The sequence below is a fragment of the Pseudonocardia sp. Ae331_Ps2 genome, assembly GCF_001932405.1.
Lineage (GTDB): Bacteria > Actinomycetota > Actinomycetes > Mycobacteriales > Pseudonocardiaceae > Pseudonocardia.
In genome coordinates this window covers 5663551-5721221 of the sequence record NZ_MCIM01000001.1, presented here as the reverse complement: position 1 = coordinate 5721221, position 57671 = coordinate 5663551, and the positions used below count along the sequence as shown (strand labels likewise).

The window sequence follows — 57671 nt, the reverse complement described above, 5'->3', positions numbered from 1 at the left end:
CAGGGTGGGCAGCACGTGGTTGGTGCCGATCACCTTGTCGCCGTAGGAGACGCAGGTGTTCTCCCCGAGGAACAGTGCCCCGTAGTTCCGCATCCGGTCCAGCGCCTCGCGCGGCCGGGCGGTGAACACCTGGACGTGCTCGGCGGCGAGGTCGTCGGCGACGCGCCACATCTCGTCGGCGTCGTCGCAGACCACGATCCGGCCGTGGTCGCGCCACGCGGGCCCGGCCAGGTCGTTCGTGGGCAGCCCCGGCAGCAGCCGGTCGACCAGGTCGAGCACCGCCCGTCCCAGTGCGGCGGAGGTGGTGACGAGTACGGCGGGGGAGTCCGGGCCGTGCTCGGCCTGCGACAGCAGGTCGACGGCGACGGTGAGCGGCTCGGCGGTGTCGTCGGCGACGACCAGGATCTCGGTGGGCCCGGCGAACAGGTCGATGCCGACCTCGCCGAACAGCTGCCGCTTGGCCTCGGCGACGTAGGCGTTGCCCGGTCCGGCCAGCATGTCGACCGGGGAGATCGAGTCGGTGCCCAGTGCCATCGCCGCGACCGCCTGGACCCCGCCCAGGACGTGGATCTCGTCCGCGCCGGCCAGGTGCATCGCCGCGACCGTCGCCGCCGGGACCTCGCCGCGGATCGGGGGCGTGCAGGCGACCACGTGCGGGACGCCCGCGGCCTTCGCGGTCACGATCGTCATGTGCGCCGACGCCGTCAGCGGGTACCGCCCGCCCGGCACGTACGCACCCGCCGAGCCGACCGGGACGTGCCGGTGCCCGAGGACCACACCCGGCAGGGTCTCGACCTCGACGTCGTGCAGGGACTCCCGCTGGACCCGCGCGAAGTTCCGGACCTGGTCCTGCACGAACCGGATGTCGTCGACCACCTGCCGCGGCAGCGACGCGACCAGCTCGTCGACCCGCTCGGGGGTCAGGCGCTCCGGGGCGCGGCCGTCGAACCGGTCCGCGTACTCCCGCACCGCCGCGTCGCCGCGCGTGCGCACGTCGTCCACGATCGCCCGGACCCGCTCGGCGACGCCCGCGTCGCTGCGGCGCGGGGCCGTCCCCGTCGCACTCTTCAGTTCCTGCGCCATACCGCCCTCTCTTGGTAGCATACGTATGCGCTACGGCTCAGCAGTGAACGGCGGCGACGCGCCGCTGTCAAGGGTGTGTCCGGCGGAGCACTAGGCTCGACGGCCGGTCGGGGGAAGGGCGGACATGGTCACCAGTCGCGACGTGGCGAGGCTCGCCGGGGTCTCGCAGCCGACGGTGTCGCGCGCGCTCACCGACCACCCCCGGGTGTCGGAGGCGACCAAGCGCAAGGTCCGCGAGGCGGCCCTGGCCCTGGGCTACTCGACCAACGCGATCGGGCGGGCGCTGTCGGTGGGCCGCTCGAACCGGATCGGGCTGGTCGTCGCCGACCTGGAGAACCAGTTCTACGCGAACATGATCGGCCCGCTGCACCACGAGCTGGAGGGGCTCGGCCACGAGCTCGTGCTGATCACCGAGTCGGCCGGGACCGCGCCGCTGCCCGAGCGGGTCGCCGCGCACGGCCTGGCCGGGGTGGTGCTGTCCACGACGACGGTGGACTCCATCCAGCCCGCCCGGCTGCGCGACCGCGGCGTGCCGTTCGTCTACCTGAACCGGACCGCACCCAGCGTGGCCGCCGACGCGGTGACCGTCGACCCCGAGCAGGGTGTGCGCGAGGTGCTCGACGAGGCCGTCCGGCTGGGCCACACCCGGATCGGGGCGATCTTCGGGCCGCGCAACACCAGCACCGGTGAGGTGCGCGAGCAGGTCGTGCGCACGGTGCTCGACGAGCACGGCCTGACGCTCGCCCAGCGCGACGTGCTGCACGGCCCGTTCGACTTCGCCACCGGCCGGGAGGGGTTCCGCACGCTGTACGAGCGGGCCGGCGGACCGACCCTGCTGCTGTGCGGCAACGACGTCGTCGCGCTCGGGGTGCTCGACGCCGCCGCCGAGGCCGGCGTCCCGGTGCCCGGTCACACCTCGGTGGTCGGCTTCGACGACCTGCCGACCTCGCGCTGGGCCATGGTCCGTCTCAGCACCGTCGCCTACGACCTCGACGAGGTCGCCCGGGAGTCCGCCCGCCTGGTCGTCGCGCGGCTGACCGACCCCACGGCCGAGCCGCGGCACGTCGTGTACCCGACGCACTACGTCGCCCGCGCGACCGTGGCCGCTCCCCGGGCGTAGCCGGTCCGGTCGCCGGAAATCCCCGCGCGGCCCTTGCCGGCAGATGTGCATACGCATACAGTCGTGGCACGGATCCCGACGAGGAAGGACGACCATGGCGCTCGACCCGGTCGCGTATGAGCCCTACAACGACCCGGACGACTTCATCCGGGAGGTGACCGACCGGATCTGGGTCCAGCGGGACGTGTCCTACATCGTCGACAACTACGAGCCGGACTCGATCGTCCACGGCGGGCTCGGCACCGTGGTCGGCCGTGACGGGGTGATCGAGGGCAGCCTGATGCGCATCGCGGGCACACCGCAGCACGTCGGGCAGGCGGAGGACGTGGTGTGGGAGGCCCGCGGCGACGACGCGTTCCTCAGCTCGCACCTGGTCTTCTCCGCCGACGAGATCCTCGTCGACGGCGTCGTGCGGCGGATCCGCAAGCGCACCATCGCCAACTGTCTCTACCGCCGCGGGCGGATGGTGGAGGAGTGGGTGGTGCGCGACGAGCTCGCCGACTGCCTGCAGCGGGGCATCGACCCCGCCGAGGCCGCCCGGGAGCTGCGGTTCCGCGGCTACCAGGGCTCGATGACCGAGCAGCCGCCCAAGGACGTGCTCGCGGTCGGCGACAGCGGCCCGCGGCCGGACGACTTCCGGCCCGAGTGCGAGATGGTACTGGAGTTCCTCGAGGAGGTCTGGAACTCCCGGCGCTACCAGAAGGTCACCGACTACATGCACCGTGACCTGTTCCTGCACACCGTCGGGGACCAGACCGTCGTCCGCCCGGACGGCTACCAGCGCGACCTGCTCGCGCTCGTCGCGCCGTTCCCGGACGCCAGGTTCGAGGTCCGCGACGTCCAGACCAACCACGCCGAGCGCTACGCGGGCCTGCGGATCGCGGTGACCTGGGTGATGCGCGGGACCTACCGCGGCACGCCCGCGTTCGGTCCGCTCACCGGCGGCGAGGTGGAGCTGCTCGGCGTCTCGCAGTTCCTGGTCCAGGGCGGCCGCATCGTCAAGGAGGTCCGGGTCTTCGACGAGATCGCGCTGCGTGCGCAGATCGACGCCGGCCGGACCGAGGCGTTCACCGACACCAACATCTACTGACCGGAGCACCGACATGCACGACACGGTGGTCAGCGTGGGCGAGCTCGCCCGCCGCACCGTCCGGCACGCGGACTGGGTCCCGTGCAAGGCCGCGTTCATCGACTGCCGCACCCCGGGCTCGGACCGCAAGGACAACTACTCCTTCATCGGCCCCGGGGTCACGCAGAACGCGTCCCAGCACGTCAACCTGCGCGAGCCGCACGGCTTCAACCTCGGTGCGGCGGGCATGCCGCACGGCACCACGAACAGCCTGCACCTGCACTTCACCGCCGAGGTCTTCATCAACTTCGACGGCGACTACGAGCTGCGCTGGGGCCCGGACGGCACCCAGGGCACCTACCGCAGCGTCGACGGCGACGTCGTCTCGGTCCCGCCGTGGATCTTCCGCGGCTTCACCAACGTCGGCGACGACGACGGCATCCTGCTCACCGTCCTGGGGCGCGACGACACCGGCGGCATCATCTGGGGCCCCACGGTCCTGGCCGAGGCGGCCGGTCACGGCCTGCACCTCACCGCGGACAACCGGCTCGTCGACACCGTCGCCGGGGACGCGCTGCCCGACGACGTCGCGCTGATCCGGCCGATGGAGCAGGCCGAGATCGACCGGCTCGACGTCTACACCCGCGAGCAGTTCCGTGGCCGCGTGGTGCACGCCGCCGACCGGCCGTGGGTCGCCGAGCCGTACCTGTGCTCGCGGCTGCCCGGCGGCGGCGCCGAGTTCGCCCCGGTCATCGGCTGGGGCAGTGTGGAGAGCCGGGCCGCCGTACCGCGGCTGCTCGACCCGCACGGGTTCGCGCTGGCGTGGCTGCGGGCCCTGCCCGGCGACGGCGTGCTCACCCACCGGCACGACGCGACCCAGGTGCTGACGGTGAAGGCCGGGCACTGGGCGGTCACCCTCAACACCGGCGACGACGCGCGCAGCGTCGAGCTCGGCCCGCGGGACACCCTGTCGGTGCCGCCCGGCGCCTGGCGCTCGGTGACGGCGCTCGACGCCGAGGGCGGCCGGACCGCCACCCCCGGCACCGCGGAGCTGCTGGTGGTCACCGGCGGCGACGGCCGGGTCCGGCACGAGTGGGCGCGCGAGGTCGTGGCCGCTGCCCGTGACCGGGGCCGGGTCCTCGACGCCGACGGCTACCTCGCACCGGCCGCGGTGCTGGCGTTCGCGGCCGAGGACGACTGAGGCGGCCGGGATGTCGGCGACGGACCCCACGGAGGCGGGGCCGGCGGCGGGCCCCACGGTGCCTGCACCGGAGGCGGGGCCCGTGGCCCCCGCACCGGCGGCGGCCACCGACGGCCGGGTGACGGTGGCGGCGTGCCGGATCCCGGCGCGGATCGACGCCCCGGACCCGGCGATCGCCGAGCGCGCGGTGCGCGAGGCGGTCGCCGGCGGCGCCCGGCTGGTCGTCCTGCCCGAGCTCGCCGTCTGCGGGTACGCCTTCGCCGACGCCGCCGAGGCGCGGGCCGCCGCCGAACCGGCCGACGGGCCCACCGTCGCCCGGTTCGCGGCCCTGTCGGCGGAGCTGCGCTGCGTCGTCGTGGCCGGGTTCGCGGAGCTCGGCGCCGACGGCCGGGTCTACAACAGCGCCGTCGTCGTCGAGGACGGGCTGCGGCGCGCGGTCTACCGCAAGGTCCACCTGTGGGACCGCGAGCACACGCTGTTCACCCCCGGCGACGCCGCACCTCCGGTGGTCGCGACCGCGGCCGGCCGGATCGCCCCGATGGTCTGCTACGACCTGGAGTTCCCCGAGTGGGTACGCCGGGCCGCGCAGGACGGCGCCGAGATCGTCGCCGCGCCGGTGAACTGGCCGTGGCGCCCGACCCCCGGCGGGCAGGACCCGCTGGAGGTCGCCAAGGTCCGCGCCGTCGCCGGGGCGTACCGGGTGCACGTGGTCGCCGCGGACCGCTGCGGAACCGAGCGCGGGGTCGCCTGGTTCGAGGCGCCGGTGATCGCCGACGCCGACGGGAACCTGCTCGCCGGGCCCGGCGGTCCGCCGCCGGGGGAGCCCGGCGTGCTGCTGGCCGCCCTCGACCCGGCCGCCGCCCGCGACAAGCGCCTCACCCCGCACAACCACGTCCTGCGCGACCGCAGACCCGACCTGTACCGCGAGCCCGACCCCCCACCGGAAGGACCACCACCATGGCCGGCGTGACCTACGACGCGGTGACACGGCGCTACCCGGGCTCGCCCCGGGCCGCCGTCGACGCCCTCGACCTCGAGATCGCCGACGGCGAGTTCCTCGTCCTGGTCGGGCCCTCGGGCTGCGGCAAGACCACCTCGCTGCGGATGCTCGCCGGGCTGGAGGACGTCGACGGCGGCCACATCCGGATCGGCGAGCGCGACGTCACCGGCGTCGCGCCCAAGGAACGCGACATCGCCATGGTGTTCCAGAACTACGCCCTCTACCCGCACATGTCGGTCGCCGAGAACATGGGCTTCGCGCTGCGGATGGCGGGCACCGCCAGGGCCGAGATCGCCCACCGGGTCGCCGAGGCCGCCCGCATCCTCGACCTGGAGGCCTACCTGGACCGCAAGCCCAAGGCGCTCTCGGGCGGGCAGCGTCAGCGCGTCGCGATGGGCCGCGCGATCGTCCGCCAGCCGCAGGTGTTCCTGATGGACGAGCCGCTGTCCAACCTCGACGCGAAGCTGCGCGTGCAGACCCGCACCCAGATCGCGTCGTTGCAGCGACGGCTGGGGGTCACCACCGTCTACGTCACCCACGACCAGGTCGAGGCGATGACGATGGGCGACCGAGTGGCCGTGCTCAAGGACGGCCTGCTGCAACAGTGCGCCGCCCCCGGCGAGCTGTACGCCCGGCCGGCCAACGCGTTCGTCGCCGGGTTCATCGGCTCGCCGGCGATGAACCTGCTGAGCCTCCCGGTGACCCCCGACGGGGTCCGGCTGGGCGGCGTCGACGTCGCGGTGCCGCGCGGGGCGGGGGACACGGTCACCGTGGGCGTCCGCCCGGAGGACCTGCGCCTGGCCGAGGACGGGATCCCGCTGGAGATCGACCTCGTGGAGGAGCTCGGCGCGGACGCCTACGTCTACGGCCGCGCCCGCGTCGACGGCGTCGAGCACCCGATGGTGGCCCGGGTGGACGGACGCCGCCCACCGGCGCGGGGCACCGGGGTGCACCTCGCGCCGGACCCGGCGCGCACGCACCTGTTCGCCGCCGACGGCGCCCGTCTCGGCTGACCGTGCGGGTGGGCCCGCCGGCCGCTGCTCAGTCCCGGCCCGCGGCGGCGCCCACCCGCGCGTCCCACCCGGCCCGCACGTCGGCCTCGACCGGGCGGGTCGCGAGCGACACCACGACGAAGGCGACCAGCCCCGTCCCGAGCCCGGCGAACACCGGCTCGTTGGCGTAGAGGTCGCCCAGCGCGAGCATCGTCGCGAGGGTGACCACCGTCCCGGTGCCCATCGCGGCGAGCGCCCCGGCCCGGGTGGCGCGCCGCCAGAGCAGCCTGCCCAGCACCGGCACGAGCAGCCCGCCGACCAGGATCCCGTAGGCCAGGGTGAGGGCGGCGACGACGTCGCGCAGCAGGCAGGCGATCCCGACCATGACGACGCCGAACGCGGCCACCGCCCAGCGGTTCCCGGACAGCTCGTCGTGCGCCGGGTCCGCGGTGCCCGTGGCCCCCGCGGCCGCGCCCCGCCGGCGGCGCAGCGCGCCGAGCAGGTCCTGGTCGAACACCGTCGCCGTCGCCAGCAGCGCGCCGCTGGAGGTCGACATGACCGCCGAGAGCGCAGCGGCGAGCACCAGCCCGGCCAGCACCGGCGGCATCGCGGCCTCGACGATCGCGGCGAACGCGTCGTCGCGCGAGTCCAGGCCGGGCACGACGACCTGCGCGGCGGTGCCGATCAGCGCGCCGACCACGCCGTAGGCCAGGCAGTACAGCCCGGCGCCGAACCCGGCCCAACGCGCCACGCCGGGGGAGCGGGCGGTGAACACCCGCTGCCAGATGTCCTGGCCGATCAGCAGCCCGAAGCCGTAGGTCACGAAGTAGGTGAGGATCGTGCCGCCGCCGATCGAGGTGAGCGACAGCGCGTCGGCGGGGACCGCGGCGACCAGCCCGTCCCAGCCGCCCGCCCGCCACAGCGCGACCGGCAGCAGCACCAGGAAGATCCCGACGGTCTTGATCAGGAACTGGACGAAGTCGGTGAGCGTCACCGACCACATGCCGCCCAGCGTGGAGTACACGACCACGACCGCACCGCCGATCAGGATCGACGGCACCCGCGGCAGGTCCAGCAGCACCCCGAAGATGGTCGCGTAGGCGATCGTCGAGGTGACGGCCAGCATCAGGGTGTAGGCCCACATGACGATCCCGGACGGGGCGCCGAGCCCGGTGCCGTAGCGCAGCTCCAGCATCTGCCCGACGGTGAACACCCCGAGCCGCTGGATCCGCCCGGAGAACGCCAGCGACAGCACCAGGATCCCGGCGCCGATCGCGACGACCAGCCACATCCCGGACAGCCCGTACTGGTAGCCGAGCCCGACCCCGCCGATCGTGGAGGCGCCGCCGAGGACGACCGCGGCCATCGTCCCGGAGTAGAGCCACGGCCCGAGCCGGCGCCCGGCCACGAGGAAGTCGGTGCGGTCGGTGGTGCGGCGACGCCCCCAGAACCCGAAGGCGATCATGGCGGCGAGGTAGAGCACGACGACGGCGACGTCCATGGCGGATCAGCCCTTCCGGTTGGCGGCGAGCACGGACACCAGCTCGTAGGCGACGTGGGCGGCGGCGATCCCGGTGATCTCCGCGTGGTCGTAGGCGGGGGAGACCTCGACGACGTCGGCGCCGACGACGTCGACCCCCACCAGCCCGCGCAGGCAGTGCAGCAGCTCACGGCTGGTCAGCCCGCCGGCCTCCGGGGTGCCGATGCCGGGGGCGTGCGCGGGGTCGAGCACGTCGATGTCGACCGACACGTACACCGGCCCGGTGCCCAGCCGGCGCCGCATCCGCTCGACGACGGCGGGCACCCCGTCGGTCTGGAAGTCGTCGGTGCCGATCACCTGGAAGCCGAGGACCTCGTCGTCGGCGAGGTCCTGCTCGCTGTAGAGCGGGCCGCGGATGCCGACGTGCACGCAGCGCCGCGGGTCGAGCAACCCCTCCTGCGCGGCGTTGCGGAACGGGGTGCCGTGGGTGATGTCGGCGCCGAAGTAGGTGTCCCAGGTGTCGAGGTGGGCGTCGAAGTGCACGACGCCGACCGGCCCGTGGGTGCGGGCCACCGACCGCAGCAGCGGCAGCGCCACGGTGTGGTCCCCGCCGAGCGCGAGCAGCGTGGTGCCACCGGCGCGCAGCCGGTCCGCGGCCTGTTCGACGGTGGCGATCGCCTCGTCGATCGAGAACGGGTTGATGCCGAGGTCACCGGCGTCGGCCACTTGCTGGGCGGCGAACGGGGAGACGCCCAGCGGCGGGTGGTAGGGCCGCAGCAGCTTCGACGCCGCCCGCACGTGCGCCGGGCCGAACCGGGCGCCGGGCCGGTAGGACACCCCGGCGTCGAACGGGAGCCCCAGCACCACGACGTCGGCGTGCTCCACCTCGTCGAGGCGGGGGAGCCGGGCGAACGTGGTGGGTCCGGCGAAACGGGGGACGACGCTGGCGTCGACCGGGCCGACGGTCACGGTGGGCCTCCTCGGGGCGGCGGTCTCGGGTGCGCCCACGGTCGGGCACCGGGCACGCAGGGGGAAGTGACGAAACGTCGAAGTCCGCGCGATGATCCTCGACGTGGTGTCCATCCCGTCGTCCGGTGTCACGCTCGCGACCCTGCTCGCCGACCCCGCGCTGCGGCTCGGGCGCGCCGCCGTCGACGACGCCGACCTCGACGTCGTGGTCGCGGCGGCCGCGGTGTCGGAGCTGACCGAGCCCGGCTCGTGGCTGGAGGGCGGCGAGCTGGTGCTCACCGTGGGGTTCCTGCTGCCCTCGGACGTCGAGGGGCTCACCGCCTACGCCCGGCACCTGCGCGCGCACGGCGTCGTCGCGCTCGGGCTCGGGCTGGGTGCGGACCTGCCGCACCGCCGGGTCCCGGCCGAGCTGGTCACCGCCGCCCGCCGGGCCGGGCTGCCGCTGCTGGGGGTCCCGGACGGGGTGCCGTTCGTCGCGGTGACCCGGGCCGTGTTCGCCCACCGCGACGCCGCCGAGCGGGCCCGGCTGCAGTGGGCGCTGCGCACCCAGCGGGCGCTCACCGCGGCCGCCGTCGTCCCGGGTGGGCCGGCGGCGGTGCTCGCGGTGCACGCGCAGGCCACCGGGCGCACCGCGGTGGTCGTCGACCTGCTCGGACGGGTGCTGGCCGCCGCCCCGCCGGACGGCGCCGACGCCCTCGCCGCCGGCCTGGCGGGCACCGTCGCCGCCGTGCGTGCCCAGGGGCTGCTGGGGGCGGCGGTCGAGACCGGCGGCGGGCGCCGCCGCGAGGTGCACCCGCTGGGCTCGCACCGGATCCGGGCGCTGCTGCTCGTGGACGGGCCCGCCGCGGGACCGCACTCCAACCAGGTCACCGGGGACCTGGTGTCGCTGCTGTCGCTGGACCTGGAACGCCGCGCCGGTCTCGACGCCGCGGTGCGCCGTGGCCGGGCCCGGTTGCTCGCGTCCCTGGAACGCGGGGTGGTCGACGACGCCGTCGCCGGACGCAGGCTGGCCGCCGCCGGTCTGTCCGAACAGCCGCTGCGCGCCGCGGTCGTCGCCGCGCCGCGCCCGGACGAGCTGGCCGCCGACCTCGCCGCCGTGCTGCCCGACGCCCTGGTCCGGGTGGTGCGCGACGGCCCGGGGACCGAGCCCGCCGACCCCGCGGGCCGGGTCGAGCTGGCCGTGCCCGCGCCGGTCGACCTGGACACCGTGCTCACCACCCTGGCCGCGGGCCGCCCGGCCGGGATCGGGATCGCGGTGCGCCCCGGCGCGCTGGCGGTGTCGCTGCGCCAGGCCCGCTCGGCACTGCCGGTGGCCCGGCTGACCGGACGGACCGCGCACGCCGAGGACGTGGCGTCGAGCCGGATGCTGCTCGCGCTGCTCGACCACGACCGCCTCGGCGGGTTCGCCGACGCCGTCCTCGGCCCGTTCGACGCCGACCCGCGCGGCGCGCAGCTGCTGCGCGCGGTGGCCGCGTTCGTCGAGCGCAACGGCCACTGGGAGGCCACCGCCGCCGCGCTGGGCGTGCACCGGCACACCGTGCGGAACCGGATCGCCGCGGCCGAGCGGCTCAGCGGTCGCCGGTTGTCCTCGGCCCAGGACCGCCACGAGCTGTGGCTGGCGCTGCAGGCCCGCGACCTCGGCCGGGCCGGTGACGACACCCCGCCCGCGGGCGGGGCGGGCGCCGATCGGTTCTGACGGCGGGGTGCCCCCGTTCCGCTCCCGCCCCGCCCACCACGCCGCCGCACGTGCGGATCACCACCCTGGTCCGGCGCACCTTGACGGGACCCCGGGCCGCCACCGAAGGTGACTCACGACAACCGAAGACGGCGAGCGGGAACCAGGAAGCCGGTGCGAGTCCGGCGCGGTCCCGCCACTGTGACCCCCGGCCACGGCCGGGGGGAGCCAGACACTGCGCCCGTTCGCCGCGCCACCCCACCCGGGACGAGGATCCCGAGGAAGGTCCGTCGATGACGCGCGCCCATGCTGTGCCCGGAGCCCTCCGGTGATCCTCCTGTTGTCCACCTCGGACACCGACCTGCTCTCGGCCCGGTCCTCGGGCGCGGACTACCGCCTCGCCAACCCGAACCGGGTCACCCACGACGAGCTGGCCGAGATGGCCGACGCCGCCGACGTCGTCGTCGTCCGTGTCCTCGGCGGGTACCGCTACTTCGAGGAGGGCCTGGACCTGCTGAGGGCCCGCGCGACGCCGCTGGTCTGCCTGGGCGGGGAGATGGCCCCGGACGCGGAGATGATGGAGCTGTCCTCGGTGCCCGCGGGCGTCGCGGCCCAGGCGCACACCTACCTGGCACAGGGCGGCACCGAGAACCTGGCGCAGCTGCACGCGTTCCTGTCCGACACCGTGCTGCTCACCGGTGAGGGCTTCGCGCCGCCGGTGGATCTGCCCGAGTGGGGTGAGCTGTCCGTCCCGGCCACCGACGTCGACGGTCCGACGGTCGCGGTGCTGTTCTACCGCGCCCAGTTCCTCGCCGGGAACACCCGCTACATCGAGGCCCTCTGCGAGCAGATCGCGGCGAAGGGCGCCCGCGCGCTGCCGATCTGGTGCGCGTCGCTGCGCCAGGCCCCGGCCGCTCTGCTCGAGCGGCTGCGCGAGGCCGACGCCATGGTCGTCACCGTGCTCGCCGCGGGCGGTACCAAGCCCGCCGGCGCCCAGGCCGGTGGCGAGGACGAGGAGTGGGACGTCACCGAGCTGGCCGCGCTCGACGTCCCGATCCTGCAGGGCCTGTGCCTGACCAGCTCCCGGGCCACCTGGGAGGCCAACGACGACGGGATGTCCCCGCTCGACGTCGCCACCCAGGTCGCGGTGCCGGAGTTCGACGGCCGGCTGATCACCGTCCCGTTCTCGTTCAAGGAGACCGACGCCGACGGCCTCTCGGTCTACGTCCCCGACGACGAGCGGGCCGCCCGGGTCGCCGGGATCGCCGTGAAGCACGCGACGCTGCGCCGGGTCCCGAACGCGGACAAGAAGATCGTGCTGATGCTGTCGGCGTACCCGACCAAGCACGCGCGGATCGGGAACGCGGTCGGGCTGGACACCCCGGCGTCGACGGTGGCGCTGCTGCGCACGATGGCCGCGGCGGGCTACGCGGTCGCCACCGAGGGCGAGGCGGCGTTCCCGGGCGTCGAGGCCGGCGACGGCGACGCGCTCATGCACGCCCTGATCGAGGCCGGCGGGCAGGACCCGGACTGGCTCACCGAGGACAAGCTGGCCGGCAACCCGGTCCGCATCTCCGCCGCGACCTACCGCAGCTGGTTCGACACGCTGCCCGAGGACTTCCGCGACGGCGTCGTCGAGCACTGGGGCGAGGCGCCGGGCGAGCACTACGTCGACCGCTCGCAGAACCCGGACGGCGACATCGTCGTCGCGGCGCTGCGCCGCGGGAACGTCGTGCTGATCGTGCAGCCGCCGCGCGGTTTCGGGGAGAACCCGGTCGCGATCTACCACGACCCGGACCTGCCGCCGTCGCACCACTACCTGGGCGCCTACCGCTGGCTGGCCGCGCCGGAGTCCGAGGGCGGGTTCGGTGCGCACGCGATCGTGCACATCGGCAAGCACGGCAACCTGGAGTGGCTGCCCGGCAAGACACTGGGGATGTCGGCCTCCTGCGGCACCGACGCCGTCCTCGGCGACCTGCCGCTGGTCTACCCCTTCCTGGTGAACGACCCCGGCGAGGGCACGCAGGCCAAGCGCCGTGCGCACGCCACCCTGGTCGACCACCTCATCCCGCCGATGGCGCGCGCCGAGTCCTACGGCGACATCGCCCGCCTGGAGCAGCTGCTCGACGAGCACGCCAACATCTCCGCGCTGGACCCGGCGAAGCTGCCCGCGATCCGCCAGCAGATCTGGACGCTGATGACCGCGGCGCAGATGCACCAGGACCTCGGGCTGGAGCAGCGTCCCGACGAGGACGTCTTCGACGACATGCTCATGCACGTCGACGGCTGGCTGTGCGAGATCAAGGACGTCCAGATCCGCGACGGCCTGCACGTGCTCGCCCAGGCCCCGGCCGGGGAGCAGCGCGTCGACCTGGTGCTGGCGGTGCTCCGCGCCCGGCAGATGTGGGGCGGCGAGCAGTCGGTCCCCGGTCTGCGCCAGGCCCTCGGGCTGGTCGAGGACGGCTCGGAGACCAACGCCCGCACCGACGCCGTCGAGCAGGTGGCCCGCGCCCTCGTCGCGGCGATGGAGTCCCGCGGCTGGGACCCGGCCGCAGTCGACGCCGTCGTCGACGAGCACCTGACCCCCGGCCCGGCCGGCTCCGAGGTGCTCCCCGCCGTGGACGCCGACGGGGTGCGTGCGGTGCTGCGCTTCGCCGCCGACGAGGTCGTGCCGCGGCTCGACGCCACCGCGCACGAGCTCGACCGGGTGCTGCACGCCCTCGACGGCGGCTTCATCCCGGCCGGCCCGTCCGGCTCCCCGCTGCGCGGGCTGGTCAACGTGCTCCCGACCGGGCGGAACTTCTACTCGGTCGACCCGAAGGCCGTCCCGTCGAAGCTGGCCTGGGAGACCGGGCAGGCGATGGCCGAGTCGCTGGTCGAGCGCTACCGGGCCGACCACGGCGAGTACCCGCGCAGCGTCGGCCTGTCGGTGTGGGGGACCAGCGCGATGCGGACCTCCGGCGACGACGTCGCCGAGGTGTTCGCCCTGCTCGGCGTCCGCCCGGTGTGGGACGACGCGAGCCGCCGCGTCCGCAGCCTGGAGGTGATCGACCTCGACGAGCTCGGCCGCCCGCGCGTCGACGTCACGGTCCGCATCTCCGGGTTCTTCCGCGACGCGTTCCCGCACGTGCTGGCCCTGCTCGACGACGCGGTGAAGCTGGTCGCCGAGCTGGACGAGACCCCGGAGCAGAACTACGTCCGCGCCCACGTCGAGGCCGATCGCGAGCGCACCGGCGACGACCGCCGCGCCCGCACCCGGATCTTCGGCTCCAAGCCGGGCACCTACGGCGCCGGGCTGCTCCAGCTCGTCGACTCCCGCGACTGGCGCGGCGACGCCGACCTCGCCGAGGTCTACTCCACCTGGGGCGGCTACGCCTACGGCCGCGGCCTCGACGGCGTCCCGGCCCGGGACGACATGGAGAACGCCTACCGGCGGATCGCGGTGGCGGCCAAGAACGTCGACACCCGCGAGCACGACATCGCCGACTCCGACGACTACTACCAGTACCACGGCGGCATGGTCGCCACGGTGCGCGCGCTGACCGGCACCGCGCCGGCCGCCTACGTCGGGGACTCGACCCGTCCGGAGGCGGTGCGCACCCGCAGCCTGCACGAGGAGACCGCCCGGGTCTTCCGTGCCCGCGTGGTGAACCCGCGCTGGATCGCCGCGATGCGCCGGCACGGCTACAAGGGCGCGTTCGAGATGGCCGCGACCGTCGACTACCTGTTCGGCTGGGACGCCACCACCGGCGTCATCGCGGACTGGCAGTACGAGACGCTGACCGCCGAGTACGTGCTGGACCCGGACAACCGCAAGTTCCTGTCCGAGTCCAACCCGTGGGCGCTGCACGGCATGGCCGAACGACTGCTGGAGGCCGTCGACCGCGGGCTCTGGGAGAGCCCGGAGCAGGCGACGCTGGACGCGCTGCGCCAGGCCTACCTGGAGTCCGAGGGCGACATCGAGGGTGACTGATCCCGTCGTGCCCCGGCCCGGGCCACGCCCCCTCGTCGAGCGGGTCGTGGCCCGGGCCGTCGGCGGTGGTCAGCCGCCCGTGGTGATCTCGATGCGGTTCACCACGGTGTCCGCGGCGAAGTCGTGCGCCTCGACCACGGTCCGCCCGCCGTCGACGACCAGCCGCAGCCCCTGGTTCATCGCCCGGGTCGGGGCGGCCACCTCGCTGCCGTCCGGCGCGGTCGACCACTGCGTCTGCAGTGAGCCGGTGTTGACGGCGGTGAACCCCTCGGGGTGGCCGCCCGGGACGGTGCGGCGGACCGCCCAGTCGTCGAGCCCCAGGTCGTAGTGGGTGTGCCCGGTCAGGAACACGACGTCGGGATGGTCGCCCATGATCTGCAGCAGCCGGTCGTGCTCGGGCCGCGGGTACTGGCAGCAGTAGTTGTCCGCGCCCGTGGCACCCCGGGTCCCCGACACGGTGTCGAGCAGCGGGTGGTGGGAGAACACGAGCACCGGACCCGGCCGGGCCGAGGCGCGGTCGAGCTCGCGGTCGAACCAGTCCAGCTGCTCGTCGCCGAGGACGGCATAGGCGTCGTCGCCCGGCGCCGCCACGCTGCCGAGGAACAGCACCGGCACCCCACGGACGTCGCTGCGGTGGTAGGGCGCCGGCATCCCGGTGTAGCGCAGGAACCGCTCGGTGAGCACGGCGTCCGGCTCCCCGGTGTAGTACTCGTGGTTGCCGATCGCGGCCAGCGTTCGGGCCCGCGGCGGACCGGCGGCCAGCGCGGCGGTGAACGCCTCGTACTCGGCGACCGTGCCGGAGGGGACCAGATCGCCGTTGACGACGAGCGCGTCGGCGGGACCGGGGCCGTCGGCGTCGCGGCCGAGGTCGTCCAGATCCGCGAGGGTGTGTGCGAGGTCGGGCAGATCACCCTGCACGTCGCTGACCACGTCGAGCACGGCCCGCGGCCCGGCCTGCGGCGCGGGAGCGGCGAGGGCGGCCGGCGCGACGGCGAGGGACAGGGCGAGCACCGCTGCGGCGACGAGGCGGATGCGGGGGGACGGGCGGGTCACGGGACCTCCGGGGGAGTGGGGACGACGACGCCCACCCTCACCCGGCCGGGTGATCACCAGACCGACGGCAGGTGTCGATCCGGACACGGCGGCCCGAACCGGTCGCCTCAGGCGCGGACGCGGGTCCGCCCCGCGGTCACCGCGCCGATCCCGGAGAGGCAGGCCACGACCGCGACGAGCACCGGCAGCGCGACCGCGGGCGAACCCAGCGCCACCAGCAGCGCCCCGCCCAGACCGACGAACACCGCCGTCGCGAGCTGGTCGAGCAGCTGGGCCGCCGAGGAGTGCGCACCGACGTCACCGGCGTCGGAGTGGGCCAGGGTCAGGTAGGCGATCGCGGAGAACGCCACGCCCATCCCGAGCCCGGACACGCCCCAGAACCCCACGGCGAGCCAGCCCGGCAGCAGCCCGGCGGCGACCGGGACCAGCGCGACCTGGCCCGCGGCGATCATCGCGAACCCGGTGCGCAGCATCAGTGCGCGGTCGGCGTCGGGTCTGCGGGCCTGCCAGGCGGCGGCGCCCGACCAGCCCAGCGACGCGACGATCAGCGGCGTCCCGGCGGCGGTCAGCGACCAGCCGTGCGTCGCGGTGAGCACCAGGGGCAGGAACGACACGACCGGGAAGAACGCCCCGGCGACCAGGCCGCGGGCCGCGACGACCGCGGCGATGCCCGGGCGCGCGACGACGGTCCCGCGGGGCAGCAGCCTGCGCAGCGACGGCACCAGCACCGCGAGCGCGACGACGCCGGCCACCGCCCCGCCGACGTCGAGGTTCTCCAGCGCCCAGCTCAGCCCGGCGACGCCGACCGCGGCACCGAGTGCCGCGGGCACCAGACCCGTCCCACGGTCGCCGGCCGCCGGACCGGTGGGCGGTCGCAGGACGCGCACCACCGGCGCGATCAGCACCAGGGCCAGCCCCACCACCGGCAGCAGACCGAGGAAGACCCAGTGCCAGGAGAGGTGCTCGGTGACCAGCCCGGCCAGTGGCGGGCCGACGAGCGCGGGCAGCACCCACGCCGAGGAGATCAGCCCGAACACCACCGGGCGCGCCCGCGTGGGGTACACCTCGGCGACGAGCACGTACACCGCGACACCCTGGGCTCCCGCACCCAGCCCCTGCAGGACCCGTCCGGCCAGCAGCCCGGCCATCGTCGTCGCGAACCCGGCGACGATCAAGCCCGCCCCGAACAGGACCGGCGCGGCGACGAGCGGCACCCGCGGGCCCCGGACGTCGCACCAGCGACCGCCGGCGACGGTGCCGAAGACCGCCGCGGCCAGGAACAGCACGAACGGCCAGGCGTACCGGGAGACCCCGCCCAGGTCGGCGACGACGGCGGGCATCGCGGTCCCCACACCCATCGCCTCGAACGCGGTCAGGCTGATCAGCAGCAGGATCCCGACGGTCGTCGGCGCGCGGCCCGGGGACCAGACCCCCGCACCGTCCGTCCGCGCCTCGACCACGGCGCCACCCTGCTCCCTGAACCCGGGTGCAGGTCAAGCCGATTCAGGGAGCGCCTGGTCGGCGACCTGGCCGTGGTGGCGCAGGTCGCCGACCGGGACGCGGTGCCGGCGCGGCCGTGCGGTCGGCACCGGGAGCGCTCAGCCCAGCGCCGGGACGATCGCCTCGACCAGGTGCGGGCCCGGCTCTGCCTGCGCCCGCCGCAGCGCGTCGAGCAGGCCCTCGGTGGTGGTGACCCGCTCGGCGGGCACCCCCAGCCCGGTCGCCAGCGCGGTGAAGTCCGGCGTCGGGTCGGAGAGGTCGAGCATCCGTCCCGCCCGCCCCGAGTGGGCCGCCTCCCCGGCACCGGTGCGGGCGAGCTCCACCCGCAGGATCGAGTAGGCCGCGTTGTTGATCAGGACGACGGTGACGTCGAGCCGCTCGCGGGCCATCGTCCACAGTGCCTGCAGCGTGTAGAGCGCGCTGCCGTCGGCCTGCACCGCCACCACCGGACGGTCCGGGGCGGCGACGGCGGCGCCCACCGCGGCGGGCAGCCCCATCCCGATCGCGCCGCCGGTCAGCGCGAGCTGGGTGTGCCGCGGCGCGGTCTGCAACGACATCGCCAGCGTCGCCGTCGCCGTCAGCGCCTCGTCGACCACGATCGCGTCCTGCGGCAGCGTCGCGGCGACGCCGGCGCACAGCCCCCGCACGTCGAGCGGCCCCGGCGCGGGCTCCGGCGCCTCGTGCGGGGCGAGCGCGGCGGCCGCGTCCCCGGAGACGACGTCGGCGAGGGCCTCCAGCGCGGCCGTCGCGTCGGTCGTCGCGTCGGCCAGCCCCACCACGGCGGCACCCTCGGGCACCAGGTCCCCGGGCACGCCCGGGTAGCCGAAGAACGACACCGGCGACCGCGCCCCGGCCAGCACCAGCGACGACGTGCCGTCCAGCTGTGCGATCGCCTGCTCGGCGAAGTAGGCCAGCTTGTCGATGCGGGTCCGGCCGGCGCCGGTCTCCCAGCGCCGGGGGAAGGTCTCCACCAGCAGCCGTGTCCCGGTCGCCGCGGCGATCCGCCCGGCGGCGTCGACGCCCGCCGCGCTCAGTGCGGGCCCGCCCAGCAGCAGCGTCGCGCCGGGCGCGCGGACGGCGTCGGCGGCCGCGGCGACCCGTGAGGCGTCCGGCGGGACCGGCCCGGTGACCGGCAGCGGCGGGGCGAGCGACGCACCCTCGGACCAGGACACGTCGGCGGGCAGCACCAGCGTCGCGACCTGCCCGCCGCGCTCGCCGGTCGCGGCGAGGGCACGCATGGCGTCGGCGGCGACGTCGCGGACGTCGCCGCTGGTGTGCACCCACCCGGACACGGTCCGTGCGACCGCGGTGATGTCGGACTGCAGCGGCGCGTCGAACCGGACGTGGTCTGTCGCGTGCCCCCCGACGACGCACAGCAGCGGGATCCCGGCCCGGCGCGCGTTGTGCAGGTTCGCCAACCCGTTGCCCAGCCCCGGCCCCAGGTGCAGCAGCACCGCCGCGGGCTTCCCGGCGATGCGCGCGTAGGCGTCGGCGGCGCCGGTCGCGACGCCCTCGAACAGGGCCAGCACGCCACGCATCTCCGGCACCGCGTCGAGCGCCTGCACGAAGTGCATCTCCGAGGTGCCCGGGTTCATGAAGCACACGTCGACACCGGCCGCGGTGAGCGACCCGACCAGCGCCTCGGCGCCCCTCACGACCGGTTCCCGATCTGTACGGTCCACATGGTCGGTGAGTCCACACGATGTGACGCGCGCCCGCAGGACCCGGGTTCGAGTTGCGCCCCGCAGCGCCAGGGCGGGGAATGAGGGACTGTGAGCGACGACCGCACCGCCCCCGAGGTGTACACCCCCGACCCCCGACGCTGGCGGGCACTGTCGGTCTGCCTGGTCGCCGGGTTCATGAGCCTGCTCGACGTCAGCATCGTCAACGTCGCGCTGCCCGCCATGCAGACCGCGCTGCGGGCCTCGGCCGCGCAGCTGTCCTGGATCGTGTCCGGCTACGCGCTCACGTTCGGCCTGGTCCTGGTCGCGTCCGGACGGCTGGGCGACGACCGTGGCCGCCGTCGCATGTTCGTCACCGGGCTGGCGCTGTTCACCCTCACCAGCGCCGTCGCCGGGTTCGCGCCGAACCCGGAGGTGCTCGTCGCGGTCCGGCTGGTGCAGGGTGTCGCGGCCGGGCTGCTGTCCCCGCAGGTCGTCGGGTTCATCCAGGACCTGTTCCGCGGTCCGGAGCGGGGCACCGCGTTCGGCATGTTCGGCGCCGTCGTCGGGATCTCCACCGCGGTCGGCCCACTGCTCGGCGGGCTGTTGCTGGCCTGGGCCGGCGACGCCGACGGCTGGCGCTGGGTCTTCTTCGTCAACATCCCGATCGGCGTCGCGGCGCTGGTCGCCGCGTTCCGGCTGTTGCCGGCCGACACCGCGCCGGCGGGGGAACGGCGCCCGCTGGACCTGGGCGGTTCGGCGCTGCTCGGTGTCGCCGTCGTCGCGCTGATGCTGCCGCTGGTGCTCGCCGAGCGGGACCCGGCGTCGGCGCCCTGGTGGCTGGTCGCGGTCTCGGTCGTGGCGCTGGTGGCGTTCGTGGCGTGGGAGCGGCGGGCCAAGCGCGTCCACGGCCACCCGCTGGTCGACTTCGCGCTGCTGCGGACCCGCAGCTACGCCGTCGGCGCCTCGCTCGGCGCCGTCTACTTCGCCGGGTTCACCTCGATCTTCTTCGTGCTCACCCTCTACCTGCAGAACGGGCTGGGATACACCCCGTTGCAGACCGGTCTCACGCTGACGGCGTTCGCGCTGGGCTCGGCCGTCACCTCCGCCCTGAGAGGACGCCTGGTGGCGCGCTTCGGGCAGCCGATGATCGTCGTCGGGCTGGCGACGGTGATGGTCGGGCTCGGTGTCACCGACCTCGTCCTCGCCGCGACCGCGCACAGCCCGTGGACCGGGCTCGCGATCGCCGGGCCGCTGCTGCTCGCCGGGGCGGGCGGCGGGCTGGTGATCGCCCCGAACCAGACCCTCGCGCTGTCGGAGATCCCGCACACCTCCGGCGGCACCGCGGGCGGGGTGCTGCAGACCGGGCAGCGGATCGGGACGGCGATCGGGCTGTCCGCGGTCGGTGCGGTGTTCTTCGGCAGGCTCACCGCGTCCGGCGGGGACTGGGCGGACGCCATCTCGCACGGCCTGCTCATCACCGTCGGGCTGGTGGCGCTGGCCCTGGTGCTCGGTGTCGCCGACCTGGTCGCGGCCCGGCGCGCCCGGGGCAGGGGCACGCCGGCGACCGCGACCGGCCGGCGGTAGAGGTCAGAAGTCAGGGGTCAGGTCCGGGCGACGGCGACGGCGTCGTCGCGCAGCCCCGACCGGAGCGTCTCGGTCATCAGCCAGGAACAGACCAGCGACACCAGCGCGATCCCGACGACGTAGCCGGCGACGGCGTAGAGCGACCCGGTCAGCGCGACGAGCGCGGTGCACAGCAGCGGTGCGAGGCCGCCCAGGATCGACGCGATCTGGTAGGCCAGCGACGCCCCCGAGTACCGCATGCTGGTGGAGAACTGCTCGGCGAAGAACGCCGACTGCGGCCCGTACACCGCCGAGCGCGCCACCTGGACGATCAGCCCGCCCAGCAGGAAAAGCCAGATGCTGCCGGTGGACACGAGCCAGAAGTACGGCACCGCGAACACGGCCAGCAGCGCCATCCCGCCGACGAACATCGGGCGCCGACCGATCCGGTCCGACAGCAGACCGAACGCCAGGATCAGCGGGATGTCCGACAGCGACAGCACCGAGTTCGCGGCGAGGATCGTGGTGCGGTCGTAGGACAGCTGCTGGGTGGCGTAGGTGACCAGCCAGACCGAGGAGACGTAGAACGTCGAGTTCGTCGCGAGGAACGAGCCGGCCGCGAGCCCGATCTCCTTCGGGTAGGTGCGCAGCGCCTCCAGCACCGGCATCCGGTTCGCGGCCTTCTCGTCCATCGCCTGCTGGAACACCGGTGACTCGTGGACGCCGAGCCGGATCCACATCCCGACCGCGATCAGCGCGACGCTGGCGAGGAACGGCACCCGCCAGCCCCAGGCCAGGAACTGCTCGTCGGTCAGCGTCGCCGACAGCACCGCGAACGTCGCGGTCCCCAGGACCAGGCCGAGGGGGACTCCGACCTGCGGCCAGCTGCCGTAGAACCCGCGACGGTGCGCCGGGGCGTGCTCGACGGCCATCAGCGCCGCCCCGCCCCACTCGCCGCCGACACCGAAGCCCTGCAGGAACCGCAGGACCACCAGCAGGACCGGTGCCCAGATGCCGAGGGTGTCGTAGCCGGGCAGCAGGCCCATCCCGACGGTCGCCGCGCCCATCAGGAGCAGCGAGTACACGAGCATCGGCTTGCGGCCGACCTTGTCGCCGAAGTGCGCGAACACCGCCCCGCCCAGCGGGCGGGCGATGAACCCGACGGCGAACGCGCCGAACGCGGACAGGGTTCCGGTGACGGGGTCGACCGACGGGAAGAACACCTGGTTGAAGACCAGGGCCGCGGCCGTGCCGAAGATGAAGAAGTCGTACCACTCGATGGTGGTGCCGACGAGACTGGCGGTGGCGACCTTGCGGGACGACCGGAGCGTGGGTCCCGGCGGCGCCGGCGGGACGGTGGGTGACATGCGTCACGACGCTAGGGCGCCGACCGATTCGTGTCGAGACGTACGGATGATCCTGTCGGATCCGGTCGTGATCATGTCGACCGGTGCTCAGCCGGGCCGGCGCCGCCCGGCCAGCACCCCGGCGAGGAGCACCACCACCAGCCCCGCGAGGGGGACGACGAGCAGCCCCACCCGCAGCGACGTCGCGTCGGCGACCAGCCCGACCACCGGCGGTGAGATCAGGAACCCGACCCGCATCAGCCAGGTGACGATCGTCAGCCCGGTGCCCGGTGCCAGCCCCGGCAGGTGGTCGGCGGCGGTCATCGCGGCCGGGACGAGCGTCGCCACCCCGAAACCGGCGAGACCGAACCCGGCGACGGTGCCGGGCACGGTCGGGAACGCCAGCGCGAGGCCCATCCCGGCGAGTACGAGCCCGCCACCGGCGCGGGCCACCGCGCGCTGGCCGAACCGGTCGACCACCCGGTCACCGACCAGCCTGCCGACGAACTGGCAGCCCTGCAGCGCCACGAACCCGAGGCCGGCGACGGCCGCACCGGCCCCGAGCCCCTGCAGGTAGACCGCCGCCCAGGTGGCGCCGGAGTCCTCCACCAGGGTGCCGGAGATCGCGACCAGCCCGAACACGGCGAGCAGCGCCACGGTGCGGGTGCCGAGCCCGGTCCACGGCCTGCGCGGCGGTGCACCGTCGGCCGCGCCGGGGGCCGGACGGTCGTCGCGGTCGTCGCCGCGCAGCAGCAGCGGGTGGACCGCGACCGCGATCACCACTGAGAGCAGCGACGACAGCCCCAGGTGCACCGGCAGCGCCAGCCCGGCCCCGGCTGCGGCCGAGCCCATCAGTCCGCCCGCGACCGCCCCGACCGACCAGAGCGCGTGGAACCCGTTGAGGATCGACCGGCCGTAGCGGCGCTGCACCCGCAGCCCGTGCGCGTTCTGCGCGACGTCCACGACGGCGTCGGCCGCCCCGACCAGCAGCATCGCCGTGGCGAACAGCCCCCAGGACGGCGCGAACCCGACGAGCACGACGCCGAGGGCGATCACCGCCATCCCGAACGACGCCACCTTCGCCGAGGTGAACCGGGCGATCAGCGGGCCCGCGGTGAGCCCGGCCAGCAGCGCCGCGAACGGCATCGCGGCCACCGCGAGCCCGAGCTGGGTGTTGGACAGGCCGAGGTCGGCCTTGACCTGCGGGAAGCGGGGCAGCAGGTTGGCGTAGACCAGGCCGTTGGTGAGGAAGACCAGGGCCACCGCCAGCCGGGCCCGTCGTTCCGTCCGGCCCGCTCCGACTGCCACCACGGGCCCATCATGCTGGAGCGGGCGGGCGCCTGCGGGTCGCGGGTCAGCCGTGGCGTTCCCGCAGGCGCGGTGCCGGGGTCATCCCCGCAGCGAGTTGAGCTTCACCGCGGTGCGCAGCGCCCCGGACACGCCCTTGTAGGCGCTGTTGCGGGCGGTGTCGCGGACGTTGCGCAGCTGCGCGCGCCGCTCGCGGCCCGCACTGTTCCACGCCAGCAGCGACCGGCCCCACGAGTCCTTCGCGAGCTCCTTCGTGCCGGCCTCGCGGGCCAGCAGCGCCCACCGGTCGCCGAAGTCGTCGAGCCCGTCGCGGTAGGCGAACACCGCCGGCCGGACGTAGGCCATCCCCGGGTGCTGGCGCCGCATCCGCGGTGCGTAGTCGGCGATGACCTTGTCCAGGCACTCGAACCGGCGCTGCCGGTTGGAGCTGATCGAGCCGGTGCGCATCAGCCGCATGTCGAGCAGCCAGCGGCGGGTGCCCCACATCAGCGGGTAGTTCGACCCGGCGGCGATCCGCAGCCACATCTCGAAGTCCACCGCGGAGGGCAGCGAGCAGTCGAAGCCGCCGACCTGGTCGAAGCAGGCCCGGCGGATCATGAGCGAGCTGCCGTTGTGCGGCGGGTTGTTCTCCACCAGCTGCTTGTCGATGTCGACCTTGCCCGACGGCTGCCAGCGCAGCGCCACGACCTGCCCGGACTCCATCATCACGCGGGTGTGGCAGTACGCCATCCCGACCCCGGGCGGGGCGGTGTGCAGGGTCTCGAGCATGTGCGACAGGAACTCGGGGTGCCAGCGGTCGTCGCCGTCGAGGAACGCGACGAACGGGGCGGCGCTCTCGGCCAGCGCGCGGTTGCGCGCGGCGCCCGAGCCGCCGTTCTCCACCTGGATCAGCCGCACCCGCGGGTCGCGCTCGGCGCGCGAGCGCACGATGTCGGCGGTGTCGTCGGTCGACCCGTCGTCCACGACGAGGTACTCGAACCGGGACTCGGTCTGCGCGAGCACCGAGTCGATGGCCTCACCGATCCACGGGCCGACGTTGTAGGCCGGCGTGATCACGGTGACGAGAACGTGGGGGTTCCGCACGATCGGCACAGTCGGTGCTCCTTCCGGGGTGCGCCGTCTTCGGCGCCGTCGGCCCCTCAATCACCGTAAGGGGTGACGCAGTGCGTTCGGCACGCCCTCGACCGAGGCCGTGCTGCGGGCATTCCTCGCGAATGGCAACGAGCGTGCCCACTGTTGGTGACGTCCGTGCGGCATCCGGGGTTGCCCCGGGTGGTCGGGCCACCCGGTCCGGGGCCGGTGCGCCGGGCGGTGGGAGAGGGTCGCTATCGTCCGGAGAATGTCGTTCGACGCACGGGTGATGCTGTCCCGACGGCTCCGGTTCCTGCCGCATCGCGCCTTCGCGATGGCCCACCACGCCCTGTTCCAGGGGGAGTTGACGACGTTCCGGCGGCCGCGGACCTGGTCCCAGCTGCTCGCCAAGAAGAACCTCGACGACCAGCCCGAACTGGTGCACGTCACCGCGGACAAGTACACCGTCCGCGAGCACGTCGCCGAGCGCATCGGGGCGGAGCACCTCATCCCGCTCCTCCAGGTGGTCGAGCGCGCCGAGGACCTCGACCTGGAGGCGCCCACCGGCCCCTACGTCGTCAAGGGCACCCACGGCTGCGACATGACGATCCTGGTGCGCCACCCGGCGGCCGCCGACCACGCGAAGATCCGCTCGACGGTCGCCCGCTGGCTGCGCACCGACTTCTTCACCCACGGCTGGCGCGAGCGCCCCTACGAGGGGCTCACGCCGCGCGCCGTCGTCGAGGAGATGATCGGCGACGGCACCACGCCGCCCGCCGACTACAAGTTCTTCGTCTTCCACGGCGAGCCCGCGATGGTCGTCGTCGACCAGGACCGGTTCACCGCCCACACCTCGACGATGCTGCACCCGGACTGGGTGCCGTTCCGGATCTCCGGGCGGTTCTCCCAGGCCGACGCGCTGCCGGAGAAGCCCGCCTCCTACGAGCGGATGCTGGAGATCGCCCGCGCGCTGGGCAAGGACTTCACCTTCTGCCGCGTCGACCTCTACGACGTCGACGGCCACGTCTACTTCGGCGAGATCACCCACAACCCGGGCGGCGGGCTCGTCCGGCTGCGGCCCCGCGCCTTCGACCGGGCCCTGGGGAACCTGTGGCGCAACGGGACACCGATCCCGGAGAAGTTCATCCAGCGTTCCTGACCGGGCTCGCGCACCCACCCGGCGGCCCTCGCAGCCCCCGCGGTCCCGCTGCCCCGCGGCGACCCGCCGCCCGCCGCGGCACCCCACGCGGCCAGTCGCCGCGCGTCGTCGCGGGTCGCCGCAGGTCCACACCCCTTCGCCGGCAGCCACACCCGCTGCAACAGGTGTGGCTGCCCGCGAAGGGGTGTGGCGACGGCGCGCCACCCGTCGATCAGCACCTGAGCGCTGTCGACGGCCGATCGGACAGCGCTCAGGTACTGATCGACGGGGCCTCGGGACGCTGCGTGGGCCGCCGGACGGAGCCCCTGATCGCCGAGGGGTCAGTCGCGGACGCGGGGGAACTCGTGGGTCCGCGCCTCCGGCCCGCTGATGGGCCGGGTGTCGTCGTCGCGGTCGAGGAGGTCCTTGCCGTCCGGGCTGGCGGGACCGCCGTCGCCGGGCGGGTGCGGCGGGGCCGGCCGGCGCAGCCAACGCACCACCGACGGCGCGAAGACGACCGCCAGCACCAACTCGCCCGCGAGCCACGTCCAGCCGACGGCGTCGACCCCGAGCGTCGGGGCGAGCAGCGGGATCCCGCCGAGCACGATCGCGCAGTGCACGAGCTGCTGCGCGGCCAGGGGGAAGGTGCGGTTCGCGAGCCGCGACTTCGTCATCCACATCGTCACGATCACGCGCGGGAACATCGAGGCCATCAGCAGCTGCAGCAGCGTCGTGGAGTTCTCGACGTACTGCGGCCCGTAGAACCACAGCAGCAGCGGTGCGGCCAGCGCGATGACCAGCGAGGCGGGCCACACCAGCAGGCAGATCCGGCGCAGCACAGCGCGGGCGAACACGTGCGCGTGCTCCGGGTTCCGGGAGCCCTCCACGACCAGCGCCGAGGTGATCGCCATCGACAGCATGCTCATCGCGAGGAAGACGGTCTGGGCCGGCAGCAGGTAGGCGCTGGCCGCCTGGCTGATCGTCATGACCACCAGCACCGGCAGGAACGACGACATGGCCTGGTTGAACACCTGGCCCAGGTAGTCGCCGCCCATGTAGCGGGCCAGCGTGGCGCGGTCCGGGGCACCGGCGTCGTCGCGGTCCACGGTCTCCGCGGTGTGCCGGGGGAGCAGCCGCCGCGAGATCAGCAGGGTGAACGGCACCAGCAGGGCGATGACCGGCGCGCTCCAGGAGGTGAACACGCCGTCGGACACCGAGGTGAACGCGACGACGACGAGCAGGCCGAGCTTCACGACGCCGTAGACGCCGTTCTCCAGCACCACCCACATCGCCGAGCGCAGCCCGGTGAGGACCTGGTCCTGCAGGTTGAAGATGGACCACGCGGCGGTCGAGACCACGAACCACGCGGCGAAGCCGGGGGAGACGTGCAGCGGGTCGCCGGGGGCGTAGGCGAAGTGGCAGTAGGTCATGACCGCGGCCGAGCCGACGACGGCCATCCCGGCGCTGACCCCGTAGGCGAGCCGCACCAGCGACCGCGAGTCGCGCCCGGCCGTCGGGAGGAAGCGGATGAGGGCCTGACCGAAGTTCAGCGAGGTCAGGACCGAGATCAGCATCATCAGGTTGACCATGGCGTTGCCGCGGCCGACGTCCTCGGTGCTGAACACCCGCGCGGCGAAGACCCAGTAGAGCAACCCGAAGCCGGAGTTGACGACGGTGTTGAGCATCAGGGCGTACGCGTTGCGGTAGAGCGGATTGCCCATCTCCCGGCGGACCGAGCGGACCCGGCCGGCGACCATCTCGCCGACGCTCATCGCGCGCACCGCCGGACGGCGGCGTGGGAGGTCCCGCTGAGTGCGTGCACACCTCCACGCTAACCAGGGGTCGACCAGCCGGGTGCCGGGGGAGGGGCGCCGGACGGTCCGTCACCGGACGGGGTCGGACACTGCGGACATACACACCCCGTCGCGCTCCGCAACCCCTGCGCTACGGTTCATTTCTTCCGGTGATCTGATGAACCGAAGGGGGTCTGCGTGCGTATCGCCTGCGCAGGAGGTGGGCCGGCCGGTCTGTACCTGGCGGTTCTCGCCAGGCTCCGGTCCGGGGGACGCGACGAGGTCGTCGTGTACGAACGCAACGAGGCGGGGCGGACCCACGGGTTCGCCGTCACCTACGGCGAGGACATGCTCGACGACGCGTTCCGCAACGACCCCGAGGGCGGTGAGGCCCTGCGTCGCGCGTCCCGGCTGTGGAACGCCCAGGAGATCCGGGTCGCCGACCACCGCCCGGTGCACGTCGGCGGCAAGTACGGCTACGCGATCGCCCGCGTCGACCTGCTCGACGTGCTGGCGCGCCGGGCCGAGCAGCTGGGCGTGAAGATCGAGTACGGCTCCCCGGTCGAGCGCGACTCCCTCGACGCGGACCTGGTCGTCGCGGCCGACGGCGTCGGCAGCCGGATCCGCACCGCGCGCGCCGAGCACTTCGGCACCACCGTCGACGAGGGCACGAACCCCTACATCTGGCTCGGCGCCGACAGCGACTCGGACACCTTCGTCTGGGACTTCCAGCCGACCGACGCGGGCTGGATGTGGATCCACCTCTACCCGTCGTCCAACGGGGTCAGCACCTGCATCGTGGAGTGCGAGCCCGACACCTGGGAGGGGCTGGGCCTGGACCACATGTCCGGGGCCGACGCCGTCCGGCTCGTCGAGTCGGTCTTCCACCGCACGCTGGCCGGGCGCCGGCTCATCGAGCCCCTCGGCGGGCTGGGGGAGAAGCCCTGGCTGCGCTTCCGCGAGGTCCGCAACCGGACCTGGCGCGACGGCGACCTCGTGCTGGCCGGCGACGCCGCGCACACCACGCACTTCGGGATCGGCTCGGGCACCGTGCTGGCGATGCAGGACTCGATGGGTCTGGTCGACGCCCTCTACGGCGTCGCGGGCCAGACGGCCGCGGCCGACCTGACCTGCCCGAACGGCCGCGGTGCCGCGCTGTCGGCCTACGACGCCCGGCGGCGCGCGGAGATCGGCCCGATCCAGGACGCCGCCCGGCGGAACATGCAGTGGTTCGAGCAGGCGGGGCGCCAGCTCGAACAGGTCACCGATCCCGTCGAGTTCGCCTGGTCGCTCACCGACCGCCGGGGCGACATGGGCCGCATCCACCGCACCCTGCACCGGGCCACCCAGGTTCCCGCGCTGCGTCAGGTGCGGCGCGGTCTGACCACCGCCCGCCGCGTCCGGCGGTCGGCCCTGCGCGGGCGGCAGAGCTAGAAGTTCCGGGGCGAAACCGCTCGCCGACGGCACGCGCAGCGTCACCGATCGTGGCGGCCCCGGTGTCCACACGGGTCCGCCGCGTTCGTAGGGTCGTTGCGTCCCAGATCGATGACATCCGATGGAGGTCCGGTGTGAAGATCGTGGTCGTCGGTGGTGGGCCGGCCGGTCTGTACTTCTCGATCCTGGCCCGGCTCCGGTCGGGCGGGCAGGACGAGATCGTCCTGGCGGAGCGCAACGCGCCCGGCACCGCCTCCGGCTTCGCGGTCACGCTCGGTGAGGACATCCTCGACGAGCTCTTCCGCACCGACCCCCTCGGGGCCGAGAAGGTGCGGGCCGCGGCGCACGTGTGGGACTCCCAGGTCGTGGAGGTCTCCGGGCGCCCGGTGCACCTCGGCGGTCGCTACGGCTACTCCATCGGCCGCGCGCGGCTGCTGGAGGTGCTGGCCGAGCGGGCCCGCCAGGTCGGGGTGAAGCTCATGTTCGACACGGCCGTCGCCGTGGACGGTGACATCGGGCGCGACCCGCTGACCGCCGACGCGGACGTCGTCGTCGCCGCCGACGGGGTCGGGTCCGCGATCCGCGCCGCGCGGGCCGACACCTTCGGGACCCGGATCTCCCACGGTTCCAACCGCTACGTCTGGTTCGGCACTAGCAAGCCGTTCCGGCCGTTCACCTTCGCGTTCGAGAAGACCCACGCCGGCTGGATCTGGTTCCACGCCTACCCGGCCGCGGACTGCGTCAGCACCTGCATCGTGGAGTGCACGCCGCAGACCTGGGCGGGGCTGGGGCTCGACACGATGGCGCCCGACGAGGCCATGCGGATGCTCGAGGGCGTCTTCTCCCACTCGCTCGACGGGCACTCGCTGATCGCCCCGCCCGGCATGGGCTCCTCGCCGTGGCTGCAGTTCCGCGAGGTCCGGAACATGTCTTGGCGCGACGGCAACGTCGTCCTCGCCGGCGACGCGGCCCACACCACCCACTTCGCCATCGGCTCGGGCACGGTCCTCGCCGTCGCCGACTCGATCGCGCTGGCCGAGGAGCTGTACCCGCGCGGGACCCGCGGCACCGACGACGTCGAGGCCGCCCTCGCCGGGTACGACGCCCGCCGCCGCGCCGCGATGGCACCGGTCCAGCGGATGGCCCGGGCGAGCATGGAGTGGTTCGAGACCGTCCCCGAGCGTCTCGAGGGCGCCGAGGACGCGCTGGCCTTCTCCTGGTCGCTGCTCGACCGCCGGCACGACCAGGGCCGGCTCAACGAGCGTCTGCACCGTGCGACCCAGGTCGAGCCGGTCCGTCAGGTCCGGCGCAGGCTGACCGCGGCCCGCCGGGTCCGCCGGGCGCTGGCCCGCGGGGAGATCACCCCCCGCGAGGCCCTGCACCGCTGATCCGCGGCCCGGCGGGGCCGGCTCAGTCCCGGTCCCGCCCGGCCCCGGAGCCCTCCTGCTCCTCGCGTGCGAGGAAGGAGTGCCTGCGGCCGTAGAGGGCGTAGACCACCAGGCCGAGCGCCAGCCAGACGGCGAACCGGATCCACGTGTCCAGGTTCAGGTTCAGCATCAGGTAGAGGCACGCGATCGCGGTGATCACCGGCACCACCGGCGAGAACGGCACCGTGAACGGCCGGTCGAGGTCGGGGCGGGTCCGGCGCAGCACCGGCACCGCGACGGCGACGATGATCATCGCCGAGAGCGCGCCGATCGACACCATGTCGGCCAGCGCGGTGATCGGGGTGAACGCCGCGATCACCGCGCAGACGACACCGCCGATGATCGTCATGCGGTGCGGGGTGCCCCACCGGGGGTGCGCGGTGCCGATGGCCTTCGGCAGCAGGCCGTCGCGGCCCATCGCGAAGCCGATCCGGCCGATCGTCACGAGCTCCACCATCATCACCGAGGTCAGACCGGTGACCGCGCCGAGCGCGATGAGCGCGCCCACCCACGGCAGTCCGACGCCGGCGAACGCCGAGGCGAGCGGGGCGCCGGTGTCGATCTCGGTGTAGGGGACCATCCCGGTGAGCACGAGCGAGACGCCGACGTAGAGCACCGCGCAGATGGCGAGCGCGCCGAGCAGCCCGACCTTCAGGTCGCGGTTGGGGCGCTCGGCCTCCTCGCCGAGGTTGGCCAGCGCCTCGAACCCGGTGTAGGCGAAGAAGACCACCGCGGCCGCGGTGAGCATGCCGCCGACGCCGAACACGGTCGGGGCGAGCCCGAACACCCCGGAGATGATCGGCTGGGTGAAGACCGAGCCGCCGTCCTCCGGTGCCTGGGCCGGCGGGATGAACGGCTGCAGGTTGGCCGGGTCGATGTAGAACACGCCGACGGCGAGGATCAGCACGCAGACCGCGAGCTTCACCAGGACCAGCAGGTTCGTCAGCCGTGACGACTGCTGGATGCCCGCGACCGCGACGACGGTCAGCACCGCGATGATCAGCACCGCGCCGACGTTGATCGTGGCGTCCTCCCCGAACCAGTCCGTCGGCAGCCCGAACAGCGACGCCAGGTAGCCCGACCAGCTGCGGGAGACGACGGCGAGGCCGAGGCCGAACTCCAGCAGCAGGTCCCAGCCGATGATCCAGGCGAAGACCTCGCCGAGGGTGGCGAAGGCGTAGGTGTAGGCCGAGCCCGCCGTCGGGACGGAGGAGGCCAGCTCGGCGTAGCAGACGGCGGCGAGCCCGGCGACGACCGCGCCGATCAGGAACGACAACGTCACCGCCGGGCCCGCGTGCTGCTGGGCCTCGACCCCGGCCAGGGTGAAGATCCCGGTACCGATGATGATGCCGACGCCGAATCCGACCAGGTCACGGGCCTTCAGCGTGCGCTTGAGCGGCGTGCCCCGCCCCTCGCCGCCGACGTCCTCGGAGCCGTCGCCGGCTCTGCCCCTGGCCAGGATCCGTTCCACCGGCATAGTGCGCGTCCAGCCCACGCCGCCACCCCCACTCGTCGTCGGTCGGTCGATCGTTGCGGCACGGTATGCCGGGACGGGGTGCGGTGCCGGGCGGAGCGCAGGGCACATCCTGAAAATGCTGTGTGAACCCTCCGTCCTCCGTGTCCGGATCGCCGTTCGGCGGTGCACCATCGAGGACGGGACGGCCGTCCGGTCGTCCGCGACCGGAGGGGTCGTGTCCGGACCTGAGCGACGCCGTGGACGGGATCCCCGTACCCGCGTGTCGGTGGCCGTGGTCGTCGCGGTGGTGGTGGCGGTGTCCGCGCTGTGGGGCGCCGGTGTTGCCTCGGACGGTCCGGTCCCGCGCCCCGGGGGCGGCGCCGTCGTGCCGGCGCAGCACCAGAGCTCGACGACCGGCCCCGACGACGACGCGGCACCCGGCCCGGACACCCTGCGCGAGCTGCTCGCGGCGATGACCGGATCCGCCACCGCCGACCCGCTCGACCTCGCTCCCGGATCGCTGCTCGTCGACCGCGAGGGCGAGGACGACCTCACCCTGTCCTGGGCGCTGCTCGACACCGACGACGGCCGGTGGACCGGCTCGGCGGACGCCGCGACCACCCGTTTCGAGGCCGAGTCCACGATCAAGGCATGGCTGGCGGCGGACACCTTGCGCGCCGCCGCGCAGGCGGGCCGCCCGGTGACGGCCGCCCAACGGGCCGACATCTCCGCCGCCGTGCGCGCCTCCGACGACGACGCCGCCGAACGGCTCTACCGCGCCCTCGGGCGGGACGCGAGCACCGCGCGGCTGGACGAGGAGTGCGGGGTGGAGGTGTCGACGTCGCGGCCGGGGTGGTGGTCCTACACCCAGATCGCCGCGCTCGACGCGGCCCGGATCCTGGCCTGCGTGCGCGACCGCGCACCGGAGTGGCCGGGCGGGGACGCCCTGCTGGCCGACCTCGACGCCGTCACCCCGGACGGCCGCTCGGGTGTCCGTCCGGCGCTGCCCGGGGTGGTGGCGGAGAAGAACGGCTGGACGCTGCACGGCGCCGCGGGGTGGAACGTGCACTGCGTCCTGGTCTGGGCGGACCGGGCCCTCGCGGTGCTCACCACCTACCCTGCCGAGCGGGGCGTGGAGTACGGCTGGGCGGTGTGCCGCGACGTCGCCGGGGACGTGCTCTCCGCCTCCTGAGCGGCCCCGCTGGAGTTTCACATGCGAATACGTGCATGTATGGTGGCGGTCATGGGGCACGGACACGGTGGTGGGGCGGGGCACGCCGGGGCGGGTACCGATCGTCGCCGGCTGGCGACGGCGCTGGGCGTCACGCTGGTCACGGCGGTCCTCGGTGCGGCGGGCGCGGTGTACACCGGCTCGCTCGCACTGCTGGCCGACCTCGGTCACCTGCTGACCGACGCGGGCGCGCTGGTCGCCGCCCTGATCGCCAGCGTGCTCGCCGCCCGCCCCGCCACGACGTCGCGGACCTACGGGATGGGCCGGGCCGAGGTGCTCGTCGCCGCCCTCAACGCGCTCACCCTCGTCGCGGTCGTGGTGTGGGTCGGGGTGGAGGCGGTGCAGCGGCTGTTCGTCCCGGCCGAGATCCCCGGCCTGCCGCTGCTGGTCATCGGTGTGCTCGGCCTGATCGGGAACCTGGTCTCGCTCGCGGTGCTGGCCGGCGGCGACCGCGGCAACATGAACATGCGCGGGGCCATGCTGCACGTCCTCGGCGACGCGCTCGGCTCGGTCGGTGTGCTCGCCGCCGCCGTGGTGCTGCTGACGACCGGCTGGCCCTGGGCCGACACCATCGCCTCGCTGTTCATCGTCGCGCTGATCCTCCCGCGCGCGGTGTCGCTGCTGCGCGAGGCCGCGCACGTCCTGCTGGAGGGCGCGCCCAAGGGGATCGACGCCCAGGAGGTCAAGGCGGCGCTGCTGGCCGTCGAGGGGGTCGCCGACGTCCACGACCTGCACGTGTGGGCGATCAACGACCGCACCCCCGCGATGTCGGCGCACGTCGTCGTCGACGAGGAGGTCTCCGGGCACTGCGGGGACGCCTCGGTGCTCGACCGTGCCGGGCACGTGCTGCGGGAGCGGTTCGGCCTCGACCACTCCACCCTGCAGGTCGAGCACGCCGCGCACACCGGGCACGAGAACCACTGCGGCTGAGCCGCCGTGGCCCGCCGTCGCCCGGACCGTCGCGCCCGGCCGAACCGGGTGCGCCGTCCGGGCGCCTCACGGCTGGGCCCACCCACGATGTGAGGGGCCCGTTACCGGACGGGAACCGGCAGTCACCCGATGGTGACGAGCCGAGAGCATGGTTGTGCACGACCGAATCTCCCCGAGGAGTGCCCGTGCCTGACCTGTTCAGCCCCTACACGCTCAAGGGCGTGACCCTGCGCAACCGCATCGCGATGTCGCCGATGACGATGTACCGCTCGGTCGACGGCAAGATGAACGACTTCCACCTCATGTATCTCGGCGCGCGCGCCGCCGGCGGGTTCGGGCTGATCTTCCCCGAGCAGGTCGCGATCGCCCCCGAGGGTCGCACCACCCCGCACTGTGCCGGGATCTACGACGACGACCAGATCGAGGGCCACGCCCGGGTCACCGCGATGATCAGCGACATGGGCGCGGTGCCGGCGATCCAGCTCGGCCACACCGGGCGCAACGGCAGCGAGCTCAAGCCGTGGGTGGCGAACGAGCTCGGCCGCCAGCTGCCGCCCGACCACCCCGAGGGCTGGCAGGTCGTCGGACCGTCGGACGTCCCCTACGGCTTCGGCAAGCGCCCGTACCCGGTGCACGCCCTCACCGTCGAGGAGATCGCGGCGGTGCACCGGCAGTACGCCGACGCCGCCCGACGCGCTCTCGACGCCGGCTACCGGTGGCTGGAGATGCACTTCGCGCACGGCTACCTCGGCGCCAGCTTCTACTCGCCGCTGGCCAACCGGCGCACCGATGCCTACGGCGGCAGCAAGGCCAACCGGGCCCGGTTCCTGCTGGAGGCGATGGACGCCGTCCGCGAGGTCTGGCCGGAGGAGTACCCGCTGACCTTCCGCCTCGGAGCCGACGACTACCACCCCGACGGCGTGCAGTGGGAGGACTCGATCGAGGTCGTCGGGTGGCTCAAGGAGCACGGCGCCGACATGGCCGACCTGTCGATGGGCGGCAACACCGACGACATGCGCGACCCGCACTTCCCGCACGTCTCGGCCTGGGTCGAACGCGGCGCCCGGGTCCGCCGGGAGATCGGCATCCCGGTCACGGTGAGCTGGAACCTCGGCATCCCGGCCAACGCCGACCGCGCGATCCGGGAGGAGAAGCTCGACCTGGTGATGCTGGGCCGCCCGGCCCTGGCCAACGCGCACTGGCCGGTGTGGGCGGCCCGCGAGCTCGGCCACGGTGACCCGTTCTCGCTGGTCCCCGAGGACTGGGGCTGGTGGCTGTCGAACTTCCGCGGCCACGACCCGAGCATCGGCTGGCCGGCTCCGTCGCCCGCGACCGAGCAGCACCTGCGCTCGGCCTGAGCGGTCACCGGCCGCGGCGACGCCCGCCGCGGCCGGGTGACCCGGCTCAGCCCGCCAGGTGCGACCAGCGTGCGGCCAGCTCGTCCCAGGGGCCCTCGTCGGCGACCCGACCGCGGTCCAGCACGACCACCCGGTCCGCCCGGGCCAGCGCCGCCCGCTTCGTGCTCGCGCCGACCACGGTGCTGCCGCGCCGGCGCAGCGCCGCCCACAGCTCGATCTCGGTGCGGACGTCCAGCGCGGACGACACGTCGTCGGCGACGATCAGCTCGGCGCCGGTCGCCAGCGCCCTGGCCATCGCCACCCGCTGCACCTGTCCGCCGGACAGCCGGATGCCCCGGTGGCCGACGACGGCGTCCGGCCCGCCCGCCGCGGCCACGTCCCGGTCGAGGCGAGCGTCGCCGACGGCGTCCTGCACCGGGCGGTCGTGCCCGAGGGCGATGTTGTCGCCGAAGGTGCCCGACAGCACCCGGGGGACCTGCCCGACGTAGGCGACCTGCCCGGGGCGCAGGAACGTCTGCGGGTCGGAGACCGCGCGCCCGTTCCACCGGATGACGCCCTCGTGCTCGACCAGCCCGGCCAGACCGGCGAGCAGGCTGGACTTGCCCGATCCGACCTGGCCGGTGACCAGCACCAGCGAGCCCGCGTCGATGTCGAGGTCCACGCCCTCGACGCCGACGGTGCCGTCGTCGTGCACGGCGGCGACCTTCTCCAGGCTCAGCCGCTGCAGCGGCTCGCGCTCCACCGGCGCCGGCGCCGGCGCGGCGCCGGTGACCAGGTCGACGCCCGGCGGCAGCCGCGTCAGGTCCGCGGGGCCCGCGAACGGGGCGACGGCACGCAGCCAGCGCCGTGCGATCGGGGCCTCGGTGACCGCGGCCGCGCACACCTGCCCGAGGAACCCGGCCCCGTTCAGCGTGGTCGACACGAGCAGCGCCGTCGCCAGCGGCCAGGTGCCGACCAGGTACAGCGACCAGGTGAGCACCACCGCGCCCTGCAGCAGCACCCCGGGGACACCGTCGAGCAGGGTGCGCACCCGGTACTCCCGGACCGTGGCCCGCACCCGGTCGCCGTCGACGTCGGCGAGGTGGGCCCGCAGCGCACCGGTCGCGGCGGCGAGCTTCACCGTGCGCACCGACTCCAGGACCGAGCCCAGCGCCGTGCCGAACCGGGCCCTGGCGTCGGCCGCGATCCGCCCGGAGCGCCCCGCGAACGGCGCCCCGATCGCCGCGACCCCCGCGCAGACCAGCAGGAACCCGCCGATGACGGCGGCCGCGCGCACGTCGGCCGCCACCAGACCGGCCACCACGACGACGATCACCGAGTTGGTGACGTCGACCCAGCGGTCCACGTAGAGGATCATCCGGTCCGAGTCCAACGCGCGCGCCACGACCTCGCCCGCGGGGGAGCGCGGGCCGCGCCGCTGCATGGTCTGCCCGCGCAGCACCCCCAGCCGCAGCCGCAGCGTCGCCGCGGACCACCAGCGCGGGTAGGTGCGGAACGCGACGGCGATCCACACCGGGAACAGCATCAGCACCACCGTCAGGGCGACGGCGGGTCCCCACGGGGTGCGGCCGCCCTCCAGCCCCGCGACGACGAGGCCCCACAGCCAGCCGGTCAGCACACCGGTGGCCGAGCCCAGGGTGGCGAGGGTGAACATCGCCCCGCCGGTCAGACCCCACCGCGGGTGGGCCAGCGCCAGCCGCAGCACGACCCGCCACAGCGGGGGAGCGGGCACCGGGTCCGGGGTCGGCACCGCACGACGGGCGGCCCGGTGCAGCAGCGGTGACCCCGGGTCGGCGACGGCACCGCCGTGCCGCGCCGCGCCCGCCGGGGCCGTCGCGGTGGCGCCCGCGGTCCCGGGCAGGGACCGGTCCGCGGCGAGCAGGTCGGCGTAGCGGCCCGGCTCGGCGGCCAGCTGCTCCCGCGCGCCGTGCTGGACCAGACGGCCGTCGGACAGCACCGCGACGGCGTCGGCACGGCGGATCGTCGACAGCCGGTGCGCCACGACGATCCCGGTGCGGCCCGCGAGCAGCGCCCGCGACGCGCGGGTCACCCGCTCCTCGGTGCGCGGGTCCATCCGCGCGGTGGCCTCGTCCAGCACGACGACGGCGACGTCGCGCACCAGCAGCCGGGCGAACGCCACCAGCTGTTCCTCACCGGAGGACAGCGCGATCCCGCCGGTGCCGAGACGGGTGTCCAGGCCGTCGGGCAGGGCGTCGACCCACTCGTCGAGCCCCAGCGCGGCCGTCGCGGCCTCGACCGCCGAGCGCGGGACCGCCGGGTCGAACAGCGTGATGTTCTCCGCGAGCGTCGCGGCCAGGATCTCGGTGCGCTGGGTGACCACACCGACCCGGCGGCGCAGGCCCTCCAGGTCCAGGTCGCGCACGTCGACCCCGGCCAGGAGCACCTGCCCGCGCGGCGGCTCCACGGCGCGCGAGAGCACCTTGGTGACCGTCGACTTCCCCGAGCCGGTACGGCCGAGCAGCGCACACGTCGTCCCCGCCGGGACGGTCAGGTCGATCCCGCCCAGGCGGAACCCGTCGTCGTACCCGGCGGTCAGCCCGCGCAGCTCCACCGACGCCGGCCCCGGCGGCAGGGGACGGCCGCCCTCGGGCTCCCGCTCGGTCTCCAGCAGCGACGACACCCGGGTGAGCGCGCCCAGACCGGCCTGGATGTCGGGCATCCGGTCGACGATGGCGTCGACCTGGCCGACGAACGCGGTGACCAGGAGCCACAACGTGACCAGTGCGGCGATGCCGCCCGGGTCCCCGGCGACCAGCCACACCCCGCCGAGCGCGAGCGCCCCGAGCAGCGCGTGCGCGACGGTGCCCGTCCGCAGACCGAGCCGGGTCGCGATCCGGGACACCTCGTGGGTGCGCGCGACGACCGTCGCGGCCCGGCGGGCGAACCCGGCGACCACGTGCGGCTGGCCCAGCGAGGTGCGCACGTCGTCCTGGCCGGCGACCGACTCCTCCAGCTGCGCCGCGTGGTCCGACCAGGCCGTCTCCTCGGCGACCTTGGCCCGCGCGATCTGCGGCGTCAACGGCCGCGCCACCAGCACGATTGCGGCGGCGACCAGCGGGAACACGACGAACGCCGGCCAGAACACCAGCCCGGCGACGATCCATGCGACCACCGAGCGCAGCAGCGACCGGCCGGTCTCCCAGCCGATCCGCCGGATGAGCTGGGCGAGCTGGCGACAGTCGTCGTCTACCCGGTCGAGGAGCTCCCCGACCGCCTGGTCCTCCAGCGCGGGCAGCGGCTGCGCCAGCGCGGACCCCACGAGGTCCGCACGCAACCTGCCCTCCGCGCGCCCGACCACCCCGGAGAACAGGACCCGGCCCAGGGTGTCCAGCAGCGCGGCGCCCAGCAGCAGTGCGGCGAGCACGGCGATCAGGGTGGCCGTCGGCCCGCTCACCACCGCCCCGACCACGGTCGCCGCCGTCGCCTCCGCGACCGCGGCCACCACCGCGGCGCCCACGGCCACGAACGACACCGGTCCACCCAGCCGACGCCATGACAGCGCGCGCACCCTCGACACCCCCGACGAGACCGCGCTCCGGGATCTCCGACGCGATCGGTGATCGACGGTAGCCGTGACCCCCGACGGAATCGCGCGGTTTTCCGGGCCGTGCCCCGGAATGCCCGGTCGAAACCGGATCGGCCCGTGCCCCACCCGAAGCGGTCGACAACACCCCGAGGGGGCGCGGACGGGCCCGTCGTGTCCGCATGCTTGCCCTTCGGCGACACGCGAGCACGAGGGGGAACCGATGGGACTGCGGTCGATCAGGTGGGTCGGGGGCGCGCTCTGCGCGGTGGCGGGACTGGCGCTCACCGCGTCACCCGCGCTGGCCGAGGACGCACCCGTCCCGGAGCCGCCCACGTTCACCAGCACGCTCACCGCGACCCTCACCCCGGACGCGGTCCGCGCCGACGACGGCGCACCGGTGCCCGGCCAGCAGGGCGCGACCGGCACCTTCACCCTCCGCCTGAACAGCCAGCAGAACATCGTCTGCTACGACATCCAGGTCACCGGGGTGACCCCGCCGTTCAGCAGCCCCGCGCGGACCGCCACGCACCTGCAGGAGGGGCAGCCGAACGAGTCCGGCAACCCGAGGATGGCCTTCCCGGACCCGCAGGGCCCGCCCGGCGGCCCGATGACCAGCAAGGGCTGCCTGCAGGGACCGTTCACCACCGGTGTGATCGTCGGCGGCGTCGACACCGGCACCGGGTTCGCGGTCACGGACCTGGAGGCCAACCCGGCTGCCTGGCTCGTCGACATCCACACCGAGCAGTACCGGACCGGTGCGCTGCGCGGGCAGCTGTCCAAGACCGGCTGACGGCCCGCTCACCGGCCCGGCGCCGGGTCGCGCTGCGGCCCGGTGAGTCCGGTGGGCCCGGTGCGGACCGGTGTCGGCGCGGCCGGCCGTCGCGTCGGGGACCCGGGTCCCGCGGTCGGATCACCGGTGCCGGTCCGGGCGTCGCACCGGACCGACGTCGCCGGGGGCGATGAGTCCGGTGCCGCGACGCGGTCGGTAGGGGGACCGATCCCATCGTCGCACCGCGGGAGACACCATGACCGGACCAGCACCCACTCTGTCGCCGTCCTCGGCCGGACACCTGCCGGTCAACGGCCTGGATCTGTACCACGAGGTGTACGGCGAGCTCGGGACCTCACCCCCGCTGCTCCTGCTGCCGGGCGCGTTCATGGCCACCGGCTCGATGGCGGCGTGGGTGGCCGGGTTCGCCGCCGACCGCACCGTCGTCGTCGCCGACATGCAGGGCCAGGGCCGGACCCCGGACGCGCCCCGTGCGCTGTCCTACGAGCAGTTCGCCGACGACGCCGCGGCGCTGCTCCGCGGCCTGGGCGTCGATCGGGCGGACGTGCTGGGCTACTCCCAGGGCGGTGGCGTGGCGCTGCAGCTCGCGCTCCGGCACCCGGACCTCGTCGGCAAGCTCGTCGTGATGGCCGCGACGTTCCGCCGCGACGGCTGGTACCCCGCCGTGCACTCCGCCGTCACGGGGATGGACGTGACGGTGCTGTCCGGCACGCCCGTCGAGACGGCGTTCCTGGAGCACACTCCGGACCCTGCCGCGTTCGCGGCGTGGGTGGAGAAGGTGAAGGTGCTCAACGCCGAGGACCAGCAGATCGACGACGCCCGGATGCGCGGCATCACCGCCCGCTCCATGGTGATCGTCGGGGACGCCGACGGCGTGCGACCCGAGCACGCGGTGGAGATGTTCCGGCTGCTCGGCGGCGGCAACGAACGGGCCGCCGCGACCGGGATGCTGCAGGAGGTCCCCCGGGCACGCCTGGTGGTGCTGCCCGCGACGTCGCACATCGGGCTGGTGGGGGAGACGGCGACCCTCGTGCCGGCGATCAGCGCGTTCCTCGACGACGCCGTGGCCCCCACCCCGACCCTGTTCTGACCGGACGACGAGGGCCCCGCCGGATGCTCCGGCGGGGCCCTCGTCGTGGAACGGTGGTGCTCAGTCCAGGTAGTCGCGCAGCACCTGGGACCGCGACGGGTGCCGCAGCTTCGACATCGTCTTCGACTCGATCTGGCGGATCCGCTCGCGGGTCACGCCGTAGACCTGGCCGATCTCGTCGAGGGTGCGCGGCTGGCCGTCGGTGAGACCGAAGCGCAGCCGGACGACGCCCGCCTCGCGCTCGGACAGCGTCGCCAGCACCGACTGCAGCTGGTCCTGCAGGAGGGTGAAGCTCACCGCGTCGACCGCGACGACCGCCTCGGAGTCCTCGATGAAGTCACCGAGCTGCGAGTCGCCCTCGTCGCCGATGGTCTGGTCCAGGGAGATGGGTTCCCGGGCGTACTGCTGGATCTCCAGCACCTTCTCCGGGGTGATGTCCATCTCCTTGGCGAGCTCCTCGGGAGTGGGCTCGCGCCCGAGATCCTGGAGCAGCTCACGCTGTATGCGGCCGAGCTTGTTGATGACCTCCACCATGTGCACCGGGATGCGGATGGTGCGGGCCTGGTCGGCCATCGCGCGGGTGATGGCCTGCCGGATCCACCACGTCGCGTAGGTCGAGAACTTGTAGCCCTTGGTGTAGTCGAACTTCTCGACCGCACGGATGAGGCCGAGGTTGCCCTCCTGGATCAGGTCCAGGAACGCCATGCCGCGGCCGGTGTAGCGCTTGGCCAGCGAGACCACGAGCCGGAGGTTCGCCTCGAGCAGGTGGTTCTTGGCGCGCTCGCCGTCCCGCACGATCCAGCGCAGGTCGCGCCGCATCTGCGGGGACAGCTTCTCGTTCGACTCGAAGACCTTGCGGATGCGCTCGGCGCCGTAGAGGCCGGCCTCGATGCGCTTCGCGAGCTCGACCTCCTCCTCGGCGTTGAGGAGCGCGACCTTGCCGATCTGCTTCAGGTACGCGCGGACCGAGTCGGCCGAGGCGGTGAGCTCGGCGTCCTTGCGCGCCTGGCGCAGGGCCTCGGACTCCTCCTCGTCCCAGACGAAGTCGGCCGACTTCTGCTGCGACGCCCGGGTGGTCGGCGCCACCCGGTTCTTGCCGGTGTTGGTCTCGTCCTCGGAGTCGTCGTCATCGTCGTCGTCGGACGAGTCGTCGGCGGTCTCCTCCTTCGCCGCCGCCTCGATGTCGGCCTCGACGTCCGAGGCGTCGATCTCGCCGTCCTCGAGGACGACCTCCTCGCCGTCGGCGTCCGGCTCGTCGCCGTCGGCCTTCTTGGTGGAGGCCTTCTTCGTGGCGGGCTTGCGCGGGCCGGTCTTCGGCGCGGCCTTGGTCGCCGTGCCACCCGCCGCGGCGGGCTTGCGGGTGCGTGCGGCCGGCTTCTTCACCGTGCCGGTCGCCGCCGACGCGGTGCTCGTGGTGCCGGAAGTACGGCGGCTGCGGGATGCGGTACCCGACGTCGGTTCGACGGTCGAGTCGCTGCGTGCTGCGGAGTCTGCGGCTGCCACCTGGGCCCTCTCGCTACGTGCGCTGGAGTCGTTACGCGGCCCGGTCGCGGCGCGCTCGTCGGGGGAGACGAGGCCACGACGGCCGGGATGTCCTGTCCTGCCACCGTCTCGGTCGCCGGCGTCGATGGTGGTCGCCGCGCGGCCCGGAGACGGGGTGTGCGTTCCATTGTAACTGCGTACCGGCCGGGGGGGACGCACCTCACGCCGCCCCGCGCGTCCCGGCGGCTCCGCACGTGGTCGGATGGGGTGGTGAGGCCGCACGAGAGCAGCGATCCCGCCACCCTGCGCGCCGTCGCCGAGCAGGTCGCGGCCGAGGCCGCGGAGCACCTGCGCGGCCTGCCCGCCCCGCACGACGACGGCGTCACGACGAAGTCCTCGCCGACCGACGTCGTCACCGCCTCCGACGCCTCGGTGGAGCGGTTCGTCCGCGACCGGCTCGCGCAGCTGCGCCCCGGTGAGTCGGTGTACGGCGAGGAGGGCGCCGGCGACCCGGCTGTCGCGCGCTGGGTGGTCGACCCGATCGACGGCACCGTCAACTACCTCTACGGCCTGCCCTGGTACGGGATCTCGATCGCCGCCGTCGTCGACGGGGAGGGCGTGGCCGGTGCGGTGTCCGAGCCCGCCTCCGGGCGGCTCTGGTCGGCCGGACGCGGTCTCGGCGCGACCCTCGACGGGCGTCCGCTGTGGGCCGCGGCGACCACCGAACTCGGCCAGTCCCTGGTCGGCACCGGGTTCGCCTACCGCGCCGAACGGCGCGCCCGGCAGGCCGGGATGGTCGCGGCGATGCTCCCCGAGGTCCGCGACGTCCGGCGGGCCGGCGCGGCGTCGCTGGACCTGTGCGCCGTCGCGGCCGGCTGGCTCGACGGCTACCTCGAGCACGGCTGCAACTGGTGGGACTGGGCGGCCGGTGCGCTCATCGCGACCGAGGCCGGTGCCGTGGTGCACGTCTCGGGCAGCCCGGGCGTCCACGGCCTCGACGACGGCGACGCCCTGGGCGCCGACGTCACGCTCGCCGCCGCGCCCGGAGTCGCCGCCGCCCTCGCGGAACTGGCCCGCCGCAGCGGCGCCGACACCGTCTGAGCCGCCGGGGCGCTCCGCTCAGCAGGTCGCCGCGCGGGCCTGGGCCAGCAGGCCCGGGTCGGCCCGCGGACCGCCCTCGGTACCCGGCGCGGACAGCTGGTCCAGCACGTCGCGGGCCGCACGGCCCGGTGCGACGTCGGTGAACGCCGACCCGACGACGACGTCGACCACCGCCCCCTGACGATCGTCGCGGATCAGCTCGACGCAGGGCAGCGCCAGCGCGAGCGTCGACGCGGACGCCGCGCCGTCCGGGCCGAACCGCATCTGCCCGATGCAGTCCAGGTCGCCCTGCGGGAACGCGGGGTCGTTGCCCGGGGTCCCGGCCTCGCCGAACTGCAGGTCCTTGAGCTCGGCGGACACCAGGTTCGCCTGCCCGCGCTGACCGCCGGCGTTGAGGACGTGGAAGCGGACGTCGTCCGGGGCGGCCGGGGCGACCGAGGCCAGCTCGGCCCGGTCGATCTCGGTTCCGGCCAGGGCCCCCGACGACGGGGCCGGGCAGTTCGTCGACGCCGAGCCGTCCGAGGCGGTGCCGAGCACGACCGCCCACGTGGCGACGGCCAGCACGGCCAGCAACGCGGTGGTCACCAGGATCGGACGGGCCCGGCGCCGCTCGTAGGGGCGGTCGGTGCGGGTGCGGCCGGCCGGCATCAGATCGACCCTCCGTCCAGGACGTGGTGGCCCAGCGCGACGAGCGGGCCGACCGACCCGTCGAGGCCGTCGGCCATCTCCGCCGGCACCGACCCGGCCCGGGCCCGCGCCAGGATCCCCGCGAGCACGACGGCCAGCTTGAACGCGCCGAACCCGACGTACCAGGGCAGCGGTCCGGCGTCGAGGCCGGTGCGCGCGGTGTAGCCCTCGACGAGCTCGCGCCGCGTCGGGAAGCCGGGCAGGCCGGTCGGGCTCGCCAGCGGCTGGGCGGAGGACCAGACGGTGGCGTCGCCGTCCTGCTTCCAGTAGACGAGCAGCAGCCCGAGGTCGGCCAGCGGGTCGCCGAGGGTGGACATCTCCCAGTCCAGGACCGCGCGGATGCGGCCGGGGTCCCCGGCGTCGAAGACGCAGTTGTCGAGCCGGTAGTCGCCGTGCACCACGGTGTGGCGCTGCGCGGCCGGCACGTCGGCGGCCAGCCGCTCGGAGAGCCGGGTGAGCTCGGACTCGACCTCCGCGTCCACCGGGACGGGGTCGTCGCCGTCGCGGGCGGCTGCCCACTGCGTGCCCCAGCGCCGGATCTGGCGCTCCATGAAGCCCTCCGGGCGACCGAAGTCGCCCAGGCCCGCCGCGGCCGGGTCGACGGCGTGCAGCGCGGCCAGCACGTCCACCAGCTCCTCGCCCGCGGCGCGGCGCTGCTGCTCCGTGGCCGCCCAGCCCTCGGGCAGGTCGTCGAGCGGCACGACGCCGTCGACGAGCTCCATCACGAAGCAGGGGGCGCCGAGCACGTCGCCGTCGTCGGCGGCCAGCACCGCGGGGACGGGCACGGCGCTCGGCCCCAGCGCGGAGATCACCCGCTGCTCGCGGCCCATGTCGTGGGCGGTCGCGGCGACCTCGCCGACCGGCGGGCGACGCAGCACGACCGCCCCGGCGGGGGAGGAGACCCGGTAGGTCAGGTTGGACCGCCCGGCGCCGATCGGGGTGAGCCGCGCCTCGCGCCACCGTTCGTCGCCGAGGGCCGTGGACAGCCACGCGCCGACGGTGGCGGGGTCGGCACCGGGCGTGGGGGTGCGGGCGCTCGTCGTCACACCGGGCGACACTAGTGCGCCCGGCGGCGGTGGCGTCGGGGCGACACCCGGCATCATCGGGGGACTCGCTGCGACGCTCCGCGGACGCTGGGCTACCCTCCCCGCCGCCGGTGACGGATCGGCCGCGACAGGACTCACGACGGACGAGCCACCCGGTCCACCGGGCCAGGTGAGACCGGCGTCACTCATGGGGCCGGGCACAAACCCGCTCCCCGCGACGTTCTCCAGCGGCACGCGACGACCAACCGATGCGAAGTACCGCTGCTCGTGGGCCGGAATCGAGCAGCTCGGACGTAAGGCAAGGGTGAGACCTGATGGCGACCGACTACGACGCCCCGCGTCGCAATGAGGCCGACGAGATGGCCGAGGACTCGCTCGACGAGCTCAAGCAGCGCCGCAACGAGGCGCAGTCCGCGGTCGTCGACGTCGAGGAGACCGACACCGCGGAGAGCTACGAGCTCCCGGGCGCGGACCTGTCGGGCGAGGAACTGACGGTGAACGTCCTGCCGAAGCAGGCGGACGAGTTCACCTGTGCGAGCTGCTTCCTGGTGCACCACCGGAGCCGGCTCGCCAGCTCCTCGGGCGGACAGTTCCTCTGCCGCGACTGTGCCGCTTGATCGGGCAAGCCTGATCGGGCGCAAGCCTGATCGGGCAGGCCTGACCGGGCGGGCCCGGCAGGGCCCGTCCGACGGGAGGACCACGACGGGGCCCCGGCGATCTCGCCGGGGCCCCGTCGTTTCTGCGCGTGGTTTCTGCGCGTGTCGGCGCTGTCAGTGCTGTCAGCGCTGCTGTTGCTGGGGGTGCGGCGCCTCGGCGGCGATCGCCGCCCGCAGCTCGTCGGGACGGCGCGTGCTGAGCACCCAGTAGGGCTCGTCGCGGCCGATCACCTGGACCCGTACCAGCGGCCCCACCCACGCCCGGTGCAGGACGTAGGCCTGCGGGTCGAGATCGGGGCCCATCGCCTGCTGCTTGTCGGCCCGCGCGACGGTGTCGGTGACGCCCGCCGCGGACAGCGGCAGCTCGCGGCCGTTCGAGACGAGCACGCCGTCGCGGACGGTGACGCGGCTGCGGCCCATCCACCACAGGACACCGACGCACAGCGGCACCATCGTCAGGTAGCCCAGCCACGCCCGCAGGCCGGGATAGCCCATGTGGATCTGCGCGCCCATCAGGACACCGAGCCCGACGGCGAGCAGGTACCACCACACCGGGACGGACAACCGCTCGTCGAACGCAGCAGGGCCAGCCGTCGCAGAGTCGGTCTCCGGATCCCGTTCGCTCACGAGGCCCAGGGTAGCGTCGCCCGCCGTGCCCGGTTCCGTGCCCGCTCCCCCGGACCAGCCGCCGGCAGCAGCGTCCGTCGACGTCCTGCTGACGCGGCTCGACCCCGACGTCCCCCCGCCCGCGTACGCGCGGCCCGGCGACGCCGGGGCCGACCTCGTGACGACCACCGACGTGGTCCTCCAGCCGGGGCGCCGGGCGCTCGTCGGGACCGGGGTGGCGATCGCGCTGCCCGAGGGCTACGCCGGGTTCGTGCACCCCCGGTCCGGCCTCGCGGCGCGGTGCGGGCTCTCGATCGTCAACGCACCCGGCACGATCGACGCCGGGTACCGCGGCGAGATCAAGGTCTGCCTGGTCAACACCGACCCGGACACGCCGGTGAAGCTGCACCGGGGGGACCGCATCGCGCAGCTGGTGGTGCAACGGGTCGAGACGGCCCGGTTCGTGGAGGTCACCGCGCTGCCCGCGTCGGTACGCGGCGCCGCCGGTCACGGCTCGACCGGCGGGAACGCCGCGCTCGTCGCCGGGGGAGGGGACCAGTAGATGCCCGGACGCACACGCGGTCGGATGTTCGACATCCGTCCGGAGGACGGGATCGAGGACACCGGGACAGGTGCCTACCCGGGCTATCCCGGCTACGGCGACTCCGACGTCGACGACTTCGACGACTACGCCGACCACTACGCCGCGCAGGACGCCCGCCGCGGGGCGCCGCCGGCGAACGGCGTGGCCCCGCGCAACGGCTCCGGACCCGGTGCGCCGAACGGCAGGCCGCCCGCGCCGGGGCGCAACGGTTCCGCCCCCGCCACCGGCTCCCGCCCGGTGCCACCCGGCCCGCGGACCGGCGGCGCCGTCCCCGCACCCGCCGGCCCCGCCGCGGCGACGACGGCGGTGCGCGCGGTCGGCCGGGACACCACCGGCCGTGCCCCGGCCCCGGGCGCCTCCGGGCGCCTGCCCGCACCCGCACCCGCGGGGTACGACGACCGGGTCGCACCCGACGGCCGCTGGGACGACGAGGAGCCCCCGCTGCTGTCGCACCGCGTCGAGGACGACGAGCTCGCCTACGCCCGCGACCGCACCCCGCAGGGCTTCGACGGCGGCGACCCCGACGACCCGTCCTGGGGCCGGCGCCCGTCCCGGCCCGCCGGCGACGACCTCGACGACGAGCACGACGCCGAGTACGTCGGTGACCACGACGCCGAGTACGACGACGAGGCCGAGTACGACGCCGAGTACGACGAGGACGAGTACGGCGTCGGTGACGCCCCGCTGTCGGTCCCGCCGCCCGGCAGCGGCGGCCGCCCGCTGGGGCCGGCCGACGTCGAGGAGCTCGACCCGTCGATGACCGACGCGCTCGCCCGCGTCGACCTCGGTGCCCTGCAGGTCCCGGTGCCCTACGGTGCCGAGCTGAAGCTGGAGCCCGCCGGCGCCGAGCGTCCCCAGGCGGTGCACCTGCTGCTGGCCGAGGGCCGGATCGCGGTGAGTGCGCTCGCCGCGCCGCGGTCGTCCGGGCTGTGGGCGGACCTGTCCGCGGAGATCGAGCAGTCCCTGCGCACCGGCGGTGCCCGGGTCCGCAACGCCCGCGGCGACTGGGGCCGCGAGCTCCACGCCCGCACCGAGAACGCCGCATCGGTGTTCGTCGGCTGCGACGGCCCGCGCTGGATGGTCTACGGCGTGGCGACGGCGTCGCTGGAGACCGTCGAGGCCCTCGACGTGGAGCTCCGGCGCGTGCTGCGGGGGATCATCGTCGTCCGCGGGAAATCGCCGTACCCGCCGCGGACAGTCCTGCCCCTGGAGCTGCCCGAGCACCTGCGCGAGCGGCAGCCCGAGGCCGCGCCGCAGAAGCCCAGCATCACCGTGTCCGTCCCGGCCCCCGCCGGGGAGACGGGCGCGACCCCGGCGCCGTCCGGCCCCACGACCGGCGCCCGCCCGGTGCCGGCCGCCGCCTCCGCGGAACCGGCGACGCCGGTCGAGCCCGCCCGCCCGGCCCGCCCGCGCCGTACCGCGCCCGCCGCGGCGTCGGCGTCCGGGGTCCCGGCCGCGCGGCCCCCCGCGGGGCCGGTGGGCCCCCGCCCGTCCACCGACGACGCCGACTCGCGCACCCGCGCGCTGCCGCAGGTCCGCCGCCCCGCCGCGGCGGCCCCGGCCGATCCGGCCGCGGCGCGCACGCCGCTCGCCCCGGACGTGCGCACCGACGAGTCGCCCGCCGAGCGCACCGCGCTGACCGACGGTCCGCTGGTCGCCCCCGGGCCCGAGGCACGGCCCGGTCGCCGACGCGGGCGCCCGGCCCGGCCCGACCGGACCGGCGCGAACCGGCTCGGCGGCGCCCCGGCCGGTGCCACGACGTCCGCTGCCACACCGTCCGCTGCCACGCCCCTCGCCGCCCCACAGCCCGGGGGCATCCCCGGCAGTGCGACCCCGACCGGCGCGATCCCGACCGCGGGCGGCGTCGCCCCCGCGGCCGGGCCGGGCCGGGCCGGTCCCGACACCGGCGTGGGCCCGCTGCCCGGGCGCGGGTCGATCCACGCCCCGGCTCCGCTGCACGCCCCGGCGCCGATGCACGCGCCGGACCCGGCGCCGAGCGCGGTCGCCCCGCTCCGGGCCCCGGAGCCCGAATCGGCGGAGCCCCCGGCCCGCCGCGACCCGGCAGTGACCGCGCTGTCGGCCGCCGACCTGCTCGCCGGCGTCGAGGACGACCGGTCCGCGACCCCGCTCACCGGTTTCGGCCGGGGCGCGTCGGCCGGCGACATCCTGGACCGCAGCACCCCCGTCCCGGCCTCGGCCCTCGACCCCGGCACCGTGCTCGGCGGCCCTGCGCTCGGGGACACCGCGCTCGGCGGCCCTGCGCTCGGGGACACCGCGCTCGGCGGCCCTGCGCTCGGGGACACCGCGCTCGACGGTACGGCGTTCGACGGCCGCACCGCCCTGGATCCCGGCACCGCTCCCGACGGCTCTGCCGACACCGCTGCCGACGGCTCTGTCGACGCTGCCGATGGCGCCGCCCACGGCCGGGACCCGTTCGGCACCCCGACCGCCTCCGGTGCCACGGCGGGGTCGACCCGGCCCGGCACCGGTGGGGCGGCGCGCCGCTCCCGGCGCGACCGCGCCGCCGACGCCGCCCGCGTCGACGCCGCGGACCTGCTCGCCGCGCGCACGCGGGACACCCCGGCCGGGCCGCCGGAGCCTGCGTCGCCGCCGACGGGGGCCATCGAGGACATCCCGTTGTCGGACGTGCCGCTCATGGAGGCCACGCTCGACCGGCTCCCGGCCCCGACCGAGCCCGCCGCACCGGCGTCCACCCGTCGTCGGCGGGGTGCCCGGCCCACCGCGGACGCGCCCGGCCACACGGCGCCCACCGACCCCACCCCGGACGACGACGGCTGGCTGTCCGCCGAGATCGCCGCCAGCCGCCGGTCCGGTCGGCACGGCGCCGGTGCGGGCACCTCGGTGGCGGACCTGCTCGCCGCCGTCGCCCTCGACGCCCCTGCAGGCGGTGGACGCCGCCGCGAACCCGGCGACGCGCCCTCCACGGGGAGCGGCACCGCCGGGAGCGACACCGCAGGTCCCGCGCCCACCGGCTCCACGTCGCGCGGCGTGGACCACGACCCGGCCCCGGCCGCGTACCCGGCGTCGCCGGGCCCGGGCGGGGACGATCTGTTCCGGGCCGCGGCCGATGCGGACCGCCCCTGGCACGGAGGCGGTCCCACCTCGGCCGACGAGGCACGCAGTGCCCTGCAGGACCTGCTGCGCAGCGCGTCGGCCGACCGCGGGCCGCACGCCGACGGACCGGGTGCCGACCGCACCAACGGGCACGGCGGTGTCACCGGGCTGGCGGACTACCGCGCGAGCCGGGCCGCCGCCGGACGGGCCGCGGCCCGCACCGACGACCCCGCGCCCGCGGACCCGGCCCGCACCGCGGGCGAGCGCACCGACGGCACCGACGACACCGAGGACGCCTCCGGCGGGCTCGACGCCGGGCGGGCAGCGGGCGGGTCCGGGCTCACCGGCCAGTGGCCCTCCGGTCGGCGCGCGGGCGGCACCGGTCCCCGCGACCTCGGACGGCACCGGCGGGACTGAGCGGCAGCGGGATGGGCACGGGTGTCCGGTACGCCCGGCCCGCACCCGCCCGTCGACCACCGGGCGCGGCCCGCGAGCCGGTCGCCGGGGCGGTGACCGGGAGGTCGGGGCCGCCGCGGGCACAAACCGGGGCATCCGCGCGTTACGCTCTCGGCGCCACCACGACACCCTGTCGTGTTGCCGCGCGAGTGCGGGTCACCGGAGGGTCCGGTGACCCCGGGCCGGTACCGGACACGGCCGAGGAGAGACATGGGCAGCACGGATGGCGGAGCGTTCCGCCGGATGCTCCGCAAACTCACCAGCGATGTCGACGAACTCGACGCGCGCGACCTCGCCGAGGACGTCGAGGAGACCGGTGCACGACCGGCCCGCGACTGTGCCTGCGGCGAAGAGGTCACGATGCTCGGCCGGATCCGCAGCGTCGACCTCTGTCCACAGAGTGCCGACGCCACCCTGAAGGCCGAGCTGTTCGACGGGACCGACGGCGTCACCCTGGTCTGGATGGGCCGGCGCAGCATCCCCGGTATCGAGGCCGGACGCACCATGCGGGTCCGTGGCCGGATCTCGGTCCGCGACGGCCGCAAGGTGCTCTACAACCCGTACTACGAGATCTGCCAGGCGCAGTGACCCGCGGGACCCTCGCGGCCTGCTCCTGAGCCGACGGATCGGACCGGCTTGAACGACCACCACCACGACGCCCCGACCACCCGGATCCCGCGTGTCACCGACGTCGACCCGCAGGACCGGACCGCGCCCCTCGGCCGGCCGGTGACGGCACCGGCGCACGCCGCCGCACCGGAACCGGACCGGACCGGGGGACCGGCGGAGTCCACCCCGGAGGCGCCCACCCCGACCCTGCTGGAACAGATGGGCGGGGTGACCGGGATCGTCGCCTCGACCATCCCGGTCGTGGTGTTCGTCCTCGTCAACATCCTGGCCGACCTGACGACCGCGCTGTACGCGGCCGTCGGAGCCGGTGTGCTGGTGCTGGTCTGGCGTCTGGTCCGTCGTGACCCGGTCATGCCCGCGATCTCCGGTCTGCTCGGGGTCGGGGTGTGTGCGCTCGTCGCGAGCCGGACCGGGGAGGCCCGCGGGTTCTACCTGCCCGGTCTGCTCTACAGCGGCGCCCTGGGCGTCGTCGCGCTGGTGTCGATCATCGCCCGCTGGCCGCTGGCCGGGGTGATCTGGCACGGCATCAACGGACACGGCACCGAGTGGCGCGCAGACCCCCACCTGGTCCGCGCCTACGGCTGGGCCACCGCGGTGTGGGCGGGGACCTTCCTCGCGAAGGTCGTCGTGCAGGGCGGGCTGTACCTCGCCGACTCCGAGACCTGGTTGGGTGTCGCGCGGCTCGCGATGGGCTACCCGCTCACCGGGGTCGCGATCCTGGCCACGATCCTCATCGTGCGCCGCGCCGAGCGCGCCCGCCCCGCGACCGCCTGAGCGGCACCGGCACGCGGGACACTCCGGGTGCCGGTCCCCGGCGGGGTGGGAGAGGCGGGGTCACAGGAGAGCGGCGCGGATGTCCTCCTCGACCGCCGTCGTCGCCACGAACAGCAGCTCGTCGCCGCCCTCCAGCGCGTCGTCGGGCTGCGGCACGATGACCCGGCCGCCGCGCAGGATCGTCACCAGCGCCGAGTCCGTCGGCAGCTCCAGCACCCGCACCGGCCGCCCGGCCAGCGGGGTGTCCTCGGGCAGCGTCACCTCGACGAGGTTCGCCTGCCCCTGACGCAGCGTCAGCAGCCGCACCAGGTCCCCGACGGCGACGGCCTCCTCGACCAGCGCCGCCAGCAGCCGCGGCGTCGACACCGCGACGTCGACGCCCCAGTTCTCCCCGAACAGCCACTCGTTGCGCGGGTCGTTCACCCTGGCCACCACCCGGCGGACCCCGAACTCGGTCTTCGCCAGCAGCGACACCACCAGGTTGACCTTGTCGTCGCCGGTCGCGGCGATCACGACGTCGCAGCCCTCGATGCCGGCGTCCTCCAGCGACGACAGCTCGCAGGCGTCGGCGTGCACCCACTCGGCCTCGGGGACCGAGTTCGGGTCGATGTGGGTCAGCTCGCGCTCGATCAGCATGACCCGGTGGTCGGACTCGACCAGCTCCAGCGCGATGGACCGCCCGACGGCGCCCGCACCCGCGATCGCGACCCGCATCAGTCCTCCTCGGGCGGCGCCGCGGCGGCCGCCGTCACGTCGCTGACCGTGCCCGAGACCGCCGCCACGTAGACGGTGTCCTCGTGCTGCACGGTGGTGTCCTTGGTCGGCAGCACCCCGGTGCCGAACCGCACGATGAACGCGACCCGCGAGCTCGTCGCCCGCTCCAGGTCGCGGATCGGGCGCCCCACCCAGTTCTCGTGCAGCGGCAGCGGCAGGACGGCCACGGTGCCGGTGGGCTCGCGCCAGGCGGTGGCGACGCCGTCGGGCAGCAGCATGCGCAGCAGCCGGTCGGTCGTCCACGGGACGGTCGCGACCGTCGGGATGCCGAGGCGCTCGTACACCGCGGCGCGCTTGGCGTCGTAGATCCGGGCGACGACCTTGCCGACGCCGTAGCTCTCGCGCGCCACGCGGGCGGCGATGATGTTGGAGTTGTCCCCGGAGGAGACGGCGGCGAACGCGCCGGCGGACTCCAGCCCCGCCTCGTCGAGCACGCTGCGGTGGAAGCCGAAGCCGACCACCTGGCGCCCGCGGAAGTCCGGGCCGAGCCGGCGGAAGGCCTGCGGGTCGCGGTCGATCACCGCGACCTCGTGGCCGAGCCGTTCCAGGCCCGAGGCCAGGGACGCGCCGACGCGGCCACATCCCATGATCACGACGTGCATGGCGTCTGGGGTCCTTCCGCCGGGTCGGGAGGCCCGGGATGTACGGTTCGTTCCTTCTGTACCGACGGCGACGGGGACGCCGACGACGCGCGGTGAACGCTATCGCGAAGCGGATCGGACCGGGGGCATAGGCTGCGCCCCGTGTCCAAGCTCGCCGTCGCTCTCAAGCGGCTCGTGGTCGGACGACCGCAGCGCAGCGACCGCCTGACCAGCACCCTGCTCCCGAAGCGGATCGCCCTCCCCGTGTTCGCCTCCGACGCCATGTCGTCGGTCGCCTACGCGCCGGAGGAGATCTTCCTGACCCTGTCGGTCGCCGGCGTCGCCTCCTACGCGATGTCGCCGTGGATCGGTCTCGCCGTCGTCGTCGTGCTGCTCACGGTCGTCGCCAGCTACCGGCAGAACGTCCACGCCTACCCCTCCGGCGGGGGTGACTACGAGGTCGCGACGGTCAACCTCGGCAAGAACGCCGGACTGACCGTCGCCAGCGCGCTGCTCGTCGACTACACCCTCACCGTCGCCGTCTCGATCTCCGCGGCCGCGGCCAACATCGGCGCGCTGGTGCCGTTCGTCGCCGAGCACAAGGTGCTGTTCGCCGTCTCGGCCATCGCCGTGCTCACCGCGATCAACCTGCGCGGCATCCGCGAGTCCGGCGCCGCCTTCGCGGTCCCGGTCTACGCCTTCGTCCTCGGCGTCGCGACGATGATCCTCTGGGGGCTGACCCGGGTGCTGATCCTCGGCGACCCCGTGCGCGCCGAGAGCGCCGACCTGCACCTGGTCGCGGAGGGCGACGCGTTCACCGGCCTCGCCCTGGTGCTGCTCGTGCTGCGCAGCTTCACCCAGGGCGCGGCCGCGCTGACCGGCGTCGAGGCGATCTCGAACGGCGTGCCGGCCTTCCGCAAGCCGAAGTCGAAGAACGCGGCCACCACGCTGCTGCTGCTCGGGGCGATGTCGGTGTCGCTGTTCATGGGGCTGATCGCGCTGGCCCAGCTGACTGGCGTCCAGATCGCCGAGGACCCGGCGCGCCAGTTCCCCGACGCCCCGCCCGGCTACGAGCAGCACACCATGATCGCCCAGCTCGCCGACGCGGTCTTCGACAACTTCCCGCCGGGCTACTTCTTCGTCATCGTGATGACGGCGCTGATCCTGGTCCTGGCCGCGAACACCGCGTTCAACGGCTTCCCGGTGCTCGGCTCGATCCTGTCCCAGGACCGCTACCTGCCCCGCCAGCTGCACACCCGCGGCGACCGGCTCGCGTTCTCCAACGGCATCGTCGCGCTCGCGCTGTTCGCGATCCTGCTGGTCGTCGGCTTCCAGGCCGAGGTCACCCGGCTCATCCCGCTCTACACCGTCGGCGTGTTCGTGTCGTTCACGCTGTCCCAGGCCGGCATGGTCCGGCACTGGAACCGGGAGCTCGCGCTGGGGCCGCCGGTGTCCGAGCGCCGCCGGATCCGTCGCGCTCAGTCGATCAACGGGTTCGGCGCCTGCATGACCGGCGTCGTGCTGATCACGGTGCTGATCACCAAGTTCACCCTCGGCGCCTGGATCGCGATCGTCGCGATGGGCGGGTTCTTCGTGCTCATGCGGCTGATCCAGCTGCACTACGACCGGGTCGCGGCCGCACTCGTCGCCGACGAGACCGACGACGTGCTGCCCTCGCGCAACCACGCCGTCGTGCTCGTCTCCACGCTGCACAAGCCGACGCTGCGGGCGCTGGCCTACGCCCGCGCGACCCGCCCGGACATCCTCGAGGCGGTCACGGTCAACGTCGACGACTCCGAGACCAAGAAGCTCGTCGAGCAGTGGCACAAGCGGAACCTCCCGGTCCCGCTGAAGGTCGTCGAGTCGCCCTACCGGGAGATCACCCGGCCCGTGCTGGACTACGTCAAGCGGATCCGCAGCGACTCCCCGCGCAACGTCGTGACCGTCTACATCCCGGAGTACGTCGTCGGGCACTGGTGGGAGCAGGTGCTGCACAACCAGAGCGCACTGCGGCTCAAGACGAGGCTGCTGTTCCAGCCGGGGGTGATGGTGACCAGCGTGCCGTGGCAGCTGCCGTCGTCCTCGCGCACGCGGGCGCTGTCGCCGCTGCAGGCGCCGGGGGCGTCCCGTCGCGGCTACCCGGGCACGGAGCAGCTGCCCGGCGAACTCCGCGACGGCGCGGGCGTCCGCACCGGTGGCGGCACCTCGCCCGCACCCCGTGTCCCGAAGGAGGAGGACCGGTGAACGCCGAGACGGCGACCGACTGGACCGACCGGATGCTGGAGCTGCGGGTCGGCCCCGTCGCGCACGGCGGACACTGCGTGGCCCGCGACGGTGACGGTGGCCGGGTCGTGTTCGTCCGGCACGCGCTGCCCGGTGAGCTGGTCCGTGCCGTGGTCACCGACGACCCGGGTGGGGCGTTCTGCCGCGCCGACGCCGTCGCCGTGCTGGAGGCGTCCCCGGACCGGGTCGAGCCCGCGTGCCCGTGGGCGGGGCCCGGCGGCTGCGGTGGCTGCGACTTCCAGCACACCGACCACGCCACCCAGCGCGTCCTGAAGATGACCGTCCTGCGCGAGCAGCTGGAGCGTCTCGGCGCCGGGGCCGCGGTCGTCGCCACCGCCGACCTCGCCGCGGTGGAGGTCGAGGAGCTCCCCGGCGGTCCGTTCGGCTGGCGCACCCGGGTGCGGCTGGCCGTCGACGACGCCGGCGTCCCCGGCCTGCGCGCCCACCGCAGCCACGACGTGTGCGAGATCGGGGACTGCCCGCTCGTCCCGGCGGGCGCGCTGCCCCCGGTGCTGGAGCGCCGCTTCCGGCCCGACTCCGAGCTCGACGTCACCGTCGTCGGCGACGGGGCGGCCCGGGTCGGCTCCGGCGCCACCGTGACCGCGGCGGGCCGCACCTGGGAGCTGTCGGCCGGCACGTTCTGGCAGGTCCACCCGGCGCTGCCGGACACCCTCGCGTCGGTCGTACGCGACTGGGCCGACGCCCCCGTGGGCGGTGTCGCCTGGGACCTCTACGGCGGCGTCGGGCTGCTCGGCTCGGTCCTCGCCGGCCAGGTGGGGGAGTCCGGGACCGTGCTGGTCGTCGAGTCCGCCGCGTCCGCGGTCGCCGACGGCGCCGCCGCGCTGGCCGACCTGCCGCAGGTCCAGTTCGTGCGGGGCCGCGCCGAGCGCGAGATCGCCCGGCTCCGGCCCGACCCCGACGTCGTGGTCACCGACCCGCCGCGGGCCGGGCTCGGGAAGGCCGCGGTGCGCGACCTGGCCGCCCGCGGCCCGCGGCGGATCGTGCACATCGCCTGCGACCCGGCCGCGCTGGCCCGGGACCTGTCCCTGTTCGCCACCGCCGGGTACCGCACCGCCGCGCTGCGGGCGTTCGACGCGTTCCCGATGACCCACCACATGGAGGCGGTCGCCCTGCTGGAGCGGATCCCGCGGTGACCACCGTCGTCCAGCTCTCGGACCTGCACCTCGGGCGTCCGGATCCGGAGGGCCGGGCCGCCCGCGCCGTCGCCGGGGTCCGGGCGCTGGATCCGGCGCCGGACGTCGTGGTCGTGACCGGGGACCTCGCCGACCACGGCGACCCCGCGGCCTACGCCGGGGCCGCCGCCCTGCTGGCCGGGCTCGACGCGCTGCACGTGCCCGGCAACCACGACGACCGCACCGCGATGGCCGCCGCCGTCGGCCCGGTGGGGGACCGGCTGCACCGCACCGGCGGCTGCACGGTGGCGCTGCTGGACACCCTGGTCCCCGGTGCGCCGCACGGTGCGCTGTCCGAGGGCGCCGTCGCCCTGCTCACCGAGGCCGTCCGGGACCCTGCGCCGCTGCTGGTCGCCCTGCACCACCCGCCGGTCGCGCTCGGGCACCCCGTGCTCGACGGGATGCGGCTGCGCGACCCCGGCCCGCTGGAGATGCTGCTCGCCGCCCGGTCCGACCCGACGCTGGTGGTGTGCGGGCACGTCCACACCCCGCTGGCGACGACGTTCGCCGGGCACCCGCTCGTCGTCGCCCCGTCGGTGGCGCCCGCCCTGCGCTGGCCGGACGTGCCCGGTGCCGGAGGCTCCGACCCGGTCCCGGCGCCGGGTGGGGTGCTGCACGTGCTCGGTGACGGGCCGCCGCGCAGCCGGTTCCTGAACTGGCCGGTGTGAGGCGGGTCGGATGTCGCGGGGGACTCGGAACCCGCTAAGCTCGCTTCAGAACTGAATACGCCGAAAGTAGCAAGCCCTCGTAGTCCAATCGGCAGAGACGATGCACTCAAAATGCATACAGTGTGGGTTCGAATCCCACCGAGGGCACCATTGTCCGGAATTGTCGGTGGCGCGTGCGACGGTTTCCGCATGCACCCGCCACACGTCGTCGACAGGGCCCGGTCGCTGTATCGCGGCGGCATGCCGGTTCGGTCGGTGGCCGCGGCCGTCGGCGTCCCCGAGCGGACCGTGCGCCACTGGTGCACCGGGACCCGTCGCACGGGGGACCCGCGGCGGACCCGGGCCCGCTGCTTCCGCTGCGCCCCCGGTATCGACGTCCCCGTCGCCGACTACGCCTATCTGCTCGGCATGTACCTCGGTGACGGACACCTCACCGCTGCGCAGCGCACCCACTGAGGTGTTCTCAGTAGCGGGTTGATCATGTCGTGCGGTCGTACTCGGTGTGGAGTAGTACGAGCGCAGCTGCGGTGATCGCGCCGGTGCGCCAGGGACATAGCGTGACTCGCCGCAACGCGGCGAAGGTGGTCTTGAGCAGGGCGTTTCCGCGTTCGGTCAGAGCACGAAGGGCTGAGTGCAGGGTGTTGACGGTGCGCTGGTTGACCGTCTGCCCGCGGCCGGGGGCGGGTTTGATGGGCACGGTGAGCCGGTCGGCTTCGCCTTCGTAGCCGAGGTCGCCCAGCGCGGCGTGGGTGTCGTCGGTGAACGCGGCCAGGCCCTCGAGCAGCCCGGGGTGC

44 protein-coding genes, 1 tRNA gene, 1 pseudogene and 1 riboswitch (1 of these 47 running past the window's edge) are annotated in these 57671 nt (G+C 74.7%); of the genes and pseudogenes, 27 read left to right on the top strand and 19 right to left on the bottom strand.

Annotated features, from left to right (window positions below; genetic code table 11):
- Positions 1-1083 carry the 5' portion of a histidinol dehydrogenase gene (hisD, locus tag Ae331Ps2_RS26690; protein WP_075305767.1) on the bottom strand. Its footprint begins 249 nt before the window's first position, so 1083 of the gene's 1332 nt are visible here — the first part of the coding sequence; the start codon lies at positions 1081-1083; the stop codon falls past the left edge of the window.
- 124 nt (positions 1084-1207) lie between these two features.
- Between hisD and Ae331Ps2_RS26685 the strand changes: the two genes are divergently transcribed.
- The 5 genes from Ae331Ps2_RS26685 to Ae331Ps2_RS26665 all read left to right on the top strand — a co-directional run bounded on the left by Ae331Ps2_RS26685 (position 1208) and on the right by Ae331Ps2_RS26665 (position 6486).
- Complete coding sequence (locus Ae331Ps2_RS26685; RefSeq protein ID WP_020626026.1) at positions 1208-2203, top strand: LacI family DNA-binding transcriptional regulator; 996 nt, start codon at positions 1208-1210, stop codon at positions 2201-2203.
- Between the two features lie 94 nt (positions 2204-2297).
- On the top strand, positions 2298-3293 hold the full coding sequence (locus tag Ae331Ps2_RS26680) for an ester cyclase (protein WP_075305768.1): 996 nt from the start codon (positions 2298-2300) through the stop codon (positions 3291-3293).
- A gap of 13 nt (positions 3294-3306) precedes the next feature.
- Entirely contained in the window at positions 3307-4473 is a 1167-nt protein-coding gene (locus tag Ae331Ps2_RS26675) for a hypothetical protein (protein WP_075305769.1), read from the top strand.
- Positions 4474-4555: 82 nt separating this feature from the next.
- Complete coding sequence (locus Ae331Ps2_RS26670) at positions 4556-5443, top strand: nitrilase-related carbon-nitrogen hydrolase (RefSeq protein WP_075311644.1); 888 nt, start codon at positions 4556-4558, stop codon at positions 5441-5443.
- The gene (locus Ae331Ps2_RS26665) at positions 5431-6486 is read left to right on the top strand and encodes an ABC transporter ATP-binding protein (RefSeq protein ID WP_020624048.1); all 1056 of its coding nucleotides are present in this window, start codon (positions 5431-5433) and stop codon (positions 6484-6486) included. The genes Ae331Ps2_RS26670 and Ae331Ps2_RS26665 overlap by 13 nt, the downstream gene beginning before the upstream one ends.
- 28 nt (positions 6487-6514) lie before the next feature.
- Here the strand turns inward: Ae331Ps2_RS26665 and Ae331Ps2_RS26660 are convergent, their stop codons facing one another.
- Both Ae331Ps2_RS26660 and speB read right to left on the bottom strand, forming a co-directional pair.
- The gene (locus tag Ae331Ps2_RS26660) at positions 6515-7966 is read right to left on the bottom strand and encodes a sodium:solute symporter (protein ID WP_075305770.1); all 1452 of its coding nucleotides are present in this window, start codon (positions 7964-7966) and stop codon (positions 6515-6517) included.
- A 6-nt stretch (positions 7967-7972) separates the two neighbouring features.
- Positions 7973-8914 (bottom strand): agmatinase, encoded by a 942-nt coding sequence (gene speB, locus Ae331Ps2_RS26655; protein ID WP_170917059.1) that lies wholly within the window; start codon positions 8912-8914, stop codon positions 7973-7975.
- A 91-nt stretch (positions 8915-9005) separates the two neighbouring features.
- On the opposite strand from speB, the gene Ae331Ps2_RS26650 reads away from it, so the two are divergent.
- On the top strand, positions 9006-10610 hold the full coding sequence (locus Ae331Ps2_RS26650; protein ID WP_075305772.1) for a PucR family transcriptional regulator: 1605 nt from the start codon (positions 9006-9008) through the stop codon (positions 10608-10610).
- Between the two features lie 140 nt (positions 10611-10750).
- Positions 10751-10827: riboswitch (cobalamin riboswitch) on the top strand.
- Between the two features lie 90 nt (positions 10828-10917).
- Complete coding sequence (gene cobN, locus Ae331Ps2_RS26645; protein ID WP_075305773.1) at positions 10918-14562, top strand: cobaltochelatase subunit CobN; 3645 nt, start codon at positions 10918-10920, stop codon at positions 14560-14562.
- 69 nt (positions 14563-14631) lie between these two features.
- On the opposite strand, the gene Ae331Ps2_RS26640 is transcribed toward cobN, so the two are convergent.
- The 3 genes from Ae331Ps2_RS26640 to Ae331Ps2_RS26630 form a co-directional block, all read right to left on the bottom strand.
- Entirely contained in the window at positions 14632-15615 is a 984-nt protein-coding gene (locus Ae331Ps2_RS26640; RefSeq protein ID WP_075305774.1) for a DUF4073 domain-containing protein, read from the bottom strand.
- A 107-nt stretch (positions 15616-15722) separates the two neighbouring features.
- Positions 15723-17075, bottom strand: a complete 1353-nt coding sequence (locus Ae331Ps2_RS26635; protein ID WP_075305775.1) for an MFS transporter — start codon at positions 17073-17075, stop codon at positions 15723-15725.
- 138 nt (positions 17076-17213) lie between these two features.
- Positions 17214-18770 carry an acetolactate synthase large subunit gene (locus tag Ae331Ps2_RS26630; protein ID WP_075305776.1) on the bottom strand — a complete coding sequence of 519 codons (1557 nt, stop codon included), beginning with the start codon at positions 18768-18770 and terminating at the stop codon, positions 17214-17216.
- A 117-nt stretch (positions 18771-18887) separates the two neighbouring features.
- Between Ae331Ps2_RS26630 and Ae331Ps2_RS26625 the strand changes: the two genes are divergently transcribed.
- A complete protein-coding gene (locus Ae331Ps2_RS26625) occupies positions 18888-20363 on the top strand; it encodes an MFS transporter (RefSeq protein ID WP_075305777.1) in 1476 nt (491 codons plus the stop codon).
- A 17-nt stretch (positions 20364-20380) separates the two neighbouring features.
- Here the strand turns inward: Ae331Ps2_RS26625 and Ae331Ps2_RS26620 are convergent, their stop codons facing one another.
- The 3 genes from Ae331Ps2_RS26620 to Ae331Ps2_RS26610 form a co-directional block, all read right to left on the bottom strand.
- A complete protein-coding gene (locus Ae331Ps2_RS26620; RefSeq protein ID WP_020623907.1) occupies positions 20381-21709 on the bottom strand; it encodes an MFS transporter in 1329 nt (442 codons plus the stop codon).
- A gap of 87 nt (positions 21710-21796) precedes the next feature.
- Complete coding sequence (locus Ae331Ps2_RS26615; protein ID WP_075305778.1) at positions 21797-22999, bottom strand: MFS transporter; 1203 nt, start codon at positions 22997-22999, stop codon at positions 21797-21799.
- Positions 23000-23077: 78 nt separating this feature from the next.
- Positions 23078-24079 (bottom strand): glycosyltransferase family A protein, encoded by a 1002-nt coding sequence (locus tag Ae331Ps2_RS26610; protein ID WP_170917060.1) that lies wholly within the window; start codon positions 24077-24079, stop codon positions 23078-23080.
- A gap of 256 nt (positions 24080-24335) precedes the next feature.
- On the opposite strand from Ae331Ps2_RS26610, the gene Ae331Ps2_RS26605 reads away from it, so the two are divergent.
- Positions 24336-25226 (top strand): ATP-grasp fold amidoligase family protein, encoded by an 891-nt coding sequence (locus tag Ae331Ps2_RS26605; protein ID WP_075305780.1) that lies wholly within the window; start codon positions 24336-24338, stop codon positions 25224-25226.
- Between the two features lie 320 nt (positions 25227-25546).
- On the opposite strand, the gene Ae331Ps2_RS26600 is transcribed toward Ae331Ps2_RS26605, so the two are convergent.
- On the bottom strand, positions 25547-26977 hold the full coding sequence (locus tag Ae331Ps2_RS26600) for a lipopolysaccharide biosynthesis protein (RefSeq protein ID WP_139318693.1): 1431 nt from the start codon (positions 26975-26977) through the stop codon (positions 25547-25549).
- Between the two features lie 219 nt (positions 26978-27196).
- Between Ae331Ps2_RS26600 and Ae331Ps2_RS26595 the strand changes: the two genes are divergently transcribed.
- On the top strand, positions 27197-28432 hold the full coding sequence (locus Ae331Ps2_RS26595) for an FAD-dependent monooxygenase (protein ID WP_075305782.1): 1236 nt from the start codon (positions 27197-27199) through the stop codon (positions 28430-28432).
- A gap of 134 nt (positions 28433-28566) precedes the next feature.
- Positions 28567-29820, top strand: a complete 1254-nt coding sequence (locus Ae331Ps2_RS26590) for an FAD-dependent monooxygenase (RefSeq protein ID WP_075305783.1) — start codon at positions 28567-28569, stop codon at positions 29818-29820.
- Between the two features lie 22 nt (positions 29821-29842).
- On the opposite strand, the gene Ae331Ps2_RS26585 is transcribed toward Ae331Ps2_RS26590, so the two are convergent.
- Positions 29843-31354 carry an APC family permease gene (locus Ae331Ps2_RS26585; RefSeq protein ID WP_020623913.1) on the bottom strand — a complete coding sequence of 504 codons (1512 nt, stop codon included), beginning with the start codon at positions 31352-31354 and terminating at the stop codon, positions 29843-29845.
- Between the two features lie 247 nt (positions 31355-31601).
- Here Ae331Ps2_RS26585 and Ae331Ps2_RS26580 point away from each other — a divergent pair, with 247 nt between their 5' ends.
- The 3 genes from Ae331Ps2_RS26580 (at position 31602) to Ae331Ps2_RS26570 (ending at position 34834) form a co-directional block, all read left to right on the top strand.
- On the top strand, positions 31602-32507 hold the full coding sequence (locus Ae331Ps2_RS26580) for a hypothetical protein (protein ID WP_139318694.1): 906 nt from the start codon (positions 31602-31604) through the stop codon (positions 32505-32507).
- Between the two features lie 51 nt (positions 32508-32558).
- Positions 32559-33476 (top strand): cation diffusion facilitator family transporter, encoded by a 918-nt coding sequence (locus tag Ae331Ps2_RS26575; protein ID WP_075311646.1) that lies wholly within the window; start codon positions 32559-32561, stop codon positions 33474-33476.
- A 185-nt stretch (positions 33477-33661) separates the two neighbouring features.
- Positions 33662-34834, top strand: coding sequence for an NADH:flavin oxidoreductase/NADH oxidase (locus Ae331Ps2_RS26570; RefSeq protein WP_020623916.1), 1173 nt, complete (start codon positions 33662-33664; stop codon positions 34832-34834).
- A gap of 46 nt (positions 34835-34880) precedes the next feature.
- Here Ae331Ps2_RS26570 and Ae331Ps2_RS26565 read toward each other — a convergent pair whose 3' ends face one another.
- Positions 34881-38327: an ABC transporter ATP-binding protein gene (locus Ae331Ps2_RS26565; RefSeq protein WP_212611712.1), complete on the bottom strand. Its 3447-nt coding sequence runs from the start codon at positions 38325-38327 to the stop codon at positions 34881-34883.
- A 274-nt stretch (positions 38328-38601) separates the two neighbouring features.
- Here Ae331Ps2_RS26565 and Ae331Ps2_RS32785 point away from each other — a divergent pair, with 274 nt between their 5' ends.
- Both Ae331Ps2_RS32785 and Ae331Ps2_RS26555 read left to right on the top strand, forming a co-directional pair.
- On the top strand, positions 38602-39171 hold the full coding sequence (locus tag Ae331Ps2_RS32785) for a CHRD domain-containing protein (protein WP_075305786.1): 570 nt from the start codon (positions 38602-38604) through the stop codon (positions 39169-39171).
- A 235-nt stretch (positions 39172-39406) separates the two neighbouring features.
- Positions 39407-40261: an alpha/beta fold hydrolase gene (locus Ae331Ps2_RS26555; protein ID WP_075305787.1), complete on the top strand. Its 855-nt coding sequence runs from the start codon at positions 39407-39409 to the stop codon at positions 40259-40261.
- Positions 40262-40321: 60 nt separating this feature from the next.
- Here the strand turns inward: Ae331Ps2_RS26555 and Ae331Ps2_RS26550 are convergent.
- Positions 40322-41782: pseudogene (locus Ae331Ps2_RS26550) on the bottom strand (RNA polymerase sigma factor); the annotation flags it as partial.
- 231 nt (positions 41783-42013) lie between these two features.
- Here Ae331Ps2_RS26550 and Ae331Ps2_RS26545 point away from each other — a divergent pair.
- Entirely contained in the window at positions 42014-42844 is an 831-nt protein-coding gene (locus tag Ae331Ps2_RS26545; RefSeq protein ID WP_075311648.1) for an inositol monophosphatase family protein, read from the top strand.
- Positions 42845-42862: 18 nt separating this feature from the next.
- Here Ae331Ps2_RS26545 and cei read toward each other — a convergent pair whose 3' ends face one another.
- Positions 42863-43492, bottom strand: coding sequence for an envelope integrity protein Cei (cei, locus tag Ae331Ps2_RS26540; RefSeq protein WP_075305789.1), 630 nt, complete (start codon positions 43490-43492; stop codon positions 42863-42865).
- Positions 43492-44577, bottom strand: coding sequence for a phosphotransferase family protein (locus Ae331Ps2_RS26535; RefSeq protein ID WP_075305790.1), 1086 nt, complete (start codon positions 44575-44577; stop codon positions 43492-43494). Before Ae331Ps2_RS26535 ends, cei begins: the two co-directional genes overlap by 1 nt.
- A 314-nt stretch (positions 44578-44891) precedes the next feature.
- On the opposite strand from Ae331Ps2_RS26535, the gene Ae331Ps2_RS26530 reads away from it, so the two are divergent.
- The gene (locus Ae331Ps2_RS26530; protein WP_020626973.1) at positions 44892-45194 is read left to right on the top strand and encodes a DUF4193 domain-containing protein; all 303 of its coding nucleotides are present in this window, start codon (positions 44892-44894) and stop codon (positions 45192-45194) included.
- 162 nt (positions 45195-45356) lie between these two features.
- Here the strand turns inward: Ae331Ps2_RS26530 and Ae331Ps2_RS26525 are convergent, their stop codons facing one another.
- Complete coding sequence (locus Ae331Ps2_RS26525; RefSeq protein ID WP_075305791.1) at positions 45357-45860, bottom strand: DUF3093 domain-containing protein; 504 nt, start codon at positions 45858-45860, stop codon at positions 45357-45359.
- Positions 45861-45885: 25 nt separating this feature from the next.
- Between Ae331Ps2_RS26525 and dut the strand changes: the two genes are divergently transcribed.
- From dut to Ae331Ps2_RS26505, 4 genes are all read left to right on the top strand, one after another.
- Complete coding sequence (gene dut, locus Ae331Ps2_RS26520) at positions 45886-46401, top strand: dUTP diphosphatase (protein WP_083696037.1); 516 nt, start codon at positions 45886-45888, stop codon at positions 46399-46401.
- Positions 46402-49935: a DUF3710 domain-containing protein gene (locus Ae331Ps2_RS26515; RefSeq protein WP_139318696.1), complete on the top strand. Its 3534-nt coding sequence runs from the start codon at positions 46402-46404 to the stop codon at positions 49933-49935.
- 249 nt (positions 49936-50184) lie between these two features.
- Positions 50185-50562 (top strand): OB-fold nucleic acid binding domain-containing protein, encoded by a 378-nt coding sequence (locus Ae331Ps2_RS26510; protein ID WP_020622832.1) that lies wholly within the window; start codon positions 50185-50187, stop codon positions 50560-50562.
- A gap of 48 nt (positions 50563-50610) precedes the next feature.
- Entirely contained in the window at positions 50611-51378 is a 768-nt protein-coding gene (locus tag Ae331Ps2_RS26505; RefSeq protein WP_020622833.1) for a DUF3159 domain-containing protein, read from the top strand.
- A gap of 60 nt (positions 51379-51438) precedes the next feature.
- Here the strand turns inward: Ae331Ps2_RS26505 and Ae331Ps2_RS26500 are convergent, their stop codons facing one another.
- Positions 51439-52092 carry a TrkA family potassium uptake protein gene (locus Ae331Ps2_RS26500; RefSeq protein WP_020622834.1) on the bottom strand — a complete coding sequence of 218 codons (654 nt, stop codon included), beginning with the start codon at positions 52090-52092 and terminating at the stop codon, positions 51439-51441.
- Entirely contained in the window at positions 52092-52754 is a 663-nt protein-coding gene (locus Ae331Ps2_RS26495; RefSeq protein ID WP_075305794.1) for a TrkA family potassium uptake protein, read from the bottom strand. The genes Ae331Ps2_RS26500 and Ae331Ps2_RS26495 overlap by 1 nt, the downstream gene beginning before the upstream one ends.
- Before the next feature lie 141 nt (positions 52755-52895).
- Between Ae331Ps2_RS26495 and Ae331Ps2_RS26490 the strand changes: the two genes are divergently transcribed.
- The 5 genes from Ae331Ps2_RS26490 (at position 52896) to Ae331Ps2_RS26470 (ending at position 57333) form a co-directional block, all read left to right on the top strand.
- Positions 52896-54977 (top strand): APC family permease, encoded by a 2082-nt coding sequence (locus Ae331Ps2_RS26490; protein WP_075305795.1) that lies wholly within the window; start codon positions 52896-52898, stop codon positions 54975-54977.
- Positions 54978-55009: 32 nt separating this feature from the next.
- The gene (locus Ae331Ps2_RS26485; protein ID WP_075311652.1) at positions 55010-56170 is read left to right on the top strand and encodes a class I SAM-dependent RNA methyltransferase; all 1161 of its coding nucleotides are present in this window, start codon (positions 55010-55012) and stop codon (positions 56168-56170) included.
- Positions 56167-56877, top strand: a complete 711-nt coding sequence (locus Ae331Ps2_RS26480; RefSeq protein ID WP_075305797.1) for a metallophosphoesterase — start codon at positions 56167-56169, stop codon at positions 56875-56877. The genes Ae331Ps2_RS26485 and Ae331Ps2_RS26480 overlap by 4 nt, the downstream gene beginning before the upstream one ends.
- Before the next feature lie 73 nt (positions 56878-56950).
- Positions 56951-57027, top strand: a tRNA-Leu gene (locus Ae331Ps2_RS26475).
- 90 nt (positions 57028-57117) lie between these two features.
- Positions 57118-57333, top strand: a complete 216-nt coding sequence (locus Ae331Ps2_RS26470; protein ID WP_139318697.1) for a hypothetical protein — start codon at positions 57118-57120, stop codon at positions 57331-57333.
- Positions 57334-57355: 22 nt separating this feature from the next.
- On the opposite strand, the gene Ae331Ps2_RS32780 is transcribed toward Ae331Ps2_RS26470, so the two are convergent.
- Positions 57356-57671, bottom strand: a 316-nt coding sequence (locus Ae331Ps2_RS32780) for a transposase family protein (protein WP_305775549.1), incomplete at its 5' end; no start/stop codon positions are given.

Bases quoted from the DNA above. Each gene is read 5' to 3' on its own strand.
- Ae331Ps2_RS26685 (WP_020626026.1), top strand. From the start codon at position 1,208: ATGGTCACCAGTCGCGACGTGGCGAGGCTCGCCGGGGTCTCGCAGCCG.
- Ae331Ps2_RS26680 (WP_075305768.1), top strand. From the start codon at position 2,298: ATGGCGCTCGACCCGGTCGCGTATGAGCCCTACAACGACCCGGACGAC.
- Ae331Ps2_RS26675 (WP_075305769.1), top strand. From the start codon at position 3,307: ATGCACGACACGGTGGTCAGCGTGGGCGAGCTCGCCCGCCGCACCGTC.
- Ae331Ps2_RS26665 (WP_020624048.1), top strand. From the start codon at position 5,431: ATGGCCGGCGTGACCTACGACGCGGTGACACGGCGCTACCCGGGCTCG.
- Ae331Ps2_RS26660 (WP_075305770.1), bottom strand. From the start codon at position 7,966: ATGGACGTCGCCGTCGTCGTGCTCTACCTCGCCGCCATGATCGCCTTC.
- Ae331Ps2_RS26650 (WP_075305772.1), top strand. From the start codon at position 9,006: ATGATCCTCGACGTGGTGTCCATCCCGTCGTCCGGTGTCACGCTCGCG.
- Ae331Ps2_RS26620 (WP_020623907.1), bottom strand. From the start codon at position 21,709: ATGTCACCCACCGTCCCGCCGGCGCCGCCGGGACCCACGCTCCGGTCG.
- Ae331Ps2_RS26605 (WP_075305780.1), top strand. From the start codon at position 24,336: ATGTCGTTCGACGCACGGGTGATGCTGTCCCGACGGCTCCGGTTCCTG.
- Ae331Ps2_RS26600 (WP_139318693.1), bottom strand. From the start codon at position 26,977: ATGAGCGTCGGCGAGATGGTCGCCGGCCGGGTCCGCTCGGTCCGCCGG.
- Ae331Ps2_RS26575 (WP_075311646.1), top strand. From the start codon at position 32,559: ATGGGGCACGGACACGGTGGTGGGGCGGGGCACGCCGGGGCGGGTACC.
- Ae331Ps2_RS32785 (WP_075305786.1), top strand. From the start codon at position 38,602: ATGGGACTGCGGTCGATCAGGTGGGTCGGGGGCGCGCTCTGCGCGGTG.
- Ae331Ps2_RS26555 (WP_075305787.1), top strand. From the start codon at position 39,407: ATGACCGGACCAGCACCCACTCTGTCGCCGTCCTCGGCCGGACACCTG.
- cei (WP_075305789.1), bottom strand. From the start codon at position 43,492: ATGCCGGCCGGCCGCACCCGCACCGACCGCCCCTACGAGCGGCGCCGG.
- Ae331Ps2_RS26530 (WP_020626973.1), top strand. From the start codon at position 44,892: ATGGCGACCGACTACGACGCCCCGCGTCGCAATGAGGCCGACGAGATG.
- Ae331Ps2_RS26515 (WP_139318696.1), top strand. From the start codon at position 46,402: ATGCCCGGACGCACACGCGGTCGGATGTTCGACATCCGTCCGGAGGAC.
- Ae331Ps2_RS26510 (WP_020622832.1), top strand. From the start codon at position 50,185: ATGGGCAGCACGGATGGCGGAGCGTTCCGCCGGATGCTCCGCAAACTC.
- Ae331Ps2_RS26500 (WP_020622834.1), bottom strand. From the start codon at position 52,092: ATGCGGGTCGCGATCGCGGGTGCGGGCGCCGTCGGGCGGTCCATCGCG.
- Ae331Ps2_RS26495 (WP_075305794.1), bottom strand. From the start codon at position 52,754: ATGCACGTCGTGATCATGGGATGTGGCCGCGTCGGCGCGTCCCTGGCC.
- Ae331Ps2_RS26485 (WP_075311652.1), top strand. From the start codon at position 55,010: ATGCTGGAGCTGCGGGTCGGCCCCGTCGCGCACGGCGGACACTGCGTG.
- Ae331Ps2_RS26470 (WP_139318697.1), top strand. From the start codon at position 57,118: ATGCCGGTTCGGTCGGTGGCCGCGGCCGTCGGCGTCCCCGAGCGGACC.